Origin of the sequence: Bradyrhizobium manausense (assembly GCF_018129685.1) — a bacterium.
GTDB lineage: Bacteria > Pseudomonadota > Alphaproteobacteria > Rhizobiales > Xanthobacteraceae > Bradyrhizobium > Bradyrhizobium manausense_D.
In genome coordinates, this window is the sequence record NZ_JAFCLG010000019.1 from 54,658 (window position 1) to 112,038 (window position 57,381).

50 protein-coding genes and 1 tRNA gene (1 of these 51 only partly in view) are annotated in these 57,381 nt (G+C 63.9%); 32 read left to right on the top strand and 19 right to left on the bottom strand.

The annotated features are described in order from the left end of the window. From zapE to JQ621_RS29180, 11 genes are all read left to right on the top strand, one after another. Positions 1-269, top strand: the final stretch of a protein-coding gene (gene zapE, locus JQ621_RS29130; protein WP_212240033.1) for a cell division protein ZapE. Its footprint begins 919 nt before the window's first position; 269 of the gene's 1,188 nt are visible here — the last part of the coding sequence; its start codon lies beyond the left edge, outside the window; it ends in the stop codon at positions 267-269. A gap of 254 nt (positions 270-523) precedes the next feature. Then, complete coding sequence (mdh, locus tag JQ621_RS29135) at positions 524-1,492, top strand: malate dehydrogenase (RefSeq protein WP_008145224.1); 969 nt, start codon at positions 524-526, stop codon at positions 1,490-1,492. Positions 1,493-1,694: 202 nt separating this feature from the next. Then, on the top strand, positions 1,695-2,891 hold the full coding sequence (gene sucC, locus JQ621_RS29140; protein ID WP_212240034.1) for an ADP-forming succinate--CoA ligase subunit beta: 1,197 nt from the start codon (positions 1,695-1,697) through the stop codon (positions 2,889-2,891). 4 nt (positions 2,892-2,895) lie between these two features. Beyond that, complete coding sequence (locus tag JQ621_RS29145) at positions 2,896-3,375, top strand: DUF1579 family protein (RefSeq protein WP_212240035.1); 480 nt, start codon at positions 2,896-2,898, stop codon at positions 3,373-3,375. A gap of 9 nt (positions 3,376-3,384) precedes the next feature. Then, complete coding sequence (locus JQ621_RS29150; RefSeq protein WP_212240036.1) at positions 3,385-3,846, top strand: hypothetical protein; 462 nt, start codon at positions 3,385-3,387, stop codon at positions 3,844-3,846. 64 nt (positions 3,847-3,910) lie between these two features. Beyond that, a complete protein-coding gene (sucD, locus tag JQ621_RS29155) occupies positions 3,911-4,795 on the top strand; it encodes a succinate--CoA ligase subunit alpha (protein ID WP_212240037.1) in 885 nt (294 codons plus the stop codon). A 136-nt stretch (positions 4,796-4,931) separates the two neighbouring features. Further along, positions 4,932-7,901, top strand: a complete 2,970-nt coding sequence (locus tag JQ621_RS29160) for a 2-oxoglutarate dehydrogenase E1 component (RefSeq protein WP_212240038.1) — start codon at positions 4,932-4,934, stop codon at positions 7,899-7,901. Between the two features lie 181 nt (positions 7,902-8,082). Then, on the top strand, positions 8,083-9,327 hold the full coding sequence (odhB, locus tag JQ621_RS29165) for a 2-oxoglutarate dehydrogenase complex dihydrolipoyllysine-residue succinyltransferase (protein ID WP_212240039.1): 1,245 nt from the start codon (positions 8,083-8,085) through the stop codon (positions 9,325-9,327). Between the two features lie 55 nt (positions 9,328-9,382). After that, a complete protein-coding gene (locus JQ621_RS29170) occupies positions 9,383-10,144 on the top strand; it encodes an SDR family oxidoreductase (RefSeq protein WP_212240040.1) in 762 nt (253 codons plus the stop codon). Positions 10,145-10,201: 57 nt separating this feature from the next. Continuing rightward, complete coding sequence (lpdA, locus tag JQ621_RS29175; RefSeq protein WP_212240042.1) at positions 10,202-11,602, top strand: dihydrolipoyl dehydrogenase; 1,401 nt, start codon at positions 10,202-10,204, stop codon at positions 11,600-11,602. 32 nt (positions 11,603-11,634) lie between these two features. Beyond that, positions 11,635-12,165, top strand: coding sequence for a hypothetical protein (locus JQ621_RS29180; protein ID WP_212240044.1), 531 nt, complete (start codon positions 11,635-11,637; stop codon positions 12,163-12,165). A 186-nt stretch (positions 12,166-12,351) separates the two neighbouring features. Here the strand turns inward: JQ621_RS29180 and JQ621_RS29185 are convergent, their stop codons facing one another. Together JQ621_RS29185 and JQ621_RS29190 are read right to left on the bottom strand one after the other, a co-directional pair. Beyond that, a complete protein-coding gene (locus JQ621_RS29185) occupies positions 12,352-12,945 on the bottom strand; it encodes a DUF4337 domain-containing protein (protein WP_212240045.1) in 594 nt (197 codons plus the stop codon). Between the two features lie 111 nt (positions 12,946-13,056). After that, a complete protein-coding gene (locus JQ621_RS29190) occupies positions 13,057-14,022 on the bottom strand; it encodes a tyrosine recombinase XerC (RefSeq protein ID WP_212240046.1) in 966 nt (321 codons plus the stop codon). Positions 14,023-14,146: 124 nt separating this feature from the next. Here JQ621_RS29190 and JQ621_RS29195 point away from each other — a divergent pair, with 124 nt between their 5' ends. Further along, positions 14,147-16,357, top strand: a complete 2,211-nt coding sequence (locus tag JQ621_RS29195; protein WP_212240047.1) for a primosomal protein N' — start codon at positions 14,147-14,149, stop codon at positions 16,355-16,357. Between the two features lie 247 nt (positions 16,358-16,604). Here JQ621_RS29195 and JQ621_RS29200 read toward each other — a convergent pair whose 3' ends face one another. Then, the gene (locus tag JQ621_RS29200; protein WP_212240048.1) at positions 16,605-17,096 is read right to left on the bottom strand and encodes a septal ring lytic transglycosylase RlpA family protein; all 492 of its coding nucleotides are present in this window, start codon (positions 17,094-17,096) and stop codon (positions 16,605-16,607) included. A gap of 647 nt (positions 17,097-17,743) precedes the next feature. Here JQ621_RS29200 and JQ621_RS29205 point away from each other — a divergent pair. From JQ621_RS29205 to JQ621_RS29230, 6 genes are all read left to right on the top strand, one after another. Beyond that, positions 17,744-18,304, top strand: coding sequence for a F0F1 ATP synthase subunit delta (locus JQ621_RS29205; protein ID WP_212240049.1), 561 nt, complete (start codon positions 17,744-17,746; stop codon positions 18,302-18,304). Next, on the top strand, positions 18,304-19,833 hold the full coding sequence (gene atpA, locus JQ621_RS29210; protein WP_212240050.1) for a F0F1 ATP synthase subunit alpha: 1,530 nt from the start codon (positions 18,304-18,306) through the stop codon (positions 19,831-19,833). The genes JQ621_RS29205 and atpA overlap by 1 nt, the downstream gene beginning before the upstream one ends. A 145-nt stretch (positions 19,834-19,978) precedes the next feature. Continuing rightward, positions 19,979-20,851, top strand: coding sequence for a F0F1 ATP synthase subunit gamma (locus tag JQ621_RS29215; RefSeq protein WP_212240051.1), 873 nt, complete (start codon positions 19,979-19,981; stop codon positions 20,849-20,851). A gap of 83 nt (positions 20,852-20,934) precedes the next feature. Continuing rightward, positions 20,935-22,368, top strand: coding sequence for a F0F1 ATP synthase subunit beta (gene atpD, locus JQ621_RS29220; protein WP_212240053.1), 1,434 nt, complete (start codon positions 20,935-20,937; stop codon positions 22,366-22,368). Between the two features lie 98 nt (positions 22,369-22,466). Next, positions 22,467-22,874 carry a F0F1 ATP synthase subunit epsilon gene (locus JQ621_RS29225; protein ID WP_212240055.1) on the top strand — a complete coding sequence of 136 codons (408 nt, stop codon included), beginning with the start codon at positions 22,467-22,469 and terminating at the stop codon, positions 22,872-22,874. Positions 22,875-23,036: 162 nt separating this feature from the next. Then, positions 23,037-24,674: an adenylate/guanylate cyclase domain-containing protein gene (locus tag JQ621_RS29230; protein ID WP_212240057.1), complete on the top strand. Its 1,638-nt coding sequence runs from the start codon at positions 23,037-23,039 to the stop codon at positions 24,672-24,674. Between the two features lie 79 nt (positions 24,675-24,753). On the opposite strand, the gene JQ621_RS29235 is transcribed toward JQ621_RS29230, so the two are convergent. The 9 genes from JQ621_RS29235 to JQ621_RS29275 all read right to left on the bottom strand — a co-directional run bounded on the left by JQ621_RS29235 (position 24,754) and on the right by JQ621_RS29275 (position 33,180). Further along, a complete protein-coding gene (locus JQ621_RS29235) occupies positions 24,754-25,254 on the bottom strand; it encodes an RNA pyrophosphohydrolase (protein WP_212240059.1) in 501 nt (166 codons plus the stop codon). Between the two features lie 63 nt (positions 25,255-25,317). Next, positions 25,318-25,824, bottom strand: a complete 507-nt coding sequence (locus JQ621_RS29240) for an RNA pyrophosphohydrolase (protein ID WP_212240061.1) — start codon at positions 25,822-25,824, stop codon at positions 25,318-25,320. A 69-nt stretch (positions 25,825-25,893) separates the two neighbouring features. Further along, complete coding sequence (locus JQ621_RS29245; RefSeq protein WP_212240063.1) at positions 25,894-27,111, bottom strand: divergent polysaccharide deacetylase family protein; 1,218 nt, start codon at positions 27,109-27,111, stop codon at positions 25,894-25,896. 168 nt (positions 27,112-27,279) lie between these two features. Beyond that, a complete protein-coding gene (locus tag JQ621_RS29250; protein ID WP_212240071.1) occupies positions 27,280-28,641 on the bottom strand; it encodes a S41 family peptidase in 1,362 nt (453 codons plus the stop codon). After that, on the bottom strand, positions 28,638-30,014 hold the full coding sequence (locus JQ621_RS29255) for a murein hydrolase activator EnvC family protein (RefSeq protein WP_212240079.1): 1,377 nt from the start codon (positions 30,012-30,014) through the stop codon (positions 28,638-28,640). The genes JQ621_RS29250 and JQ621_RS29255 overlap by 4 nt, the downstream gene beginning before the upstream one ends. 44 nt (positions 30,015-30,058) lie before the next feature. Then, positions 30,059-30,541, bottom strand: coding sequence for a 23S rRNA (pseudouridine(1915)-N(3))-methyltransferase RlmH (gene rlmH, locus JQ621_RS29260; RefSeq protein WP_212240081.1), 483 nt, complete (start codon positions 30,539-30,541; stop codon positions 30,059-30,061). Between the two features lie 105 nt (positions 30,542-30,646). Then, positions 30,647-31,003, bottom strand: coding sequence for a ribosome silencing factor (gene rsfS, locus JQ621_RS29265; protein WP_212240083.1), 357 nt, complete (start codon positions 31,001-31,003; stop codon positions 30,647-30,649). 213 nt (positions 31,004-31,216) lie between these two features. Next, positions 31,217-31,861: a nicotinate-nucleotide adenylyltransferase gene (locus tag JQ621_RS29270; protein ID WP_212240084.1), complete on the bottom strand. Its 645-nt coding sequence runs from the start codon at positions 31,859-31,861 to the stop codon at positions 31,217-31,219. 23 nt (positions 31,862-31,884) lie between these two features. Further along, the gene (locus tag JQ621_RS29275) at positions 31,885-33,180 is read right to left on the bottom strand and encodes a glutamate-5-semialdehyde dehydrogenase (protein WP_212240085.1); all 1,296 of its coding nucleotides are present in this window, start codon (positions 33,178-33,180) and stop codon (positions 31,885-31,887) included. 192 nt (positions 33,181-33,372) lie between these two features. Here JQ621_RS29275 and JQ621_RS29280 point away from each other — a divergent pair, with 192 nt between their 5' ends. Both JQ621_RS29280 and JQ621_RS29285 read left to right on the top strand, forming a co-directional pair. Next, positions 33,373-33,651 carry a type II toxin-antitoxin system ParD family antitoxin gene (locus JQ621_RS29280; RefSeq protein ID WP_212240086.1) on the top strand — a complete coding sequence of 93 codons (279 nt, stop codon included), beginning with the start codon at positions 33,373-33,375 and terminating at the stop codon, positions 33,649-33,651. Beyond that, positions 33,641-33,937: a type II toxin-antitoxin system RelE/ParE family toxin gene (locus JQ621_RS29285; protein WP_212240087.1), complete on the top strand. Its 297-nt coding sequence runs from the start codon at positions 33,641-33,643 to the stop codon at positions 33,935-33,937. Before JQ621_RS29280 ends, JQ621_RS29285 begins: the two co-directional genes overlap by 11 nt. 18 nt (positions 33,938-33,955) lie before the next feature. On the opposite strand, the gene proB is transcribed toward JQ621_RS29285, so the two are convergent. After that, a complete protein-coding gene (gene proB / locus JQ621_RS29290; RefSeq protein ID WP_212240088.1) occupies positions 33,956-35,077 on the bottom strand; it encodes a glutamate 5-kinase in 1,122 nt (373 codons plus the stop codon). Positions 35,078-35,278: 201 nt separating this feature from the next. Here proB and JQ621_RS29295 point away from each other — a divergent pair, with 201 nt between their 5' ends. After that, complete coding sequence (locus JQ621_RS29295) at positions 35,279-36,244, top strand: Bug family tripartite tricarboxylate transporter substrate binding protein (RefSeq protein ID WP_212240089.1); 966 nt, start codon at positions 35,279-35,281, stop codon at positions 36,242-36,244. Between the two features lie 128 nt (positions 36,245-36,372). Here the strand turns inward: JQ621_RS29295 and JQ621_RS29300 are convergent, their stop codons facing one another. The 3 genes from JQ621_RS29300 to JQ621_RS29310 form a co-directional block, all read right to left on the bottom strand. Next, positions 36,373-38,007 carry an alkaline phosphatase family protein gene (locus JQ621_RS29300; protein ID WP_212240091.1) on the bottom strand — a complete coding sequence of 545 codons (1,635 nt, stop codon included), beginning with the start codon at positions 38,005-38,007 and terminating at the stop codon, positions 36,373-36,375. 236 nt (positions 38,008-38,243) lie between these two features. Further along, positions 38,244-39,284 carry a GTPase ObgE gene (obgE, locus tag JQ621_RS29305; protein ID WP_212240092.1) on the bottom strand — a complete coding sequence of 347 codons (1,041 nt, stop codon included), beginning with the start codon at positions 39,282-39,284 and terminating at the stop codon, positions 38,244-38,246. 84 nt (positions 39,285-39,368) lie between these two features. Next, entirely contained in the window at positions 39,369-39,851 is a 483-nt protein-coding gene (locus tag JQ621_RS29310) for a MaoC family dehydratase (RefSeq protein ID WP_212240093.1), read from the bottom strand. Between the two features lie 119 nt (positions 39,852-39,970). Here JQ621_RS29310 and JQ621_RS29315 point away from each other — a divergent pair, with 119 nt between their 5' ends. Further along, the gene (locus JQ621_RS29315) at positions 39,971-40,885 is read left to right on the top strand and encodes a DMT family transporter (RefSeq protein ID WP_212240094.1); all 915 of its coding nucleotides are present in this window, start codon (positions 39,971-39,973) and stop codon (positions 40,883-40,885) included. 144 nt (positions 40,886-41,029) lie between these two features. Here the strand turns inward: JQ621_RS29315 and JQ621_RS29320 are convergent, their stop codons facing one another. The 3 genes from JQ621_RS29320 to rplU form a co-directional block, all read right to left on the bottom strand. Continuing rightward, on the bottom strand, positions 41,030-41,623 hold the full coding sequence (locus JQ621_RS29320; protein ID WP_212240095.1) for a GNAT family N-acetyltransferase: 594 nt from the start codon (positions 41,621-41,623) through the stop codon (positions 41,030-41,032). A gap of 153 nt (positions 41,624-41,776) precedes the next feature. Next, entirely contained in the window at positions 41,777-42,046 is a 270-nt protein-coding gene (gene rpmA, locus JQ621_RS29325; protein ID WP_212240096.1) for a 50S ribosomal protein L27, read from the bottom strand. A gap of 99 nt (positions 42,047-42,145) precedes the next feature. Further along, a complete protein-coding gene (rplU, locus tag JQ621_RS29330) occupies positions 42,146-42,526 on the bottom strand; it encodes a 50S ribosomal protein L21 (protein WP_212240097.1) in 381 nt (126 codons plus the stop codon). A 350-nt stretch (positions 42,527-42,876) separates the two neighbouring features. Between rplU and JQ621_RS29335 the strand changes: the two genes are divergently transcribed. The 10 genes from JQ621_RS29335 to JQ621_RS29375 all read left to right on the top strand — a co-directional run bounded on the left by JQ621_RS29335 (position 42,877) and on the right by JQ621_RS29375 (position 57,366). Continuing rightward, positions 42,877-44,049, top strand: coding sequence for an ROK family protein (locus JQ621_RS29335; protein WP_212240099.1), 1,173 nt, complete (start codon positions 42,877-42,879; stop codon positions 44,047-44,049). 732 nt (positions 44,050-44,781) lie between these two features. Then, a tRNA-Ser gene (locus tag JQ621_RS29340) sits at positions 44,782-44,871 on the top strand. A gap of 138 nt (positions 44,872-45,009) precedes the next feature. Further along, on the top strand, positions 45,010-48,006 hold the full coding sequence (locus JQ621_RS29345; RefSeq protein WP_212240100.1) for a BPTD_3080 family restriction endonuclease: 2,997 nt from the start codon (positions 45,010-45,012) through the stop codon (positions 48,004-48,006). Beyond that, a complete protein-coding gene (locus JQ621_RS35605) occupies positions 48,006-49,562 on the top strand; it encodes a site-specific DNA-methyltransferase (RefSeq protein WP_249125648.1) in 1,557 nt (518 codons plus the stop codon). Before JQ621_RS29345 ends, JQ621_RS35605 begins: the two co-directional genes overlap by 1 nt. A gap of 70 nt (positions 49,563-49,632) precedes the next feature. Next, the gene (locus JQ621_RS35610; protein WP_249125649.1) at positions 49,633-50,970 is read left to right on the top strand and encodes a hypothetical protein; all 1,338 of its coding nucleotides are present in this window, start codon (positions 49,633-49,635) and stop codon (positions 50,968-50,970) included. Between the two features lies 1 nt (position 50,971). After that, a complete protein-coding gene (locus JQ621_RS29355) occupies positions 50,972-51,841 on the top strand; it encodes a hypothetical protein (protein ID WP_212240102.1) in 870 nt (289 codons plus the stop codon). After that, a complete protein-coding gene (locus JQ621_RS29360; RefSeq protein ID WP_212240104.1) occupies positions 51,841-53,913 on the top strand; it encodes a UvrD-helicase domain-containing protein in 2,073 nt (690 codons plus the stop codon). Before JQ621_RS29355 ends, JQ621_RS29360 begins: the two co-directional genes overlap by 1 nt. Before the next feature lie 269 nt (positions 53,914-54,182). Beyond that, positions 54,183-55,454 carry a DUF2157 domain-containing protein gene (locus JQ621_RS29365; RefSeq protein WP_212240106.1) on the top strand — a complete coding sequence of 424 codons (1,272 nt, stop codon included), beginning with the start codon at positions 54,183-54,185 and terminating at the stop codon, positions 55,452-55,454. Continuing rightward, positions 55,451-56,047, top strand: a complete 597-nt coding sequence (locus JQ621_RS29370) for a GDYXXLXY domain-containing protein (protein WP_212240107.1) — start codon at positions 55,451-55,453, stop codon at positions 56,045-56,047. Before JQ621_RS29365 ends, JQ621_RS29370 begins: the two co-directional genes overlap by 4 nt. Before the next feature lie 446 nt (positions 56,048-56,493). Next, positions 56,494-57,366 (top strand): DMT family transporter, encoded by an 873-nt coding sequence (locus JQ621_RS29375; RefSeq protein WP_212240109.1) that lies wholly within the window; start codon positions 56,494-56,496, stop codon positions 57,364-57,366. The last annotated feature ends 15 nt before the right edge of the window (positions 57,367-57,381 follow it).

The following is a 57,381-nucleotide window of genomic DNA, read 5'->3' on the forward strand; positions in this document are numbered from 1 at the left end:
TTCCAGTGATGGACCTCTCCCAGCGCAACGCCGCCAAGCGTTTCATCACGCTGATCGACACGCTCTATGACAATGCCGTGAAGCTGATGGCCTCGGCCGATGCCAACCCGATCTCGCTCTACCTCGCCCATGAGGGCACCGAGGCGATGGAGTTCAAGCGGACGTCGTCGCGGCTGATCGAGATGAGTTCGGAATCCTATCTGGCGCTGCCTCACGGCCGCAAGGATTCCACCGCCAGCGGCTCGACCAAGGGCCTGGTCGAGACTTAAGTCCTATTTGCCGGCGCCGTCATTCCGGGGCGCGACGAAAGTCGCGAGCCCAAAATCCATTGCGCCACCCACTCTGCCGCCCGATGGATTCCGGGCCTGCGCCTGTTGGCGCATCCCGGAATGACGACCGGGTATGTTGATTGCTATCGCGCCAAGCCCGACAATTGGGCATCCACCGACTTGAACGGGGGAGGCGAAAGGGATAACCACCCTCTCAGTTTTCCCCTCTTCACGTGTCTAAAGGACAGGTTCACATGGCGCGCGACAAGATTGCTTTGATTGGCTCCGGTCAGATCGGCGGAACGCTGGCTCACCTCATCGGCCTGAAAGAACTCGGCGACGTCGTGATGTTCGACATCGCCGAGGGCGTGCCGCAGGGCAAGGCGCTCGACATCGCGCAGTCCTCGCCGGTCGACGGTTTCGACGCGCACTACACCGGCGCGAACTCCTACGAGGCCCTCGACAACGCCAAGGTCTGCATTGTCACCGCCGGCGTGCCGCGCAAGCCCGGCATGAGCCGCGACGACCTCCTCTCCATCAACCTCAAGGTCATGGAGCAGGTCGGTGCGGGCATCAAGAAGTACGCCCCCGACGCGTTCGTCATCTGCATCACCAACCCGCTCGACGCCATGGTCTGGGCGCTGCAGAAGGCCTCGGGCCTGCCGCACAAGAAGGTCGTCGGCATGGCCGGCGTGCTCGACTCCGCGCGCTTCCGCTACTTCCTGGCCGACGAGTTCAACGTCTCCGTTGAAGACGTCACCGCCTTCGTGCTCGGCGGCCATGGCGACACCATGGTGCCGCTGGTGAAGTACTCCACCGTTGCCGGTATCCCGCTGCCCGACCTCGTCAAGATGGGCTGGACCTCGCAGGCGCGCCTCGACGAGATCGTCGACCGCACCCGCAACGGCGGCGCCGAGATCGTGAACCTGCTCAAGACCGGTTCGGCCTTCTACGCGCCGGCCGCGTCCGCCATTGCGATGGCCGAGAGCTATCTGCGCGACAAGAAGCGCGTGCTGCCGTCGGCCGCCTACCTCAACGGCGAATACGGCGTGAAGGACATGTATGTCGGCGTGCCCGTCGTGATCGGCTCCAAGGGCGTCGAGCGCGTCGTCGAGATCGAGCTCGCCGGCAAGGACCGCGAGGCCTTCGACAAGTCGGTCGGCGCCGTGCAGGGCCTGGTCGATGCCTGCAAGAAGATCGCACCCGATCTTCTCGGCCGCTAACGGCAAGCCATTCCCGCCGAAGATCGAAACCCGGTCTTCGGCGGTTTCATTTCCGGACCCCTGCTGACCGGAGTGGGGTCCGGGTCCAAGATCTCGATGTCAAAGAATCCGGGTTTGCAGTCTCTGTGGTATATGGTATGCCAGGCACAAGACTGAGGTGGGCCCCTAGGGGTCACCGCCCGCGGGTTCAGGGAGCGACCATATGAATATCCATGAATATCAGGCCAAGGCGCTGCTGGGCGAGTTCGGCGTACCGATCTCCAAGGGCGTTCCGGTCCTCAAAGCGAGCGACGCGGACGCCGCCGCCAAGGCGCTGCCCGGTCCGGTCTATGTGGTGAAGAGCCAGATCCACGCCGGCGGCCGCGGCAAGGGCAAGTTCAAGGAAGCTAGCGCCGGCGACAAGGGCGGCGTCCGCATCGCCAAGTCGGCCGCGGAGGTCTCCGAATTCGCCAAGCAGATGCTCGGCGCCACGCTGGTGACCGTGCAGACCGGTCCCGCCGGCAAGCAGGTCAACCGCCTCTACATCGAGGACGGCTCCGACATCGACAAGGAATTCTATCTCTCGATCCTGGTCGACCGCGAGACCTCGCGCGTGTCCTTCGTCGTCTCGACCGAAGGCGGCGTCAACATCGAGGACGTCGCGCACAACACGCCCGAGAAGATCGTGACCTTCTCGGTCGATCCGGCCACCGGCATCATGGGCCATCACGGCCGCACCGTCGCCAATGCCCTGAAGCTCACCGGCGATCTCGCCAAGCAGGCGGAAAAGCTCACCGCGCAGCTCTTTGCCGCGTTCGTCGCCAAGGACATGTCGATGCTGGAGATCAACCCGCTGGTCGTGACCAAGCAGGGCCAGCTCCGCGTGCTCGACGCCAAGGTGTCGTTCGACGACAACGCGCTGTTCCGTCACCCCGAGGTGCTCGCGCTGCGCGACGAGACCGAGGAAGACGCCAAGGAAATCGAGGCGTCCAAATACGACCTCAACTACGTCACCCTCGACGGCAATATCGGCTGCATGGTCAACGGCGCCGGTCTTGCCATGGCGACGATGGACATCATCAAGCTCTACGGCATGGCGCCGGCGAACTTCCTCGACGTCGGCGGCAGCGCCAGCAAGGAAAAGGTCGCGGCCGCGTTCAAGATCATCACCGCGGATCCCAACGTGAAGGGCATCCTGGTCAACATCTTCGGTGGTATCATGAAGTGCGACGTGATCGCCGAAGGCGTCACGGCTGCGGTTCGTGAGGTCGGCCTCAGCGTGCCGCTGGTGGTTCGTCTCGAAGGCACCAATGTCGAGCTCGGCAAGAAGATCATCCGCGAATCCGGTCTGAACGTGGTGCCGGCCGACAATCTCGACGACGCCGCGCAGAAGATCGTGAAGGCCGTCAAGGGAGGCTAACGCCATGGCCCAGGACCATCTCGCCGCATCATCCCCGCTTGCAGAGCATGCGCGTCTTGCCGCGTTCGCCGGCGAATGGACTGGCGAAGAGATGGTCTTCCCGTCGCGCTGGACGGCGGGCGGGCCGGCGACCTCGCACACCGTCGCGCGCATGGATCTCAACGGCTTCTACTTGATCCAGGACTCGGTCCAGATGCGCGACGGCAAGCAGGTGTTCGCCACCCACGGCCTCTTCACTTACGACCGCGAGGACCGGACCTACAAATTGTTCTGGTACGATTCGCTCGGCTACACGCCGCCCTCGCCCGCCTCCGGCGGCTGGGTCGGCAACACCCTGACGCTGGTGCGCGGCTCGCTCCGCGGCAATGCGCGCCATGTGTACGAGATCATCGACGACGCCTCGTACTCGTTGAAGATCCAGTTCTCGCCGGACGCGGAAGGCTGGGCTGACGTGCTCACCGGCGTCTACCGTCGTGTTCATTAGGACGAAACCATGGGTGCTCATCCATATTGGTATTTCGTTCCGTATGAGGACGATTTTGGCGCAGCATTACAGAAATTGCGGGAGCGGGAATTCCAGGCAGGGCGTTACAACCCTGTGACGCCCTTTCCGACCTTTCCAATCGACTTCTCTGCGCTCGCGCCGGGTGCGAGGCATGCTTCGATCGAGCAGCTCATGGAGCAGTGCGACGAATCTGGTACCCGGTCCATTCTCGATATCGCGCAAGTCGCGCCCGCGCCTTTCGATGGAAGCGGAATGCCGTTCATGACGGCCTTCCCGTTGGCTCCGCACGACGTGGAACGTCTGTTCGGATCATCGCGGCCGACGCGCGCGCAGGTCGAGACCAACAAGCAAATGTGGGATCGCATCGAGCGCGGATCGGCGGTCTACACAGTCATTTTCGAAAACGGTCAACCGCACGAAATCTTTTTCGGTGGTTACTCTTTCGATTGAACAGTCACGTTGAACAGCCGTCATCCGGCCAGGTAAAAGTTATCCACGAAAGCAGGCTCGCCTCATGTCCATCCTGATCGACAAGAACACCAAGGTCATCTGCCAGGGCTTCACCGGCAAGAACGGCACCTTCCATTCCGAAGCCGCGATTGCCTACGGCACCAAGATGGTCGGCGGCACCTCGCCCGGCAAAGGCGGTTCGACTCATCTGAACCTGCCGGTGTTCGACACGGTGCGTGAGGCGCGCGAGAAGACCGGCGCCGATGCCTCGGTGATCTACGTGCCGCCGCCGGGCGCGGCGGACGCGATCTGCGAGGCCATCGACGCGGAGATCCCGCTGATCGTCTGCATCACCGAAGGCATTCCGGTCCTCGACATGGTGCGCGTGAAGCGTTCGCTGGCCGGCTCGAAGTCGCGCCTGATCGGGCCGAACTGCCCGGGTGTGATGACCGCCGGCGAATGCAAGATCGGCATCATGCCCGCCAACATCTTCAAGACCGGCTCGGTCGGCATCGTCTCGCGCTCCGGCACGCTGACTTACGAAGCCGTGTTCCAGACCTCCCAGGAAGGCCTCGGCCAGACCACCGCGGTCGGCATCGGCGGCGACCCGGTCAAGGGCACCGAATTCATCGACGTGCTGGAAATGCTGCTCGCCGATCCCAAGACCCAATCCATCATCATGATCGGCGAGATCGGCGGTTCCGCCGAGGAGGACGCCGCCCAGTTCCTCAAGGACGAGGCCAAGCGCGGCCGCAAGAAGCCGATGGTCGGTTTCATCGCCGGCGTGACCGCACCTCCCGGCCGCCGCATGGGTCATGCCGGCGCGATCATTTCGGGCGGCAAGGGCGACGCCGGTTCCAAGACCGAGGCGATGAAATCCGCAGGGATTACAGTGTCGCCGTCGCCGGCGCGCCTCGGCCATACGCTTGCCGAAAAGTTGAAAGCCTAATTCACTTCTTCGTGCTTTTCCGGGCGAAGTTTCGCAGCAAATAGGGTAAATGGTGCCTGTCGCGTCGAGCCTCTGCCGGGGAGCTCGGCGCTAGCGCCGTTTGTTATGCGCGAACCGAAATCGCCAGGAACCCAGTATGTCTCGCCAGGACGCGAACGCAGCCTTTGCCCTCTCCTCCTTTTTGCAGGGCACCAACGCCACCTACATCGACGAAATCTACGCCCGCTACGAGAAGGATCCGTCCTCGGTCGACGCCGAGTGGCAGGACTTCTTCAAGAGCCTCAACGACCAGCCCGCTGATATCAGCAAGAACGCCGAGGGCCCGTCCTGGGAGCGCGACAACTGGCCGCTGACCCCGAAGGACGACCTGACATCCGCTCTCGACGGCAACTGGGCCGAGGTCGAGAAGGCGGTCGGCACCAAGATCGCCGCCAAGGCGCAGGCCAAGGGCGGGGACAAGGGCGGGGATATCTCCTCCTCTGACCTGCTCCAGGCGACGCGCGATTCCGTCCGCGCGTTGATGCTGATCCGCTCCTATCGCATGCGTGGCCACTTCCACGCCAAGCTCGATCCGCTCGGCATCGAAGCCCCGCGCAATCGCGAAGAGCTCGATCCGCGCACCTACGGCTTCAGCGAAGCCGATTTCGACCGCAAGATCTTCCTCGATCACGTGCTCGGCCTCGAATACGGCACTTTGCGCGAGATCACCGCGATCTGCGAGCGCACCTACTGCCAGACGCTCGGCGTCGAGTTCATGCATATCAGCAATGCCGCGCAGAAGGCGTGGATCCAGGAGCGCATCGAGGGACCGGACAAGGAAATCTCGTTCACCCGCGAAGGCCGCCGCGCCATCCTGATGAAGCTGGTCGAGGCCGAGGGCTTCGAGAAGTTCTGCGACACCAAGTTCACCGGCACCAAGCGCTTCGGCCTCGACGGCGGTGAATCGCTGATTCCCGCGCTCGAGCAGATCATCAAGCGTGGCGGCAATCTCGGCGTGAAGGAGATCGTGGTCGGCATGCCGCATCGCGGCCGCCTCAACGTGCTGACGCAGGTGATGGGCAAGGCCCACCGTGCGCTGTTCCACGAGTTCAAGGGCGGCTCGGCCAATCCCGACGCGGTCGAAGGCTCGGGCGACGTCAAGTATCACCTCGGCGCCTCTTCGGACCGCGAGTTCGACGGCAACCGCATCCATCTGTCGCTGACCGCCAACCCCTCGCATCTCGAGATCGTCGATCCCGTCGTGCTCGGCAAGGTGCGCGCGAAGCAGGACCAGCACGGCGATCCGCCGGACCAGCGCATCTCGGTGATGCCGCTATTGATGCATGGCGACGCGGCGTTCGCGGGCCAGGGCGTGGTCGCCGAGTGCTTTGGTCTGTCGGACCTGAAGGGCTACCGCACCGGCGGCTCCGTGCACTTCATCGTCAACAACCAGATCGGCTTCACCACCTATCCGCGTTACTCGCGCTCCTCGCCCTATCCGTCCGACGTGGCGAAGATGATCGACGCGCCGATCTTCCACGTGAACGGCGACGATCCGGAAGCGGTGGTGTTCGCCGCCAAGGTCGCGACCGAATTCCGCCAGAAGTTCCACAAGCCCGTCGTCATCGACATGTTCTGCTACCGCAGGCATGGCCATAACGAGGGCGACGAGCCGGCGTTCACCCAGCCGGTGATGTACAAGAAGATCGCGGCGCATCCCTCGACGCTCGAGCTCTACGCCCGCCGCCTGATCAGCGAAGGCGTGATGACCGAGGGCGAGGTCGAGAAGGCCAAGGCCGACTGGCGCGCGCGTCTCGATGCCGAGTTCGAAGCCGGCACCTCCTACAAGCCGAACAAGGCCGACTGGCTCGACGGCAAGTGGGCGGGCTTCAAGATCGCCGACCAGGAAGAGGACGCCCGTCGCGGCGTCACCGGCGTCGATCTCACCGAGCTGAAGGAGATCGGTCGCAAGATCACCAAGGTGCCGGACGGTTTCCGCGTTCACCGCACCATCCAGCGCTTCCTGGAGAACCGCGCCAAGGCGATCGACAGCGGCACCGGCATCGACTGGGCGACCGGCGAAGCGCTGGCGTTCTGCACGCTGCTCGCTGAGAACCATCACGTTCGCCTGTCCGGACAGGACTCCGAGCGCGGCACCTTCTCGCAGCGTCACTCGGTCCTGATCGACCAGGAAGACGAGAGCCGCTACACGCCGTTCAATCATCTCGGCAGCGAGCAGGGCCATTACGAGGTCATCAACTCGCTGCTGTCGGAAGAAGCCGTGCTCGGCTTCGAATACGGCTATTCGCTCGCCGAGCCGAACACGCTGACGCTGTGGGAAGCCCAGTTCGGCGACTTCGCCAACGGCGCGCAGGTCGTGTTCGACCAGTTCATCTCCTCGGGTGAGCGCAAATGGCTGCGCATGTCCGGCCTCGTCTGCCTCCTGCCGCACGGCTATGAGGGCCAGGGACCGGAGCATTCCTCGGCGCGTCTGGAGCGCTATCTTCAGATGTGCGCCGAAGACAACATGCAGGTGGTCTATCCGACCACGCCGGCGAACTACTTCCACGTGCTGCGTCGCCAGCTTCATCGCGAGATCCGCAAGCCGCTGATCCTGATGACGCCGAAGTCGCTGCTGCGTCACAAGCGGGCGGTCTCGCGTCTCGAGGAACTCGCGAAGGGTACGACCTTCCACCGCATCCTGTATGATGACGCCCAGATGCTGCCGAACGAGGCGATCAAGCTCGTTCCGGACGAGAAGATCCGCCGCATCGTGCTGTGCTCGGGCAAGGTCTATTACGACCTGTACGAGGAGCGCGAGAAGCGTGGCATCGACGACATCTACCTGATGCGCGTCGAGCAGCTCTATCCGGTGCCGCTGAAGGCGCTGGTGGCCGAGCTGTCCCGCTTCAAGAAGGCCGAAGTGATCTGGTGCCAGGAAGAGCCCCGCAACATGGGTGCCTGGCACTTCATCGAGCCCTATCTGGAATGGGTGCTGAACCAGGTGAACGGCGTGAGCCGGCGTCCGCGTTATGTCGGCCGCGCCGCTTCCGCTGCGACCGCCACTGGTCTGATGTCCAAGCATCAGGCGCAGCTGAAGGCGTTCCTGGACGAAGCACTGAGCTGAACTTCTTCGAACTGCGTCATGCCCCGCCTTGTGCGCATTTGTGCACGAGAGCGGGGCATCCGGTAAGTCGTGACGTCCTCGTGCATGCGATGCGTCCCGGCCTGCTGGATAGCCTGCTTTTCGCTGGCCCATGACACCTGACCTTCACGACCGCATTGGCGATCTCCTTGAGGAAAAGACCATGACTGAAATTCGTGTGCCGACGCTCGGCGAATCCGTCACCGAGGCCACCATCGGCCGCTGGTTCAAGAAGGCTGGCGATGCCGTCGCCGTCGACGAGCCCCTGGTGGAGCTCGAGACCGACAAGGTCACGATCGAAGTACCGGCGCCGTCCGCGGGCACGCTGAGCGAAATCATCGCGGCAGATGGCACGACCGTCGCGGTCGGCGCGCTGCTCGGCCAGATCACCGACGGTGCCGGCGCTGCAAAGCCCGCCCCTGCGCCCGCCAAGCCCGCTGCCGCTGCTCCGGCGCCCGCCGCTGCGGCTCCGGCTGCCGCAGCCGCCGCAAAGGCGCCGCCGGCCGATGCGCCGCTCGCCCCCTCCGTGCGAAAACTCTCGGCCGAGACCGGCGTCGATGCCTCGACCGTTCCGGGCTCAGGCAAGGACGGCCGCGTCACCAAGGGCGACATGCTGGCTGCGATCGAGCGTGCGGCCTCCGCGCCGACCCCGGTCAACCAGCCTGCCGCTGCCGTGCAGGTGCGCGCACCGTCGCCGGCCGATGACGCCGCCCGCGAAGAGCGCATCAAGATGACGCGCCTGCGCCAGACCATCGCGCGCCGCCTCAAGGACGTGCAGAACACCGCGGCCATGCTCACGACCTTCAACGAGGTCGACATGACCAACGTGATGGCGTTGCGCGCGCACTACAAGGATGCGTTCGAGAAGAAGCACGGCTCGAAGCTCGGCTTCATGGGCTTCTTCACCAAGGCCGTCGTGCAGGCGCTGAAGGACATCCCGGCCGTCAACGCCGAGATCGACGGCACCGACCTGATCTACAAGAATTACTATCACATCGGCGTCGCCGTCGGCACCGACAAGGGTCTCGTCGTGCCCGTCGTGCGCGACTGCGACAACAAGTCGATCGCCGACATCGAGAAGAGCATCGCCGATTTCGGCCGCCGCGCCCGCGATGGCCAGCTCAAGATCGACGAGATGCAGGGCGGCACCTTCACCATCACCAATGGCGGCATCTACGGCTCGCTGATGTCGACCCCGATCCTGAACGCGCCGCAATCCGGCATTCTCGGCATGCACAAGATCCAGGAGCGGCCGATGGTCGTCGGCGGCAAGATCGAGGTCCGCCCGATGATGTATCTGGCGCTGTCCTACGATCACCGCGTCATCGACGGCAAGGAAGCCGTCACCTTCCTGGTTCGCGTCAAGGAGAGCCTTGAAGATCCCGCGCGCCTGGTGCTCGATCTCTGATTCCTAGTGCGTTACGAGCGCCGCCGCGCTTTTGCGCGACGGCGCGTGTCGAACCATGGAGGGGGCCGTGACGGATAAAGTCGTTGTCATCACCGGCGGCAGCCGCGGCATCGGGCGGGCGACTGCAATTGCGGCGGCCGCGCGCGGCTATCGCGTCGTGGTTGGCTATGCCAGCAACAAGCAAGCCGCGGACGAGGTGGTCAGCCAGATCGAGGCCGGCAACGGCAAGGCGATCGCGGTGAAGTGCGATGTCGCCGAGGAGCGCGACATCATCGATCTTTTCAAGGCGGCCGACGACCTCGGCACGCTGGCCGCGCTCGTCAACAATGGCGGCATCGTCGGCAAGAGCGGCGTGCGTGTCGACGAGATGTCGGCCGAGCGCATTCAGCGCGTCCTGGCCGTCAACGTCACCGGCTCCATTCTCTGCGCGCGCGAGGCGGTGAAGCGGATGTCGACCAGGCATGGCGGCAAGGGCGGCGTCATCGTCAATCTGTCATCGGTTGCTGCCAAGTTAGGTGCGCCCAACACTTATGTCGATTACGCCGCGTCGAAGGGCGCGATCGATTCCTTCACCACCGGCCTCGGCTATGAGGTCGCGGGCGAAGGCATTCGCGTCGCGGGCATTCGCCCCGGCCTCATCGACACCGAAATCCACGCCTCCGGCGGCGAGCCTGACCGGCATCATCGCCTGGCCCACATGGTGCCGATGAAGCGCGTCGGCACCGCGGATGAAATCGCCAACGCCATCGTCTGGCTGATGTCGGACGAGGCCTCCTACGTGACTGCAGCCACTCTCGATGTGTCCGGCGGACGCTGACGCGCCGCGCGGACGCCGACATAACCTCACAACGCGAAACCTACGGGACTTTCTCTCATGGCTACCTACGATCTCGTCGTCATCGGCACCGGACCTGGCGGTTATGTCTGCGCGGTGCGCGCCAGCCAGCTCGGCATGAAAGTCGCCGTGGTCGAAAAGAACGCCACGCTCGGCGGGACCTGTCTCAATGTCGGCTGCATGCCGTCCAAGGCGCTGCTGCACGCCTCCGAAATGTTCGAGGAAGCCGGGCATTCCTTCGCCAAGATGGGCGTGTCCGTCTCAGCGCCGAAGCTCGAATTGCCGGCGATGATGAATTTCAAGCAGCAGGGCATCGACGGCAACGTCAAGGGCGTCGAGTTCCTGATGAAGAAGAACAAGGTCGACGTGCTCAAGGGCACCGGCAAGATACTGGGCACCGGCAAGGTCGAAGTCTCCGCCGACGGCAAGTCGCAGGTGGTGGAGACCAAGAACATCGTCATCGCCACGGGCTCGGACATCGCGCGCCTGAAGGGCATCGAGATCGACGAGAAGCGCATCGTATCGTCCACCGGCGCGCTGTCGTTGGACAAGGTCCCCGGCAAGCTGCTGATCGTCGGCGCCGGCGTGATCGGCCTCGAGCTCGGCTCGGTGTGGAAGCGTCTCGGCGCTGACGTCGTCGTCGTCGAATTCCTCGATCGCATCCTGCCCGGCATGGACGGCGAGATCGCAAAACAATTCCAGCGCATCCTCGAGAAGCAGGGTTTTGCGTTCAAGCTCGGCGCCAAGGTCACCGCTGTCGACACCTCGGGCAAGACGCTGAAGGCGACGGTTGAGCCCGCCGCCGGCGGCGCCGCCGAATCCCTCGAAGCCGACGTCGTGCTCGTCTGCATCGGCCGCGTGCCCTACACCGACGGGCTTGGCCTGAAGGAAGCCGGCGTCGCGCTCGATCCGCGCGGCCGCGTGCAGATCGATCCGCATTTCGCCACCAGCCTGAAGGGCGTCTATGCGATCGGCGACGTCGTCGCCGGTCCCATGCTGGCGCACAAGGCCGAGGATGAAGCCGTTGCCGTCGCGGAGATCCTCGCCGGCCAGGCCGGCCACGTGAACTACGACATTATCCCAGGCGTCGTGTATACCACTCCGGAAGTGTCCTCCGTCGGCAAGACCGAGGAAGAGCTGAAGCAGGCGGGCGTTGCTTATACTGTCGGGAAGTTTCCCTTTACCGCCAACGGGCGCTCCAAGGTCAACCAGACGACTGACGGCTTCGTGAAGATTCTCGCAGATGCGAAGACCGATCGCGTGTTCGGCGTGCACATCATCGGCCGCGAAGCCGGCGAAATGATCCACGAGGCCTGCGTGCTCATGGAGTTTGGCGGCAGCGCCGAAGATCTCGCCCGCACCTGCCACGCCCACCCGACCCGTTCCGAGGCCGTCAAGGAAGCCGCGCTTGCAGTCGGCAAGCGGGCCATCCATATGTAAAGCTGCCCAGAGCCGAATCGGGCGGGAAACATATGCTGCGCCGCCTTCTTCAACCGGTCTGGGTCCTGCTGGCGATCATCTTCCTGATCGAGGCCTGGCTGTGGGACCACTGCGAGCCGCTCGTCGCGCGGGTGGTCGCACTGATTCCGCTGGCGCGCCTGAAGCAATGGCTGGCGGACCGCGTCGATGCGTTGTCGCCGGCGATGACGTTGATCGTCTTCGCCGTGCCGATCATTCCGCTGTTTCCGCTCAAGCTGGTCGGCCTGTGGCTGCTGACGCATGAATACTGGCTGACCGGCGTCTCCACCTTCCTGTTCGCCAAGATGCTCGGCGTCGGCGTCACCGCCTTCCTGTTCGACGTCACGCGCGAAAAGCTGCTGGAGATGCACTGGTTCGAGCGGGTCTATGAATGGGTGCTGCGGCTGCGCGCCAAGGCGACCGAGATCGTCGAACCGGTCAAGCAGCGCATCCGGGAGCTGGTCAGGGGCAACGGCGAAGGCTGGTCCTCGCGCACGCTCCGCCTGATCCAGCGCTTCCGCAAGAGCGTGCACGAGGCGCGTTGAGCGCTGTTGTTTGGCTTGCGCTCCCGCCAAACCCTCAGGTGTCGTCCCGGCGAAGGCCGGGACCCATAACCCCAGGGAGAAGTTTGGCGAAGACTCGGAGCTCGGTACTCCTACCAACCGCAATCGATAAATCACGCGCTATCGGTCCCGGCCTTCGCCGCGACGACAGCGGAGTAAAAGTCGCGCTCACCCGTGCAAATGCAGCAGATGCGGCGCGAAGGCGCCGAGCACGGTCATGCCGAGTCCGGCGAGCGTCAACAGGCCGGCGATCCAGGCGAGCGGCAACATGCCGGTGATGATCGTCGCCGACGCCAGCACGATGCCGATCTGGAAGGCGGCCGACGCCAGCTCGAAGTGGTGATATTTCGCGGTCGCCTCGTCGCGCTGGTGCTCGGCCTCCTTGGCCTTTTCGGCGAGCTGCTCGGTGCCTTCGCCGGTCTCGGGCTCGGAGCGATAGCGCGCCGCGGTCTTCTGCCAGTCGTCGATCTGCTTTTGCACCGCGGCCTTCGTGGCCTCGTCGGTGGCGCCGCCCAGCGTCAGCTTGCCCTGCTCGGCGGCGGTCTGGACGACCGTGCGGCGAATGCTCTTGGCCTGGAAGAACGCCCAGAGATTGGAGGCCTCGACGTTCTTGCTGATCGATTCGGTCTGGGCACCCTTGCCGAGCGTCTCCGAGATCGCCAGGAACAGCGCCAGCACCGCGATCAGAAGGGCGATCTTCTTGTTCTCGCCCGATGCGTGCTCGGCATGCTCGGCGTGCTCCATGCTTTCGTGTGCGCTCATGAATCCCCTCCTGTTCGGTCCGCCACGATTGACCGAACCGCGCGGCCTGCGCAAGAGGCATGGAAGCCAGGGAGCTCTGGATGACAGCTTGATGTCAGGAATGATCGATTTCTAGCGCCGTGGATGCGCGCTCGCATAGACTTCCAGCAGCCGCTCGGAATCGATGCCGGTATAGATTTGCGTGGTCGAGAGCGAGGAATGGCCGAGCAATTCCTGGATCGCGCGCAGATCGCCGCCGCGCGAGAGCAGATGCGTGGCGAAGGAATGCCGCAGCGCGTGCGGCGTGGCACTGTCGGGCAGGCCGAGCGCGCCGCGCAGGCGCTCCATCGCGAGCTGGATGATGCGCGGGCTCAAAGGCCCGCCGCGCGCGCCGACGAAGATCGGTCCCTCGGGCGGCAGCACGTGCGGGCACATCGCAACGTAGTCCTGCACCAGCGTCAGCACGTTTTGCAGCACCGGCACCATGCGGGTCTTGTTGCCCTTGCCCGTCACGACGAGCACGTCGCCTTCGCCCGGCTTCGGCACCTCGCGGCGCTTCAGGCTCAGCGCTTCGGAGATGCGCAAGCCCGAGCCATAGAGCAGCGCCATCACCGCGGCGTCGCGGGCCAGAATCCAGGTCTCGCGATCTTCGCCGGCGCGCTCGTCGGCGTCGGCGAGGCGCTTTGCCGATGCCATCGGCAACGGCTTCGGCAAGGTCTTTGCGACCTTCGGCGCGCGGATCGCCGAGAGCGCGCCGACCTTGCCCTTGCCCTCGCGCTCGAGGAAACGGCCGAACGAGCGCAGGCCTGCGAGCGCGCGCATCAGTGAACGGCCGGCAATGTCGTCGGCGCGACGCATCGCCATGAAGGCGCGCACGTCGGTTGCTTCAAGCGCGGCGAATCGCTCCAGCGTCACGCGCTCGCCCCAATGGCTGCACAGGAAATCCAGGCACTGCCTGAGGTCGCGGCCATAGGCCTCGAGCGTCTTGGGCGACAGCCGCCGCTCGGCGCCGAGATGCGAAAGCCAGCGCGACATCTCCCGCGCGATCGAGGGATCGGCGCTGGCGAGCTCGATGGGTGGGGCGGCGGCTTTGCTCATGCGCTCTGGACGAGATGATTCCGCACAGTATATCGCATCACACTCGTTTACTGTTCGCTAAGGCCGCTTCGGGGCGCTAGCCTGAAGGCCCCAAGAGACCTCAAAAGGTTCCGATTCTCCCGGCATGGATCACACCTCGCGCAGCGCCGCCGTCCCCGCCAACGCGACCCGCATGGTCGACGTGCTGGTGCCTGTCGCGCTCGACCAGACCTATTCCTACAAGGTGCCTGTGGGCATGGAGCTGAAGGCCGGCGATCTCGTCGGTGTGCCGCTCGGGCCGCGCGAGGTGCTGGCCGTGGTCTGGGGCGAAAACGCCAATCCGGATCCACGCCTGCACAACCGCCTCAAGGAGGTCAGCGAAAAGATCGACGTCGCGCCGCTGAAGGGCGAACTGCGTTCGGTCGTCGACTGGGTCGCCAATTACACGCTGAGCCCGCGCGGCATGGTGCTGCGCATGTGCCTGCGCATGGGCGAGAACCTCGGCCCCGAGCGCGTCCGCGCCGGCGTGCGGCTCACGGGCGATCCCCCGCGGCGGCTGACGCCGGCGCGGCAGCGCGTGATCGAGGTGCTGTCGGACCGGCTGCTGCACGGCAAGTCCGAGGCGGCGAAGGAGGCGGGCGTCTCGGCCGGCGTGATCGACGGCCTCGTCGACGAAGGCACGCTCACGGTCGAGCCGATGCCGCCGCAGCCCCCGCCGCCGGCGCCCGATCCCGAATTTGGCCGGCCGGACTTTTCGCCGCTGCAGCGCGCCGGCGTGGATGCGATGCGCGCGCTCGCGGCCAACGGCACCTTTCATGTCGCGCTGCTCGACGGCGTCACGGGCTCCGGCAAGACCGAGGTCTATTTCGAAGCCGTTGCCGAAACCATTCGTCGCGGCAGGCAATCGCTGATCCTGATGCCGGAGATCGCGCTGACCGGCCAGTTCCTCGATCGTTTCGCGCAGCGTTTTGGCGTGCGTCCGATCGAATGGCATTCGGAGCTGACGCCGCGCACGCGCGCGCGCAATTGGGCGGCGATCTCGGAAGGCACCGCGCCCGTCGTGGTCGGCGCGCGCTCGGCGCTGTTTCTGCCTTACGCCAATCTCGGTCTCATCGTGGTCGACGAGGAGCACGACCAGGCCTACAAGCAGGACGAGGGCGTGCATTATCATGCCCGCGACATGGCGGTGGTGCGTGCGCATATCGCAAAAATCCCGATCGTGCTGGCGTCCGCGACGCCGTCGGTGGAATCCGAGGTCAATGCGCGCAAGAACCGCTATCAGCGCATCGCGCTGCCCTCGCGCTTCGGCGGCCAGCACATGCCGCATATCGAGGCCATCGACATGCGCCGCGAGCCGCCCGCGCGCGGCCGCTACATCTCGCCGCGACTGGCCGGCGAGATCAGGGGTGCGATCGAGAAGCGCGAGCAGGCGCTGCTGTTCCTCAATCGCCGCGGCTATGCGCCGCTGACGCTGTGCCGCGCTTGCGGCCATCGCTTCGCCTGCACCATCTGCGATGCCTGGCTGGTCGATCATCGCTTTCGCCAGCGCCTGGTCTGTCACCATTGCGGCTTCTCGATGCCGCGCCCGCCGACCTGCCCGCACTGCGCCGCCGAGGAATCGCTGGTCGCGGTCGGCCCCGGCGTCGAGCGCCTGCAGGAGGAGGCGGCTGCGCTGTTTCCGGCAGCGCGCACCATGGTGCTGTCGAGCGATCTCATCACCTCGATCGAGACGATGCGCAGCGAGCTCAACGAGATCGCGGAAGGCCGCGTCGACATCATCATCGGCACGCAGCTCGTCGCCAAGGGCCACAATTTCCCGCGGCTCAATCTCGTCGGCGTGGTCGATGCGGACCTCGGCCTGTCCAACGGCGACCCGCGCGCGGCGGAGCGCACCTGGCAATTGCTCAACCAGGTGATCGGCCGCGCCGGCCGCGAGCAGGGCCGCGGCGTCGGCTATCTCCAGACCCATCAGCCCGATCATCCCGTCATGAAGGCGCTGATCGCCTGCGATCGCGAGGCCTTCTACGACAGCGAGATCGAGTTGCGCGAGAAGACGCTCTATCCGCCGTTCGGGCGCCTTGCGAGCCTGATCATTTCGGCCGGCGATCGTCCGAGCGCCGAGGGCCTCGGCCGCAAGCTCGTTGCGCTCGCGCCGCGCGACGAGCGCGTCGTGGTGCTGGGCCCGGCGGAAGCCCCGCTCGCCGTGATCAAGGGCCGCTACCGCTTCCGCATCCTGGTCAAATCGGCGCGCGGCTTTGACCTGTCGGATTATTTGCGCAACTGGCTCGCGGTCTGCCCGAAGCCGACCGGCAATCAGAAGCTCGAGGTCGACGTCGATCCGCAGAGCTTTTTGTAAGGCTGGCCCCAACTCTCTCCCCGTCATTGCGAGGAGCCCTTGCGACGAAGCAATCCAGGGTCTTTCCGCGGAAAGATTCTGGATTGCTTCGCTTCGCTCGCAATGACGAAGAGAATAAAAAAAGCCCGTGGTCCCCCAAAGATTATGGGCAAGACCACGGGCTTGTTTCACGCGCGCATCAAACTGCTCATGTCCGTTCGGACGATGATGAAAACTGCGCGTGTGGGGTGAGGCGCTGTTCGCGCTCTTACGAGACCACTTCCGCGGTGACGCGGCCGACGCCGGCACCGGTGAGGCCGATGGCGCGGGCTGCGCCCGTGGAGAGGTCGAGCACGCGGCCGCGCACGAACGGGCCACGGTCATTGATGGTGACGATGACGCTCTGGCCGCCATGGGTCACGCGGACCTTGGTGCCGAACGGCAGCGAACGGTGCGCCGCGGTCAGGGCGTTCTGATTGAAGCGCTGGCCCGATGCGGTCCGGCTGCCGGACTCGTTGCCGTAATAGGAAGCCATGCCCGAGAAGGTGTGTCCGCTGCCCGACGACGGGGTCATGGACGCATTGGCATTGCGCCAGTCGGAGCTGGGATTGGCGTCATTGTTGGCGAGGTGGTGGTGGCGGTGATGCCTGGATTTGGCGGAAGCTTCGGTGGCAGTTCCACCGACGAGGAGAGTTGCGGCGACGAAAGCGATCGCCGTACGAGGCCGGGTCACAGTGCCCAGCATCTTCAAAGACAGCATTTAGTGGTCCCTAAGCTAGTATTGCCACATATGTGGCTAGTGAAGCCCCCATCAGTTTGTGAGCGGGTTGGCGTTTCCTTTCGCAATGAGGCATGAATTGGGCAGTAATTCTGTTCCGTGTCGTCATGAAATATCTTGTGATCCGAATCGATATTCAGGTGATGTTCCGTAATCTTCCCCTTTAACGGTTCGTTAACTTACTGATTACTTGGCAATACTGTAAAACAAAGTTGTTATTCTTCGGATTTAGAATTGGGTAAGTATTCGGCGGACGCGGTCTGCGTGTCGCAGGTCACGCCTCAGCGAGTCGTGTTCATGGCCGCTATGCGCTGGGGGCAGGAACGAACGGCCGATGGCCGACGGAACGCGCGTGGCAATTCCGTGTCGTGGGAGGTTCGTGGCAGGCTCGGAGATCGCGCATCCCGATGTGCGACGAACTGGCGATGAAACGCGGCGCCTTTAATTTGGCGTCATGTTGCACGTGCGCGCCTGCTATGTTAGCAAAGCCGCGATTTTAACGGATCCGGCACGTCCCGTGTCGGCCGAGAATCAAAGTCCCGCTTGAATTCCAAGGGCTTGGATCGCTAGGCGCCGCTTCGTGGCGACGGTTTTTCCCTTGCGAGTTTGACAGCACAAAGAGCGCGTCTGTGGCTGCAGAAGATACGTCCGTTTCAGGTGTGTCCGGCCGTTATGCAACGGCCTTGTTTGAACTGGCCCGCGACCAGAAAGTGGTCGACGAGGTCAAAGCCGATCTCGAGAAATTCGAGGGGCTGTTGACCGAAAGCGCTGATCTCAAGCGCCTCGTCCGCAGTCCGGTTTTCGCGGCTGACGCCCAGTCCAGGGCCCTCTCGGCCGTGCTGGACAAGGCGGGCATCGGCGGCATCTCCGCCAATTTCCTCAAAGTGCTGACCGCCAACCGTCGCCTCTTCGTGGTGGCAGACGTCATTCGCGGCTATCGCGCCCTCGTCGCCAAGTTCAAGGGCGAGGCGACCGCGGACGTCACGGTCGCGGAAGCGCTGTCGGACAAGAATCTCGACGCCCTCAAGGTTGCCCTGAAGTCGGTGACCGGCAAGGACGTCGCGCTCAACGTGAAGATCGATCCCTCGATCATCGGTGGCCTCGTCGTGAAGCTTGGCAGCCGCATGGTCGATAGTTCGCTTCGCACCAAACTCAATTCGATCAAGCACGCGATGAAAGAGGCAGGCTGATGGACATCCGCGCCGCGGAAATTTCCGCGATCCTCAAGGACCAGATCAAGAATTTCGGCCAGGAAGCTGAAGTCTCCGAAGTCGGACAGGTGCTGTCCGTCGGCGACGGTATCGCCCGCGTCTACGGTCTGGACAACGTCCAGGCCGGTGAAATGGTCGAGTTCGAGAACGGCACCCGCGGCATGGCGCTGAACCTCGAAACCGACAACGTCGGTGTCGTCATCTTCGGTGCCGACCGCGAGATCAAGGAAGGCCAGACCGTCAAGCGCACCCGCGCCATCGTGGACGCGCCGGTCGGCAAGGGCCTGCTCGGCCGCGTCGTCGACGCGCTCGGCAATCCCATCGACGGCAAGGGCCCGATCCAGGCCGACAAGCGCATGCGCGTCGACGTCAAGGCGCCCGGCATCATTCCGCGCAAATCGGTGAACGAGCCGATGGCGACCGGCCTCAAGGCGATCGACGCCCTGATCCCGATCGGCCGCGGCCAGCGCGAGCTGATCATCGGCGACCGTCAGACCGGCAAGACCGCGATCGCGCTCGACACCATTCTGAACCAGAAGCCGCTCAACGCGCAGCCCGACGAGAACATCAAGCTGTACTGCGTCTACGTCGCAGTCGGTCAGAAGCGTTCGACCGTCGCCCAGTTCGTGAAGGTGCTGGAAGAGCAGGGCGCGCTCGAATATTCGATCGTCGTCGCCGCCACCGCGTCGGATCCGGCGCCGATGCAGTACATCGCGCCCTTTACCGCCTGCACCATGGGCGAATTCTTCCGCGACAACGGCATGCACGCCGTCATCATCTATGACGATCTGTCCAAGCAGGCCGTCGCTTACCGCCAGATGTCGCTGCTGCTGCGCCGCCCGCCGGGCCGCGAAGCCTACCCGGGCGACGTCTTCTATCTGCACTCCCGCCTGCTCGAGCGCGCGGCGAAGCTCAGCAAGGACCATGGCTCGGGCTCGCTCACCGCGCTGCCGGTCATCGAAACCCAGGCCAACGACGTGTCGGCCTATATTCCGACCAACGTCATCTCGATCACCGACGGCCAGATCTTCCTGGAAACCGACCTGTTCTTCCAGGGCATCCGTCCCGCGGTGAACGTCGGTCTGTCGGTGTCGCGCGTGGGTTCGTCGGCGCAGACCAAGGCCACCAAGAAGGTCGCCGGCAAGATCAAGGGTGAGCTCGCGCAATACCGCGAAATGGCGGCGTTCGCGCAATTCGGCTCCGACCTCGACGCCTCGACCCAGCGCCTCTTGAACCGCGGCTCGCGCCTGACCGAACTCCTGAAGCAGCCGCAGTTCTCGCCGCTGAAGATGGAAGAGCAGGTCTGCGTGATCTGGGCCGGCACCAACGGCTATCTCGATCCGCTTCCGGTCAACAAGGTGCGCGCGTTCGAGGACGGTCTGCTCTCGCTGCTGCGCGGCAAGAACGTCGACATCCTCAATGCGATCCGCGACAGCCGCGACCTCACCGACGACACCGCTGCCAAGCTGAAGTCGGTGGTCGAAGGTTTTGCGAAGTCGTTTGCATAAGAAGCGCCGTCATGGCCGGGCTTGTCCCGGCCATCCACGCCTCGCGGCGTGGAGGCAGGTACGTGGATGCCCGGGACACGCCCGGGCATGACGACAGGATAGGGTCGCGGTCCAGCCACAGGCTGATCGCCGGGGTGAACGAAGAATGGCGTCACTTAAAGACATGCGCGTCCGCATCGCCTCCACCAAGGCGACGCAAAAGATCACCAAGGCCATGCAGATGGTCGCGGCCTCGAAGCTGCGCCGCGCGCAGACCGCCGCGGAAGCTGCGCGTCCCTATGCCGACAAGATGAGCGCGGTGATCTCCAACATCGCAAGCGCCGCCGCAGGTTCGCCCGGCGCACCGGCGCTCATGGCCGGCACCGGCCGCGATCAGGTTCACCTGCTGCTGGTCTGCACCGGCGAGCGCGGACTATCAGGCGCGTTCAACTCGTCGATCGTGCGTCTCGCCCGCGAGCGCGCGCTGGCCCTGATGAACCAGGGCAAGGAAGTGAAATTCTTCTGTGTCGGCCGCAAGGGCTATGAGCAGCTCCGCCGCCAGTTCGACAAGCAGATCGTCGAGCACCTCGATCTTCGCAGCGTGCGCCAGCTCGGCTTCGTCAACGCCGAAGACATCGCCAAGAAGGTTCTGGCGCGTTTCGACAACGGCGAGTTCGACGTCTGCACGTTGTTCTACTCGCGTTTCAAGTCGGTGATCGCGCAGATCCCGACCGCCCAGCAGATCATTCCGCTGGTGGTCGAAGAGGGCGCCGGTGCCAGCACGACATCTTATGAATACGAGCCGGAAGAGGACGAGATCCTCACCCGCCTGCTGCCGCGCAACCTCGCGATCCAGATCTTCCGCGCGCTGCTCGAGAACAACGCCTCGTTCTACGGCGCTCAGATGAGCGCGATGGACAATGCGACGCGCAACGCCGGTGAGATGATCCGCAAGCAGACGCTGGTCTACAACCGCACGCGTCAGGCGCAGATCACCAAGGAACTGATCGAAATCATCTCGGGTGCCGAGGCCGTCTGATCAAGGCGCTTCAGCACCCGTCAAACGCAACATCCCGGTCAGATTGACCGCGGTTCAGAAGTTCGGATCGAAGGAGACATTCAATGGCAGCCCAGTCCGGTCGCGTCACCCAGGTCATCGGCGCCGTCGTCGACGTGCAGTTCGAAGGCCATCTGCCGGCCATTCTCAATTCGCTCGAGACCAAGAACGGCGGCAACCGCCTGGTGCTCGAAGTCGCCCAGCATCTCGGTGAATCGACCGTCCGCACCATCGCGATGGACACCACCGAAGGTCTGGTCCGCGGCCAGGAGGTGATCGACACCGGTTCGCCGATCCGCGTCCCCGTCGGCGAGGGCACGCTCGGCCGCATCATCAACGTCATCGGCGAGCCGATCGACGAAGCCGGTCCGGTCAAGTCGGAAGGCCTGCGTGCGATCCACCAGGAAGCACCGACCTACACCGACCAGTCCACCGAAGCCGAAATTCTCGTCACCGGCATCAAGGTCGTCGACCTCCTCGCGCCTTACGCCAAGGGCGGCAAGATCGGCCTGTTCGGCGGCGCCGGCGTCGGCAAGACCGTGCTGATTCAGGAGCTGATCAACAACGTCGCGAAGGCGCACGGCGGTTACTCGGTGTTCGCCGGCGTCGGCGAGCGTACCCGCGAGGGCAACGATCTCTATCACGAGTTCATCGAGTCCAAGGTCAACGCGGATCCGCACAATCCGGATCCGAGCGTCAAGTCGAAGTGCGCGCTGGTGTTCGGTCAGATGAACGAACCGCCGGGCGCCCGCGCCCGCGTCGCGCTCACGGGTCTGACCATCGCGGAAGACTTCCGCGACAAGGGCCAGGACGTGCTGTTCTTCGTCGACAACATCTTCCGCTTCACCCAGGCCGGCTCCGAAGTGTCGGCGCTGCTCGGCCGTATTCCTTCGGCGGTGGGTTATCAGCCGACGCTCGCGACCGACATGGGCGCGCTGCAGGAGCGCATCACCACCACGCAGAAGGGCTCGATCACCTCGGTGCAGGCCATCTACGTTCCGGCCGACGACTTGACCGACCCGGCGCCCGCGACCTCGTTCGCGCATCTTGACGCGACCACCACGCTGTCGCGCTCGATCGCCGAAAAGGGCATCTATCCGGCGGTGGATCCGCTCGACTCGACCTCGCGCATGCTCTCCCCGCTGGTCGTCGGCGAAGAGCACTACGCGGTCGCCCGCCAGGTCCAGCAGGTGCTGCAGCGCTACAAGGCGCTCCAGGACATCATCGCCATTCTCGGCATGGACGAGCTTTCGGAAGAGGACAAGCTGACCGTGGCCCGCGCCCGCAAGGTCGAGCGCTTCATGTCGCAGCCGTTCCACGTCGCCGAAATCTTCACCGGCTCGCCGGGCAAGTTCGTCGACCTCGCCGACACCATCAAGGGCTTCAAGGGCCTGGTGGAAGGCAAGTACGACCACCTGCCGGAAGCCGCCTTCTACATGGTCGGCACCATCGAAGAAGCGGTCGAGAAGGGCAAGAAACTGGCGGCCGAGGCGGCCTGAGAGGCGAATAGCGAATAGGGAGTGGCGAGTAGAATCTATTCGCCATTCGCCATTCGCCACTCGCCCGTTCGCTACTCACCATTCGCAAGGCGTTCCCCATGGCCACCTTCCACTTCGATCTCGTTTCTCCGGAAAAGCTCGCCTTCTCGGGCGAAGTCGACCAGGTCGACATTCCCGGCGTCGAGGGTGATTTCGGCGTGCTGGCCGGTCATGCGCCGGTCGTGGCCGCGATCCGCCCGGGCATTCTCACCATCACCACCGCTGGCAAGCACGAAAAGGTCATCGTGCTCGGAGGTCTCGCCGAAGTCTCCGAAAAGGGCCTGACCGTGCTGGCCGACGTTGCGACCTCGCTGGACGAACTCGACCGGGCCCAGTTCGCCGAGACCATCTCGGAGATGGAAGAGGGCCTGAAGGAAAAGGAAGGCGACGAGCTGGACAACGCGATTGCGCGGCTCGACCACTACAAGAGCATCCAGCAGCAGGTCTCCTCGACGGCGATGCACTAATCGCCGCATCGCGCTTGCGATCGCGTTGCGCACCGTGGCTCTTCTCAAAAACTGCAATGAATTCAGCGCTCGTCACCACCGTGGCGGGCGCTGAAACTTTGTTGCACCGCGCCGGAGATAGCGGCATTCTGCGGCCGCAAAAAGTTCCAGGGCAGGTCGCAGATGAAGCGCAAGATCGCGGCGATTTTCGCGGCCGATATTGCCGGTTATTCGAGGCTCGTTGCGGAAGACGAGGAAGAGACGCTGCGGCGCCTGGCCTCCTATCGTCTGGTCATTGACGATTTCATCGCCAAGGCCAGCGGGCGCATCTTCAACACCGCCGGTGACGCCGTGCTCGCCGAGTTCCCGAGCGCGGTGGAAGCGGTGCGCTGCGCGATCGACATCCAGGAGAGCCTCCGAACCCGCAACATGGCCTATCCGCCGAGCCGGCAGATGTCGTTCCGCATCGGCATCACCATCGGCGATGTGGTCGAGCGCGATGGCGATCTGCTGGGTGACGGCGTCAACATCGCAGCAAGGCTCGAAGGCCTCGCCGAGGTCGGCGGCATCTGCGTCTCCCGTGCCGTGCACGAGCAGGTCGCCAACAAGCTGTCGGTGCAGTTCGCCGACATCGGCGCGCAGGAGGTCAAGAACATCCCGACGCCGGTGCACGCCTACATGGTGGCGATGCGGCGCGAGGACGGGACCTACGCCACGCCGCAGGTGAAGAAAGTTGCCAAGGCATCGCCCGCGCCGAACTGGATGTGGCCGCTGGTGGTCGGCGTCGTCTCCATCGTCGCGATCGGCGTCGGCGGCTTCCTCTATTTCACCAAGCTCGAGCTGGCGCCCGGCGCAAAGCAAATCGCCTCGGATGCGACGGCCTCCCCGGTACCGTCGCCTTCCTCGGCACCGCCGCCCGCCGTCACCGCGAGCCCGTCGCCGAGCCCAACGCAATCCGCGAGCGCGCCGCCCGCGCCACTCCCCGGCCCAGGCGGCGAAAAACTGGTTGCGAACGCCGTGCCGTTCGTCGGCGAGCGGGTCCATGCGGCTCTCGAGAAGGAATATCTTGCGGCGGCGGACTACAAGGCCTTTGCCCTGAACGTCAACGGCAACAATGCCTATGTCGCTGGGCAGACCAGCGAGGATGCCGCCAGGAACGCCGCGTTGGAGCAGTGCCAGAAGCGTGCAGACGCCGTGCAATCGCCGCGTCGCTGCGAGGTGTATGCCGTCGGCAATATCGTGGTCTACGCGCATGGCAAACCGCCGATGCCGCCGACACCATGGGTTCGTCGCGATTCCACGACGGAGCGGCCGTTTGTCGCCAAGGACATGCCGATGGTGCGCGATCAGGGTAAGGGACGGCTGGAAGGCGGGTATCTTTCGAGCCGGAAGTCCCGTTCGATCGCGCTCGGACCGGGAGGACAATTCATCTTCAATGTCGCGAGCGACTCGGTCGAGGAATCGACGCGCCGTTCGCTGGAGTCCTGCGGCGCCCTGGCCGGAGTTGCCTGCATGGTCGTTGCGGTCGACGATGTCTTCGTCGTGCCGGTGCCGATGCTGATGAAGGCGACTGGATTCTTCAAGGCCGCGAGTAATTCATCCATCGTCGCAACCGAGCGCGACGAGGTGGCGCGCCAGCTTGCCGATGCTGCTTCTGGCTGGAATGCCGTGGCGGTGGGGACCGCGGGCCGCGCAGGCATCGCGGTGAAGGCTGCTTCCGAGCAGAGCGCCGTCAATGACGCTCTCGGCAATTGCGCCAAGCGCGACAGCGATTGCCACGTGATCGCGATCGGTCCGTTCACGGTGGGGCCGGCGAATTAGCGCGGCACTCAGATTTCCGACGAAAACTCTCTCATCATTTCAGCCCCCTCCCTACTGTGCATGGGGTTGTTTTCACGGCCTACCCGGCAAAGGACGCAAACTGCTCCGCCACCGCGCGATAGACCTCGCGGCGGAACGGCACCACGAGGTCGGCGACGCGGTCGAGGCGCTCCCACCGCCATGCATCGAACTCCGCGGGCTGGCCGTTGCGCGGCGTCAGCGGGTCGATCTCGTCATCTCTGCCCGTGAAGCGCAACGCGAACCATTTCTGGCGCTGGCCGCGAAATTTCGCGAGCCGATGCGTCTGCGGTCCGTCATAGGGCGGGAATTCGTAGGTGAGCCAGTCGGTCTCGCCGAGATAACAGGCGCTTCTGACGTTGGTCTCTTCCCACAGCTCGCGCATGGCGGCATCGCGCAGGTTCTCACCCTCGTCGACGCCGCCTTGCGGCATCTGCCAGTCGAGTCCGGGCAGGATGATCTCGGGGCCGTCGCCCTTGAAGCGATGCCCGATCAGCACGCGGCCGTCGGCATTGAACAGCGCGATGCCGACATTGGGACGGTAGGGTTTTTCGTTGGTCACGCGGAATCCCTCATTGCCAGCCCGAGCGATGCCTTAGCACCGAACCCCGGGTGACAATTTGAATTAGTCATGCGCAAGCGCGGAAAATTCCTTCACCACGCGCTCATAGACCGGGCGCTTGAACGGGATGATCAGTGAGGGGAGATTCTTCATCGGTTCCCAGCGCCAGCTGACGAACTCGGCCTTGTGGCCGCCGCCGCCGGGCTTCTCGACATTGATCTCGCTGTCCTTGCCGGTGAAGCGCACCGCGAACCATTTCTGCCGCTGTCCGCGGTAGCGGCCCTTCCAGGCGCGGCCCGCAACAGTGCGCGGGATGTCGTAGATCAGCCAGTCCGGCACCTCGCCGAGCCGTTCGATCGAACGCACGCTGGTCTCTTCATAGAGCTCGCGCTTGGCGGCGTCCCAATTGTCCTCGCCGGGATCGACGCCGCCCTGCGGCATCTGCCAGACATGGCTGTCGTCGACATGCTCGATCCCGCCGGCGCGCCGGCCGATGAACACCAGGCCCTTCGTGTTGATCAGCATCACCCCGACGCAGGTTCGGTAGGGCAGATCCTCATAACGCGCCATTCCGCCAAACCCCTCGCGTACTGACGGTCCACTCCCGGGCGCGCGCCCGTGGCGGACCAATTCGTTGATTTAGCTGGATTTTGATTTCAGCATCGCGGTTGTCAATGGCACCAATAGGATACCCCGGTCGCTCAAGGTCTTGATCCAGGCGCTGATCCGTTCGATCGAGACCGGCAGCGCCGAGGCGGTGCCGATGGCGACACCGCGCTCCCGTGCGGTCGATTCCAGCTTGTTCAGGGCGCGGTCGATCTCGGTCGGGGTCGGCACCGCATCCAGCGCGATATCCCCCTTGCCGAAAGGTACGGCGAAGCTCCCGGCCGCCTGGGCTGCGATGCTGCGGGGCGAGGAGCCGTCGTCGAAGAAGCCGAGCCCGCGCTTGGACGCCTCGCGGATGATGGGCTGCATCGCGGCATCCGTCGCGATGAAGCGGGCACCCATGAAATTGGCAAGGCCGGCATAACCCTGCATCCGGCTGAGGTGCCAATAGAGGCGGTCTGCGTTCTGGTCGGGGGTAAGCGAGGTCAGCAGCGTCTGCGGGCCAGGGTCGTTGTCCGGGAAGTCGTAGGGCTCCATCGGGATCTGCAGGAAGATCTCGTGGCGCTGGGCGCGGGCGCGCTCTGCGAGCTTGCCGGGGTCGGCGCCATAGGGCGTGAAAGCCAGCGTTATCGCGCCCGGCAGCTTCATGATCGCTTCGGTGGTCTTGGCAGCGCCGACGCCGAGGCCGCCGATCACGATCGCGACCACAGGCATTTTGGCTGCCTTGGCCCGGTCGGCTTCGGCTGCGTAGACGTTGAACGGCTTGAGGTCGCCTGACATCGCGGGGATCATGCCGTAGCGGGACTTCTCCAGCAGTTTTGGATCGATTCCGGCCATGACCGCCGGTGCTGCGGACGCTTCGCCCTTGTCGGCGGCCTCGCCCGCGCCAATCAGCACGTCGCGGCGCTCACCGGTCGAACCGTCGATCATGGTGACGGTCTTGTGCTCGCCGGAGACCGCCTGTTTCGGCGTCTCCTTGGTCGCATGCTTGCCCTCTTGAGCCTGCTCCTCGCCGTGGCCGGCGGCAGGCTTCTCATCGGTGGCTTTGGGATCGCGAATCGCGATCCGCGTCATCGGCTCGCCGCCGAGCGGGTCCTTGTTGAAAATGGCAAAGCCGGCGAAGGCGACCAGGAACAGGCCGAGCATGACCGCCAGCGCCTGCGTGGCGGTGAACGGCAGCCGCAGCCGCCGCTTCCGGCGCGGCTTGTCCTGTCCGAGCGGGGCGCTCAGATCATCGGCCGTTTCAGTCATGCGAGATCCCGAATCACTCGAACCGACGATACCACGGCGCGGTCAAGCGGCGGCAGGCCGGGATAGGCCGGGGACGCCAGGAGTTCCCAAGCAAAAAGGGCGGCTCCTGGAGCCGCCCTTTTCGTTTGATCGGATGGTGCGCTTGGTTCGCCGCCTTAGTTTGCCGCCTTAGTTTGCGGCCTTGGGCTTGTCCGCGGGCGCCGCCTTGTTGTCGCTGCCGGGCGTCGGCGCTGCGGAGGCGCTGTTCTTGATGCCGTGGAGCAGGTCATCGGCCATCTTGAGCGCCTTGTCGTCCTTGGCGTCCGGCGGGACGTAGGACTGCGAACCGGTCTTCTCGTCGCCGTCGTTCTTGAGATGGCCGCGCAGCGAAGCTTCGCCCTTGGTGTCGGTGCGCGACTTCAGCTCGTCCGGCACGTCCTGCAGCACTTCGATATCGGGCACGATGCCCTTGGCCTGGATCGACTTGCCCGACGGCGTGTAGTAGCGCGCCGTGGTGAGGCGCAGCGCGCCGTTGCCCGAGCCAAGCGGGATGATGGTCTGAACCGAGCCCTTGCCGAACGAGCGCGTGCCGACGATGGTCGCGCGCTTGTGATCCTGCAGCGCGCCGGCGACGATTTCCGACGCGGAGGCCGAACCGCCGTTGACGAGCACGATGACCGGCTTGCCCTTGGTGAGGTCGCCCGCATGCGCGGTGCGGCGCTGGGTTTCCTCGGCGTTGCGGCCGCGGGTCGAGACGATCTCGCCCTTCTCCAGGAACGAGTCGGACACGGTGACGGCTTCCTCGAGCAGGCCGCCCGGATTGTTGCGGAGGTCGATGATGTAGCCCTTGAGCTTGTCGCCGATCTGGGTCGAGAGGTTGGCGACCTCCTTCTTCAGGCCTTCGGTGGTCTGCTCGTTGAAGGTCGTGATGCGGATATAGGCGATGTCGTCGGCCTCGACGCGCGCGCGCACCGAGCGGACGCGGATGTTGTCGCGCACCAGGGTGACGTCGATCGGATTGTCCTGGCCCTTGCGAATGATCTTGAGCTTGATCTTGGTGTTGACCGGGCCGCGCATCTTCTCGACCGCCTGGTTCAGGGTCAGGCCCTGCACCGCTTCGTCGTCGAGATTGGTGATGATGTCGTTGGCCATGACGCCGGCGCGCGACGCGGGCGTGTCGTCGATCGGCGAGACCACCTTGATCAGGCCGTCTTCCATCGTGACCTCGATGCCGAGACCGCCGAACTCGCCGCGGGTCTGAACCTGCATGTCGCGGAAGCTCTTGGCATCCATGTAGCTCGAATGCGGGTCGAGGCCGGAGAGCATGCCGCTGATGGCGGATTCGATCAGCTTGGTGTCGTCGGGCTTCTCGACATAGTCGGAGCGCACGCGCTCGAAGACATCACCGAACAGATTGAGCTGGCGATAGGTGTCGGCGGTCGCGGCTCGCGCGCTGGAGCCCATGAACACCGCGCGCGGCTGGGTCACGAACAGCGTCAGCGCTGCGCCGGTGGCCGCGCTGAGGAGGATAACTGAAGTCTTGCGCATCATCCGCGAACCTTCTCGCCTTCATTTGCGGCCCACCATGGGCCTGGATCGATTGGAGTGCCGTCTTTGCGGAACTCGACATACAGCACAGGTTGGCTCGCGTTGGTCGCGAGAATGGAGGCGACTTGAGATGTCGACCCCATGGTCGCGACCGGTTCCCCCGTGAGCACAAACTGTCCGATGTTTACCGAAATGCGCTCCATCCCGGCGATCAGGACATGATACCCGCCACCGGCATTGAGGATCAAGAGTTGTCCATAGCTGCGGAAGGGGCCGGCATAGACCACCCAGCCGTCGCACGGCGTCGTGACCTGGGAGCCGGGCTTGGTTGCCAGCGAAATGCCCTTCTGGACCCCGCCGACGCCGTCGGAACCGCCAAAGTCCCTGATCTTGTTACCGTTAACCGGCAAGGGCAGGAGCCCCTTGGCCGACGCGAACAGGATCGCCGGGCTGGTCCGGGAACGATCCTTGAAGACGGCGGGGCCCGGTTTGACATTGGCGGCCGCGCCGGCCGCCGCCTCCTTGGCTGTTTTGGCCTCCTGAGCCGCGGCCTGCTTTGCGGCCTCGGCGGCCTTCTCAGCCGCCTTGGCGGCGCTTTGCAGGTCCTGCTCCATCTTGGCGATCAGCCCCTGGAGGTCGCCGACCTGCCGCGACAACGCGATGGCGCGCGAATTCTCGGCGTCGAGGTCCTTCTCTCGCGAGGCCTGCTGGCGCTGCCGTTCGTCGACCAAAGCGGCGAGCCGGGCCTGGTCGTTGCGGATCTTGTCACGGTCGGAGGCGAGCTGGTCGCGTTCGCTCGCGATGCTCTTGCGCAAGGCCACGAGATCGCCGAGCTCGGCAGCGATCTTCTCGGCGCGGCCGCGCAAATCGGGCACGACGGCGCCGAGCAGCATCGCAGTCCGCAGCGATTGCAGCGCATCTTCGGGCCGCACCAGCAGGGCCGGCGGCGTGCGCCGTCCGGCGCGCTGCAGGGCCGCCAGAACCTCGACGATGTCGGCGCGGCGCGAATCGAGCGAGGCACGCATCTCCTGCTCGCGGCCGTTCAGCGTCTTCAGCCTCGCCTCGGCCTCGTCGATCTTGGTCTCCACAGTGCGGACATTGGCGGCAGTGTCGATCAATTGCTGATTGAGCTGGGTGCGGTCCTGCCCGAGTGAGAAGATCTCGGCTTTGAGCTTGGCCTGCGCTTCTTCCGCGCTTTTCTTGCTGGCGCGCGCAGCCTCGAGTTCCTGCTCGCGCTGCTTGATGGCGTCGGGCGAGATCGCCGCGGTCTGTGGCGCCGGTGCCGCCGTCTGGGCTTGCGCGAGGCTTTCCTCAGCGAACAGGCTTGCGCCGGCGCAGCTTGCAATCAGCAGCAGATTGAGAATCGGCGCTCGCATCTGTTGGGCCAGTTTCTTGCGCAAGGTGCTCGTTGTGGCGCGATTCACGCGCGATGATAGGGATGGCCGGCCAAAATGGTGGCGGCCCGGTACAGCTGTTCCAGAAGCATGACGCGGACCATTTGATGCGGCCAGGTCGCTGAGCCGAACGCGATCGCGAGCTTGGCCTTACGGCGCAATTCGGGCGAAAGTCCGTCCGCCCCTCCGATCACGAAGATAGTATGACCGGCGCCCTCGTCGCGCCAGCGGCCGAGATTCCGTGCGAATACGGTGGAATCGAGATTCTGGCCGCGCTCGTCCATCGCCACCAGAATCGATTTTTCGGGAATGTGCGCGGAGATCGCCGCAGCCTCTTCGGACATGCGTGTCGCTGTGTCGCGCGCGCGGCTCTCGGGGATTTCATGGATGACGAGCTCGCGGAATCCGAGCTTGCGGCCGGCCTCGTCGAACCGCTCGAAATAGCGGTCGGCAAGCTCCCGTTCGGGGCCCTGCTTCAGCCGGCCCACCGCAATGACAGCAACACGCATGAGGTTTCGGGGTCGCGTTTCCAGATCGCGCGCATTGTGCGCGCGCACGACGCTAGCATGCGCGTCGGCCGATTCGAAATCGGCCAGCAGCCTTCAAGGACGCGGTTAGATCGCCTTCGCCGCCCCTGGGCCCTGCGTGTACAATCTCTCGAGATTGTAGAACTCACGGACCTCGGGTCTGAACACGTGCACGATCACATCGCCGGAATCGATCAGCACCCAGTCGCAATTGGGCAAGCCCTCGACGTGGATGTTCTTGATGCCGTTTTCCCTGAGGCCCTTGGCAACGTTCTCCGCGATCGCGCCGACGTGCCGGTTCACACGGCCCGTGGTGACGATCATGTAGTCGGAGTATGCCGATTTGCCGCGAAGGTCGATGGTGACCGTCTCTTCCGCCTTCATGTCCTCGAGGCGGGAGAGGATCAGGTTCAGCGTCTTGTCGGCGTCGGGTTGCGCCATCAAGGCCGCAGCTTGGGTCGATGTTTTACGCGCCGGTTTCGTAGCCTTGGGTAAAACAGACTTTGTCGAAGCTGACTTGGACAATACAGACGTGGCCAGGGACCATTCCTTTCACTGTATCGCGAAGACCGAATCCGGCCCTCGCTGGTTACACTACATCATGTGGGGTTAAGGGTTTCAATATGCCAGAGAGCCCGTAAATCCCCACACTCCGTCTCACTTCGTACCTTTCCAGCTCCCGTCCGGGTTCCGTAAGCCGGTCGAGGAGAGGCTCAGTTTCATGCCGGTCAGGAAGACCCAGGCCGGCGCCGGCTGATCCGCAAGCAAGGCTGCCTTGTTCTCCGGCAGGCGATAGCGCGCCAGCGCCTGGGCGGCGGGCGAGGCAAGGGCTCGAAAACTCTGCGGCGGGCGATCGATGACCGCCATCGGCACCTGCTCGGCGATCCGCCGCCAGTGCTGCCAACGATGGAATTGAGCGAGGTTGTCGGCGCCCATAATCCAGACAAAGCGCAAGCCACTGAGACGGCGGCGCAAGGTGTTGATCGTGTCGATAGTATAGCGGGTACGAATGACGGATTCGAGACAGCTCACCTCGATCCGGGAATCGTTGGCAACGTCGCGCGCCGCCTGCATGCGCTCGCCAAGCTCATGCAGTGTACCGTTCTCCTTGAGTGGATTGCCCGGCGTCACCAGCCACCAAACGCGATCGAGCTGGAGTCGCTTCAAAGCGAACTGGCTGATCGCGCGATGGGCCTGGTGCGGCGGGTTGAACGAGCCACCGAGCAGGCCGATGCGCATGCCTTCGGTATAGGGCGGGATGGCCTGCGCGAAGAATCGTGGCGCGACGAAATTGCTGCTCAATGCCCCACGCCTCGCGCCATGCCTTACGGCCGCGTCTGCCCCGTGCCGTGAACGCGATATTTGAAGCTGGTCAGCTGCTCGGCGCCAACAGGACCACGGGCGTGGAAGCGGCCGGTCGCAATCCCGATCTCGGCGCCGAAGCCGAACTCGCCGCCATCGGCGAATTGCGTCGAGGCGTTGTGAAGCACGATCGCGGAATCGACTTCGCTGAGGAAACGCTTCGCCACGGCCTTATCCTCGCTCACGATCGCATCGGTGTGCTGCGAGCCGTGGGCCTGGATGTGCGCGATCGCGCCGTCGACGCCGTCCACCACCTTCGCCGCGATGATCGCGTCGAGATATTCGGTGTCCCAATCGTCTTCGCTGGCAGCTTTTACGCGCGCATCAGTTCCTTGCACGACCTCGTCGCCGCGCACTTCGCAGCCGGCGTCGAGCAGCATCTCGACCAGCGGCTTCAGATTTTTTCCCGCCGCGGCGCGATCGACCAGCAGCGTCTCGGCTGCTCCGCAGACGCCGGTGCGCCGCATCTTGGCGTTGAGCACGATCGACTTCGCCATGGCGAGGTCGGCGCTACCGTCGACATAGACGTGGTTGACGCCTTCGAGATGCGCGAACACGGGCACGCGGGCTTCCTGCTCGACGCGTGCGACGAGGCTCTTGCCGCCGCGCGGCACGATCACGTCAATCGAGCCGTTCAAGCCTGACAGCATCATGCCGACGGCCGCACGGTCGCGCGTGGGCACCAGCGTGATGGCGGCCTCGGGCAGGCCGGCTTCGCGCAGGCCCCGCACCAGGCAGTCATGAATCGCACGACAGGAGCGGAAACTGTCCGAGCCGCCGCGCAGGATCACGGCATTGCCTGATTTCAGGCAGAGCACGCCGGCATCCGCCGCAACGTTCGGCCTGCTCTCGAAAATCACGCCGACGACGCCGAGCGGCACGCGCACGCGCTCGATGGTCATGCCGTTCGGACGCTGCCAGCTCTCGGTGACGACCCCGACGGGATCGGCGATGCCACGCACGACGGCGATGCCTTCGGCCATCGACTCAACGCGCGCCGGCGTCAGCGTCAGGCGGTCGATGAACGAGGCGATCATGTTGCTGGAGGCGCGGGCCTCGGCGACATCTTCGGCATTGGCGGCGAGAATGGCGGCCGCGTTGGCGCGGATCGCGCGCTCCATGGCTTCCAGCGCCCGGTTCTTCTGCTCCGGCGGCGCCAGCGCCAGCACGCGCGCGGCGGCGCGGGCTTTGGCTGCGAGATCGGACATCAGCGCCGCAAGATCGGCATTGCCGTCAACGGCTTTCAGGGGGGCGGCCATGGAAGTTCAACCTTCTGCTAAGGCAGCGTCCTAGCACGGAAATCCCGCATTTGCGAAGGGCGGGGCGGGTATGGCAGGGGCCCGATTGGCGCTGCGAGGTCGGCCAATGGCCTGGTTGTGTCGAAGCCCGACAAATCCTTGCGGGCGGCCCAAATATCAATAAATATCATTATTTGATAGTGGAGCCTTCCCATGGCGAGCAGCTACAGCATTGGCAAACATTTCGAGGACTTGATCGACAATCTGGTCGAGAGCGGCCGTTACGCCACCGCGAGCGAGGTGATGCGCGAAGGCCTTCGCCTGGTCGAGGAGCGCGAAGAGCAGCGTCAGGCCAAGCTGCAGGCGCTACGGGAGGAAATTCAAAAGGGCTTTGACAGTGGGCCGATGGAGGAGGTCGATGTCCAGGAGTGGATGAGCGACATCAAGGCGCGGGGACGGCAGCGACTGGCCGCGCGTAAACGTGGCGAATAGATTCCGCAAGGCTCCACAAGCCGACCAAGATATCGATTCGATCTGGGACTTCATCGCGGCGGACAGCGTTCGGGCTGCGGACAAGCAGATCGGGCGTATCGGCGAAATTTTTGAGATGTTGATGGAGAACCCGCTGGCGGGACGAGAGAGGCGGGAATTGCGCGCGGGCTTGCGCAGCTTTCCGGTTGGAAACTACGTCATCTTTTATTTGCCGTTGCCCGATGGCGTGGAAATCATCCGAGTTATGCACGGCCGACATGATGTCGATCCCGACGACATGCGGTAGCAGGGTGCTTTCCTCCCTCTACCCGCCCACCACCAGATCGTCGCGGTGGATCATCTCGGACCGCCCGCTGATGCCCAGAATGGTCATCACCTCTGGGGAGGAGCGGCCCTTGATCCGCTCGGCGACCTCGGCGTCGTAGGCGATCAGGCCGCGGCCGACCTCGCTGGTATCGGGACCGCGCACGATCACGGCGTCGCCGCGGGCGAACTGGCCCTCGACCTTGATGACGCCGGCCGGCAGCAGGCTGGCGCCGGCGCGCAGCGCGGTCACCGCACCGGCATCGATCGTCAGTGTCCCCTTCGGCTCCAGCGTGCCGGCAATCCAGCGCTTGCGCGAGGTGATGGGATTGGCGGGAGTCAGGAACCAGGTGCAGCGGCCGCCATTGGCGATCGCCTGCAACGGGTGTTCGATCTTGCCTGATGCAATCAGCATGTGCGTGCCGCCTGTCGTGGCGATCTTGGCCGCCTCGACCTTGGTGCGCATGCCGCCGCGCGACAGCTCGGATTCGGCGTCGCCCGCAACCGCCTCGATCTCCGAGGAGATGCTCTCGACCACCGGGATCAGTTTAGCGTTCGGATTGTTCTTCGGCGGGGCGTCGTAAAGGCCGTCGATGTCGGAGAGCAGCACCAGGAGATCGGCGCTCGCCATGGTGGCGACGCGCGCGGCGAGGCGGTCATTGTCGCCGTAACGGATCTCGTTGGTCGCGACCGTATCGTTCTCGTTGATGACAGGGATCGCGCGCCACTCCAGCAGCTTGCCGATGGTGGATCGCGCATTGAGATAGCGGCGCCGTTCCTCGGTATCCCCCGGCGTCACCAGGATCTGTCCGGCGCCGATGCCATGAGCCCCAAGGACCTCCGACCAGATCCGTGCCAGTTCGATCTGTCCGACGGCAGCGGCCGCCTGGCTTTCCTCCAGCTTCAGCGGACCGCGCGGCAGCTTGAGCCTGCTACGACCGAGCGCGATCGAGCCGGAGGAGACGACCAGGACGTCGCGTCCCTGCGCGTGCAGCTTGGCCATGTCGTCGGCGAGCGCGGCGAGCCAGGATGCGCGCACCTCGCCCTTGTCGGAATCGACCAGCAGCGCGGAGCCGACCTTGACGACGATGCGGCGGAATTGACTGAGTTCGGGACTGGCCATGGCGCTGACGGGACGAGATTGTTCTGAAAAGGGCGGAGCGACGGGCGCGCCGGTTGAGGTCTGCTTTTGCAGCAGGACGATGGCCGGCGCAAGGCGGGCGGACAAGGCGGGCGGATTGGTGAACGGCGAAGGTCGGTCTTGTCTTGCCCGCTGGCCCGGTTCTAATGCCGCCAACCAACAACGGGCTGGATGAGGAAACGAATGGATCGCCGTAAATTCATGGCTGGATGTCTCGGTTGGCCGCTGCTGGCGCAAATTGGCGATGCGCACGCGCAGGCTGGCCTCACAAAGATCATCTTTCCTTTCGCGGCGGGGGCGGGCGGCGACACGCTGTGCCGGCTGATCGCGCAGGAGATGGCTCCGGTGCTGCAGCGGACCATCGTGGTCGAGAACCGCACCGGCGGCGACGGCCTGATCGGCATCAAATCTGTGAAGGGCGCCAGCCCCGACGGCAGCATGGTGCTGGTGACGACGGGGCCGACCATGTACCTGCTGCCGATGGTGGAGACGACGCCGAGCTTCGACACGGCGAAGGATTTCATGCCGGTGTCGCTGCTCGCACGGTTCGAGTTCGCGTTGGTGGTTGGCCGGGCCATGGACGTCGCCGATTTCAAGGGCTTCGTCGCCTGGCTGAAGGCACATCCCGACAAGACGTCGTTCGGGGTACCGAGCAACGGCACGGTCCCGCATTTCATGGGCTCCAGGCTCGAGAAGGATCTCGGCATTCCCCTGACGCGCGTGCCCTATCGCGGCAGCGCGCCGATCCTCAACGACATCATCGGCGGCCACATCTCGTTCGGGATCACGACACTGGCCGATGCGCTGCCGCAGCATCGCGCCAAGGGCGTGACCATCATTGCGGTCTCGAGCGCGGACCGTTCGCCGTTCGCGCCTGAAGTGCCGACACTGAAGGAGAGCGGCATCGATCTCGTCGCGGATGCCTGGTACGGCATGTGGCTTCCCGCCGGCAGCCCGCCGGACTTCGCGAGCAAGTTGGGTGCCGCGGCGAGCGCCGCGCTGGCCAAGCCCGAGGTGAAGGAGAAGCTCACGGCGATCGGGCTCATTCCGGTCGGCAGCGATGCTGGTGGATTGTCAAAGGAACTCGCCGCGAACACGGCGTTCTGGCAGCCGATCGTAAGGGCGACGGGGTACAAGATCGAAAATTAGACGTCGGAAGCACGACACACGCGGTCGTCATGGCCGGGCTTGTCCGGCCCATCAACGCGTATCCGCGATTGGGGTAAGACGTGGATGCCCGGGACAAGCCCGGGCATGAGGAAGCTGTGCTCTCCTACTTACATCTTCGCGCGCTGTGCGATCCCGTCCTTGATGGCGGCCAGCTCCTTCTCGTCCCAGATGCCGATCAGGATACCGCCCTTTACCTGCAACTGGTTGTCCGCATAGTTCGCGATCTTTTCGAGCGGCGTGGTGATGTGGCTGCTTGGATGCAGCGCCCAGTCGAACAGCTCGGCCTTGAGCCGCGCGATGACGTCCGCGCATTCGGGATCATCGCCGCGATCGACGTACTCGTCCGGATCGGTTTCGAGGTCGTACAGCATCGGGCGGAAGCCTGATGCATGAATGTATTTCCAGCGGCCGTCGAACACCATGAACAGGCGGCAACGCTCGATCGGCTGGTTCAGCTTCAGGCGCACGTCCTGCATGGCATAATCGTATTCTGAGAACGCCACCTTGCGCCAATCGCTCGGCGTCGGCCCCCGCAGCAGCGGCAGCAGCGAGCGCCCTTCGAGGATGTGGCCGGGCACCTTGCCGCCGAAATAATCGACGAAGGTCGGCGCCAGATCGATGCCTTCCACCAGCGCGTCGCTGCGCGTGCCGCGCGTGGCGTCAGCTTCTTTCGACGGATCGATGATGATCAGCGGGATCTTCGCCGATTGTTCGTGGAACAGATCCTTCTCGCCCATCCAGTGATCGCCGAGATAGTCGCCATGATCGGAGGTGAACACGATCATGGTGGTGTCCAAGAGGCCGCGTTCCTCCAGGAACGTCATCAGTACGCCCATCTGATCGTCGATCTGGGTGATCAGGCCCATATAGGTCGGGATCACCTTCTCCCGCGCTTCGTCGCGCGCCATGTTGCGGGAGTAGCGCATGTCCATATAGGCGCCGAACACCGGATGCGGATTTTGCCGCTCGCGCATCGAGCGGATCACCGGGATCATGTCATCGGTCGAATACATGCTGGCATAGGGTTCGGGCGCCATGTAGGGCCAGTGCGGCTTGATGTAGGACAGATGCAGGCACCATGGCCGACCGTCGGTCTCGGCCTCGCGGATGAAGTCCATCGCGCGCCGCGTCATGTAGGGGGTCTCGGAATGCTCGTCCGGCACGCGGGCGGCCTTGTCGGCATGGACCAGCAGCCAGCCGTTCTGCAAGGAGCCGTCATCGGCCGCTCCCGAATTGGCCCAGTGCTCCCAGGGGTTGGTGGCTTCAAAACCCTGCTGGCGCAGATACTCATCGTATTTCGGGCGTGGGCGACCCGTCGGATGCAGGCCGTCGTCGCGCTCATAGGGCTCGAAGCCGCACTCTGCGACATGCACGCCAATCATCGACTCAGGCGGGATGCCGAGCGCCTTCATGCCTTCGAGATCGGGTGCCATGTGGGTCTTGCCGACCAGCACGTTGCGCACGCCGATCTTCTTCAGGTGATCGCCGAGCGTGGGCTCGCCGACGCGCAGCGGCCAGCCGTTCCAGTGCGAGCCGTGCGAGCGCATGTAGCGGCCGGTGTAGAACGACATCCGCGACGGGCCGCAGATCGGCGATTGCACATAGGCCTTCGAGAACAGCACGCCGCGCGTGGCCATGGCGTCGATGTTCGGCGTCTTCAGCGTGGGATGGCCGGTGCAGCCGAGATAATCATAGCGAAGCTGGTCGCACATGATCCAGAGAACGTTCCTTGCGCGCGCCATGCGTCATCCCTGCCGTTTCTTGATTTGTTGATGCTGCGCTATCGAGGGCGAGAAGACAAGTCGCGGTCAGTGATGCGTGTGCGAGCAGCAACACACTCCAATGTCGTCCCGGCGAAGGCCGGGACCCATACTCCTCAGAAGAGGTTATGGCGCGAGACGACAATGACGAGTCTTCGCCAAATCGAGTTCGGTGGTTATGGGTCCCGGCCTTCGCCGGGACGACATCGGGGGATAGTCTACGCCGACCACGGCTCCGCTTCGGCCGCGCTCTTGGCCTTGGCGGAGACCGGGGCCTCGCCGATCACGTCGACGAGCGCGCGCAGCGCTTCCTTGACGCCCTCGCCCGTGATGCCGGACATCAAGAGCGGCGTCTTCTTCGCGGCGCGCTTGAGCCGGTCCTTCTGCTTCTTCAGCTCGTCCGGGTCGACCGCGTCGATCTTGTTCAGCGCGACGATCTCGATCTTGTCGGTGAGCATGCCGCCATAGGCGTCGAGCTCGTTGCGCACGGTCTTGTAGGCCTTGCCGGCGTGTTCGCAGGTGGCGTCGATCAGATGCAGCAGCACGCGGCAGCGCTCGACATGGCCGAGGAAGCGGTCGCCGAGGCCGGTGCCTTCATGCGCGCCCTCGATCAGGCCGGGAATGTCGGCGAGCACGAATTCGCGGCCGTCGGAATTCACGACGCCGAGCTGCGGATGCAGCGTGGTGAAGGGATAGTCGGCGATCTTCGGCTTGGCCGCGCTGACCTTGGACAGGAACGTCGACTTGCCGGCGTTGGGCATGCCGATCAGGCCGGCGTCGGCGATCAGCTTCAGCCGCAGCCAGATCCAGCGCTCTTCGCCGGGCTGGCCGGGATTGGCGTTGCGCGGCGCGCGGTTGGTCGAGGTCTTGAAATGCGCGTTGCCGAAGCCGCCATTGCCGCCTTCGGCGAGCACGAACTTTTCGCCGACATTGGTGAAGTCGTGGATCAGCGTCTCGCGATCCTCATCGAAGATCTGCGTGCCCAGCGGGACCTTCAGCACGATGTTCTTGCCGTTGGCGCCGTGGCGGTCCGAGCCGGAGCCGTTCTCGCCCTTCTGGGCCTTGAAGTGCTGCTGGTAGCGATAGTCGATCAGCGTGTTGAGGCCGTCGGCGACCTCGATGATGACATTGCCGCCGCGGCCGCCATTGCCCCCGGAGGGACCGCCGAACTCGATGAACTTCTCGCGGCGGAACGCCACGCAGCCGTTCCCGCCGTCACCGGAGCGGATATAGACCTTTGCTTCGTCGAGGAATTTCATGGGCCATAGGTAGGCCAGCCTGACACCCGCGGCAACCCGGATTGGCCGCAAATCGGCGGTCATTCCGCGAATTTGGCCCCGTGCTTAACCGGCCGGCCGTCGCCGGATCAGGAATTTCTGCATGCCTTCCAGCACCAGCTCCTTGCGCTGGTTGTAGATGGTGCTTTTGAGCGTCACCGTGCCGGTGGTGCGGCCCGGCACCAACTCGATGACTTCGAGGGCCGGATAGATCGTGTCGTCGGCATAGACAGGCTTGAGGAACCGGCTCGACTGCTCGAGGAAGCCGACCAGGGAGTCCTCGACCATGAACGGAAACAGGCCGGCGCCGGGCGCGGTGTGGATCAGCGTCTGGAAGCCGTGCGCGAGCAGATGCGGCATGCCGCGGCTGCGGCAATATTCCACATCGTAATGCACCGGATGGGTGTCGCCGCTCGCGGTCTGGAAGGCCGCGAACACCGCCGAGGTCTGGGTGCGGCTCGGCAGCACGAAGCGCTCGCCGACCACGAAATCCTCAAACCAGCGTTGCGCCGATATCATGCGATGCCGGGCCGGGTCGAAGTCGGTCATATCGATCCTCTGTGTTCGCGGGCCGCCCATCGCTACCGCGCCGCGAAGAGTGCGACAATCCGTTCAATTCGGCTTGCGCGGGCTTGCCGCGGCAGCCTGCTTCATTAAAACGGCGCTCAATGCCCTTCTTCAAGAATCTCTCCGCCTATGACGACCGCTCGGCGCGCCTCGCCGGCATCGCGCTCATGGTGCTGTCGATCTTCATGTTCTCGTTCGGCGACGCCATGGGCAAGTTCCTGGTCGGCACCTATTCGGTCGGGCAGCTGCTGTTCCTGCGCGCCTGCGCGGCGCTGCTGCTGCTCTCGCCGATGATCTGGCGGCAGCGTCACCAGTTCCTGCAGCTGGAGCGGCCGCTTCTGCAGCTGTTTCGCGTCGTGCTGTCGACGCTGGAGGTCGCGGCATTCTTTCTCGCGACGGTCTATCTGCCGCTCGCGGACGTGATCACCTACTATCTCGCCGGTCCGATTTTCGTGACTGCGATGTCGGCGGTCTTTCTGGGCGAGAAGGTCGGCTGGCGGCGCTGGACGGCGATCCTGGTCGGCTTCTGCGGCGTGCTGATCGCGCTGCGGCCGTCGGCGCAGACGGTGAGCCTGCCGGCGCTGATCGCGCTTGGCGGCAGTCTGTCCTTCGCAACCCTGATGCTGATCACCCGCAGCCTGCGCAAGACGCCCGATATCGTGATGGCATCATCGCAATTCATCGGCACGTTTTCGCTGGGTGCCGTGCTGTCGGCATTCCACTGGGTGCCGCCGACCCCGCGCAGTCTCGTGTTCTTCGCGCTGGCCGGATGCATCTCGGTGACGGCGCTGTTCTGCGTCAACCGCTCGCTCAAGCTTGCACCCGCGAGCGTGGTCGTGCCCTACCAATATTCGATGATCGTCTGGGCCGTGATCTTCGGCTTCGTCGTGTTCGGCGACGTGCCGCAGGTCGCAACCCTCGTCGGCGCCGCGATCATCATCGGCGCCGGGTTCTATATCTACTTGCGTGAGCGCGATTTGGGACGTGCGAGCGAAGAGGTGACACCGCCGGTGTAGCCGCGCCGTCGTCCCGGCGAAGGCCGGGACCCATACCCACAGGGAGTAGGTTTGCGAAGACTCAGAGTGGGAGCCTTCGCGCCACGAGCATTCGTGGTTATGGGTCCCGGCCTTCGCCGGGACGACACGCGGTGAAAGTTGGACCTACCTCATCCGTCTTGCGCTGCTCCAGCTCTTCAGCGACGACCACACGCCGCGCGACAACCGAAAGCAGTCCACCGGCGTGGACGAGCCCAGCGCCAGGAAGCGGTGCAGCTGCACGCCGCTCCACTGGAAGCCGCACTTCTCCAGCACGTTGCGCGACGCCGGATTGGTGACGCGTGCGCCCGCATGGAGATGGTCGTCCTCGAATTCCTCGAAGAAGAAGTCGATGGCGCCGCGTGCGGCCTCGGTGGCGAAGCCCCGGCCCCAATGCTCGACGCCGAGCCAGTAGCCGAGTTCGGCATTGTCAGGCGTGGAGCGGTCGATGCCGACCATGCCGACCGGCCCGCTGTCGTGCTCGATCAGGAACACGGTCTCGGCACCGCGCGCCGCGGTGGCGCGGATGAAGGCGACGGCGTCGTCCTGCGAATAGGGATGAGGGAGGCGGCGGGTGTTTTCCGCGACACGGCGGTCATTGGCGAGGCGGGCGATGGCCTTGACGTCGGCCAGCGTCGGCCGCCGCAAGGTCAGCCGCTCGGTGGCGACGACGCTCGGTCTCGCCTCGGCCAGGGTCACGCCTGAGAAGTCCTGCAACATGTCCGGCTCCGCTAGAAGTCACTAAGTGAAAAGTGAACGCGACAAACGAAAAGGGAGGCCGGTTTCCCTGCCTCCCCTGGAGCCTTGATCTTTCGATCTTTAGGACTCCGCCGGTTCGGTCAAGGACCCGGCGGACTCCAAATGATCCACCGTCTATTCAGCAGCCTCTGCGAGCGGGAGTACCGCTACGAAGGTGCGTCCGTTGGCTTTGGCCTGGAACTCGACATGACCCTCGATCTTGGCGAACAGAGTGTGGTCCGTGCCCATGCCGACATTAAGGCCGGGATGCCAGGTGGTGCCGCGCTGACGCGCAATGATGTTGCCGGGAATCACGCGTTCCCCGCCGAACACCTTGATGCCAAGGCGCTTGCCCTTTGAATCGCGACCGTTGCGCGATGAACCGCCTGCTTTTTTGTGAGCCATGGCTCGTCTCCGAAATCCTGCGTATCTCTAGATCAATTCCCTGACGGAATCATTTCACGATTTCTCACGCATCAATTCCTGGGAATTGACGCGATCAAATCATGCGGCGGCTGCTTCTTCCTTCACGACCTTTTCCCGCTTCGGACGCGGGCCCTTGGTGGGCTTCGCATTGTCCGTCAGGATCTCGCTGACGCGCACGACCGTGATCTCGTCGCGGTAGCCACGCTTGCGGCGCGAATTCTTGCGGCGGCGCTTCTTGAAGGCGATGACCTTCGGCCCGCGCTTGTGGTCGAGCACCTCGACGGCCACCGACGCGCCGGCCACATTGGGCAGGCCCAGCACCGGCGTGTCGCCGCCGACCAGGAGGACTTCGCTCAGCTGCACGATCGTGCCGACTTCGCCTTCGATCTTGCCAATTTCCAGGACATCATCCGGAACGACGCGGTACTGCCGGCCACCGGTTTTGATGACTGCGAACATCGTTGTTTTCCTTCGTGTTCAATCCCGGCCTCACGACTGTCACGTCAGGGGCCGGCTTTTTGTCAGTCGCTATGGGTTTATGCGCGTTTTGTGCGGGCAAGGACTATCCCTTTGAAAAGAGCTATCCCTTTGAAAACCCACGCAAAAACAAGCGGCGCGAGATCAGCCCCGCGCCGGTTGAGCGGACTTATAGCCGCATGGGGCGAAGAGTCAAGGATATCAGCCCAAAACAGCCCCGATTTGAAGCATTTGGGCCATGTCTGGCCTTAAGCGGAATCTCGGCCCGCGTTGCAACCAACGGGTTCCCGCGCGGTTAGTCCGCCGCAACATTTTCGCGGGCAGGGCTTCTCATGGCAACGGACGAGTTGGTCAAAACCACGGGCATCGCTCATCACGGCGCCGAGCGGCTGCCGTCGGTGGATGTCGACAGCTTCAACATCGAGATCAAGGACGAGGACGGCTTCCTTGGCGACCGCGCCAGCAAGGGCGCCTTCCGCGAGATTCTCGACCGCTGGCGCAAGCCGCTGCGCAAATCGGGCGAGGATCCGTTCGGCAAGGAGCCGTCGGAGAACATCAGCAAGAAGACCCTGGATTCGATCCTGGTCAGCGACGACGTCGAGGCCTCGGCTGTCGTGCACAGCGCCATCGAGGAGTTCGCCCAGGAGCTTGCCTACGTCACGCGACGTTTCCTGAAGACGAAGGCCTGGGCCAAGACCGAACGCATCGTGGTCGGCGGCGGCTTTCGCGACTCCCGGCTCGGGGAGCTCGCGATCGCGCGCACCCAGATCATCCTCAAGGCGGAGGACTTCAGGATCGACATGGTTCCGATCCGCCACGACCCCGATGAGGCCGGCCTGATCGGCGCGCTGCATCTGGCGCCATCCTGGATTTTCGAGGCCCATGACAGCATCCTCGCGGTCGATATCGGCGGCACCAACATCCGCTGCGGCGTCGTGGTGACGAACTGGAAGAAGGCGAAGGATCTGTCGAAGGCGTCGATCTGGAAATCCGAGCTGTGGCGTCATGCCGACGACGAGCCGACGCGCGAAGGCGCGGTGAAGCGGCTCGTCAAGATGCTGAAAGGGCTGATCACGGAGGCCGAGACCGAGGGCCTCAAGCTCGCGCCCTTCATCGGCATCGCCTGTCCCGGCGTGATCAACGCGGACGGGTCGATCGAGAAGGGCGCGCAGAATCTGCCGGGCAATTGGGAGAGCAGCAAGTTCAACCTGCCGGCGAGCCTGATCGAGGGCATCCCCGTCATCGGCGAGCACGACACCGCGATCCTGATGCACAATGACGGCGTGGTTCAGGGCCTGTCCGAGGTGCCGTTCATGCAGGATGTCGACCGCTGGGGCGTGCTCACCATCGGCACCGGCCTTGGCAATGCGCGCTTCACCAACCGCCACAAGGACAGCGGCAAGGACTCTGCGGACAACGGCAAGGACAAGAAAAAGGGCAAGGACAGCAGCAAGGACAGCAGCAAGGACAGCAACAAGGAAGCCGGCAAGTCCGACAAGGAGTAACCTTGACCGGTTAGGTTAAGGACCGGATTGCGTTGCGACGCGGCGGATGCCCGCTAGGGTCGAGACGTCGTCTCACGCAGGCCTGCGAAGCCGCCCTTCCTGGCCGGCATTTCGATGAGCGGCACGGGACCGCCAGTGTTTACCGCGTCTGGCGGTCCCACCCCGTTTTTTCTTGCTTCGCCTCTCCCGCTTGCGGGAGAGGCCGACGCGCCCCGGGCGATGCGCAGCATCGTCCCGCGCGCGGCGGGTGAGGGTTCTCACCTCTTGGGGATTGCCCCCGTTACGGGCTCCTCAGGATGAGGACCAAGTGCCCGGCAGCCGTCTCGGCGCGCACCGATGCCGATGAGCCTCATCCTGAGGAGACCGCGAAAGCGGTCGTCTCGAAGGACGAGGCGCGCGCGCAAGGCTGCCCAAAGGGTCATACGCGATTGCTAGGGGCCCCTCAGCCTTGTCGCTGCCGCCAAACTCCGCAGATCGGGCGCGACATCAGCGAATCGCCCGGCCGCCCCAGACATCACCGGCTCCCAGGTCAGCCATAACTCCGGCCAATGCAGCAAAAGCCGCGGTTGTCCGCCTCCGGCGCGGACCACATGCCCGTTCCGAACAGGCCCCAGGCTGGTGCGTGGCTGAAACAGGCAGCGGATTTTCCCCTTTCGCGCCTTGTCTGGCCCGCCATCCTCGCCTATTAACGCCCCCAACCACAGGGGCCCAGCTCCTACCATGGCGCCTTCAGGAGAGGTGGCAGAGTGGTTGAATGCACCGCACTCGAAATGCGGCATAGGTGCAAGCCTATCGGGGGTTCGAATCCCTCCCTCTCCGCCATAGCGACGATTTGTCGTTTATCCATTTTGCCCATGGCTCATCTGCAGCCTTCAACCTACAGTATGGTAGGCGGCCCACATGCGCTCGAATTGCGTGCATCCTGCAGGGCCGTGATAATTTCGGGGCGGACCAAGGAAATTGAGTAGTTTTTACGATCGGCCGATTCTGAACTCGCCGTACCGGGCGCCGGAACTGCACCATCCCTTGGACGACAACGGCCAGCCTCTCGAAGGCGAACCGAGGCGTGGGCGGCGGCCGTCCCGCTTCATTGTGCCCGTTCCGGCTTCGCGGAAAAAAGTGGCGAGCGACCAAGCCTCGCTCGATCTGGAGACCTATACCGAAAATGCGCTGATCAACGAGATCCGCGGCTATCTCGACAGCTGGCGACAGTTGCGCAATCCGGCCGACTGGGGCGTGACCGGAGTGACGCAGCGGCTGCTCGAACACTGGCGCCATCACAAATTCAATGGCCCGACGCCGTTCTTCTGTCAGGTGGAAGCGGTCGAAACCATCATTTGGCTGACGGAAGTCGCGCCGAAACGTGCGGCGACAAAGGGCCTGCTCGATCAGCTTGCCAAGGCCAACGCCGAAGCCAATCCGGAACTGTTTCGTCTGGCAATGAAGATGGCGACCGGCAGCGGCAAGACGACCGTGATGGCGATGCTGATCGCCTGGCAGGCGGTGAACGCGGCCCGCAAGGACTCGAAGGATTTCTCCCGCGCGTTCCTGATCATCGTTCCGGGTATTACCATCCGCGACCGTCTGCGCGTGCTGTTGCCGAGCGAGCCGGACAATTATTATGAGACCCGGGAGATCGTGCCGCCTGAGATGCTGCCGGAAGTCCGCCGCGCCGAGATCGTCATCACCAACTACCACGCGTTCCAGCACCGTGAGACTTTGCCGTTGCCCAAGGTTGCGCGCAGCTTCCTTCAGGGCAATGCGCCCGAGCCGATCAAGACCACCGAAACCGATGCGGAGATGCTCGACAGGGCGTGTGGCAAGCTGCTGAACTACGACCGCGTCAATGTGATCAACGACGAGGCGCATCATTGCTATCGTCACAAGGTTGGTGACGATTCCGAAGGCCCTTTGACCGGTGATGACAAGAAGGAGGCTGCGGAGAACGAGGAAGCCGCAAGGCTCTGGATCAACGGAATCGAGGCGCTGGGCCGGAAATTGTCGAAGGGCGTGCGGGCCGTCTATGATCTCTCCGCCACTCCTTTCTTCCTGCGCGGCTCGGGTTATCCTGAAGGCTATCTCTTCCCGTGGGTCGTATCTGATTTCAGCCTGATGGACGCCATCGAAAGCGGCATCGTCAAGCTGCCGCGCGTGCCTGTGACCGACAATCTGGTGCAGACCGATACGGTCGTCTATCGCGATCTGTGGAAACACATTGGCAAAAGCCTGCCGAAGACTGCCGCAGGCGCCAGCAAGTTGAGCTCCCTCCAGCTGCCCAACATGTTGCAAACCGCGCTCAACGCGCTCTACAGCCATTACGAAGGCGAGTTCGACCGTTGGGAGCGCGCCGTCATCGGCGTGCCGCCGGTGTTCATTGTCGTGTGCCAGAATACTGCGATCTCCAAGCTGGTGTTCGAATGGATCGCCGGTTTCGAGCGCGGCGACGCTGACGCGGGCGAGCGCGCGGGATTCCAGCCCGGTAATCTGAAGCTGTTTCGAAACTACGACGATCAAGGCGCCCGCTTTGCCCGCCCGCGCACGCTTCTGATCGACTCGCGCCAGATCGAATCCGGCGATGCCCTGGACAAGGGTTTTCGAGAGGCCGCGGGGCCGGAGATCGAACTGTTCCGGCGCGAGCGCAGGAATCGTGAGGGCGCGGGCTCACAGGGCGAGGAGAGCGAAAGCGAGCTGTTGCGCGAGGTCATGAACACGGTCGGCCGCGTTGGCCGGCTTGGCGAACAGATTCGCTGTGTCGTCTCGGTTTCGATGCTGACCGAAGGGTGGGACACCAATACCGTGACTCACATTCTCGGTGTTCGCGCCTTCGGCACCCAACTTTTGTGCGAACAGGTCATCGGCCGCGGTCTGCGTCGTCAGTCCTACGATCTCAATCCCAAGACCGGACTGTTCGACGTCGAATATGCCGACATCATGGGCATCCCCTTCGACTTCGCCTCGTCCCCGCAAAAGGCAACCCCGACCGCGCCGAAGCCTGTCACGCGTGTCTACGCGATCAAGGAGAGAAGCGAGCTTGAAATCGCTTTCCCCCGTGTGAGCGGTTACCGCCGTGACTTGCCGTCGGACAAACTGGAAGCCAAGTTCACCCCCGACAGCCGGCTCGAGATCACGCCACTCGACATCGGCCCGACGTCCGTGGTGATGGAGGGCATCGTCGGCGCGGGTGTGACGATCACGCCGCAGGTGCTGGAGCGGTTGCGGCCTTCCGAGATCAGTTTCAATCTGGCCAAGAACCTGCTCTACACCCAATTCCTTGACGACGAGGGCTTCCCTAAACAGCACCTCTTTCCACAGATCCAGCGGATCGCCCGGAAATGGCTCGACGAGGGCTATCTCGTCACGCGAGGCGTGCCGATCGGTGCGATCCTCTATCAGGACCAGCTTGCCCGCGCCGCGGAAAAGATCAACATCGCCCTGACGCGCGGCAGCGAGGGCCGACTCCTGGCAGTGCTCGATCCCTACAACCCCAAGGGATCGACCCGCTTCGTCAACTTCATCACGTCGAAGCCGGTATGGAAGACGGGGGCACAGCCGCCCAAGTGCCAGATCAGCCATGTCGTGCTCGACTCAAGTTGGGAAGAACAGCTCGCGCTGACCCTTGAAAACAATCCCCGCGTGGTTGCATACGCCAAGAATCAGGCGATGGGTTTCGACATCCCCTATCTCGACGCCGGCGTCATGCGGCGCTACGTGCCCGATTTTCTCGTCCGGCTCGATATCGGCGATGATGAGCCGCTGAACCTGATCCTCGAAGTCAAGGGTGTCAGGGACGAAAGCGACAAGGCCAAAGCGCAGACCACGCGCGATCTCTGGGTACCGGGCGTCAATGCGCTCGGTGGCTTTGGACGGTGGGCGTTCGCCGAATTTCGCGACTGGGCAGCGATGGATGAGGACTTCGCCGCACTGGTCAACCGACTGATGAAAAAGGTTCCTGCCTGATGGCCCGTTCGCCGAAATCGCCCAACAAATCGTCCAAGCAAGTCGATGCGCTCAAGCACGCCGCCGCGAGCCGCCGCAACATTCCGACCGCGGAAATGGAGAGCTTCTTCCGGCGTGACGAAGATGCTTCCCCGATGCCGCCCAAGCACTATCCGCGTACTCGCCCGCTGGCCGAGGGCAAGACGCGTACCGCCGAGGAGCCGCGCACGCCCGAGCTGATCTGGAACGGCGCGAAGATCACCATCACAAAAGACCAGATGAAGGAGCTGGCCGAGACCGGCACGCTGACGCTGTCGGACGCGCAACTAGTCTGGCGCGGCAAGGACAGGCAGGACTGGTCCGATCTCGTCGTCAACGTGCCGCCGCTTTACATCCAGGAAAAGATACAGCCGCAGGCAATCATTGCCGATCTCAGGCGTCGCACTGCCGAGACGCGTGAGGCGCAAACTGAAGCGCCGGACATGTTTGCTGATTTCAATGGGCTGCCGAAAGACTGGGTCGAGGACGGATTCTACAAGCACGATGGACATTGGTCTAACCGCATGATCCTGGGCGACAGCCTGCAAGTCATGGCGAGCCTCGCCGAGCGGGAGAGCCTGAAAGGTAAGGTGCAGTGCATCTATTTCGATCCGCCTTACGGCATCAAGTTCAACTCGAACTGGCAGGTCTCGACCCAGTCGCGCGACGTCAAGGACGGCAAGCAGGCGGATATCAGCCGCGAGCCAGAGCAAGTGAAAGCCTTTCGCGATACCTGGAAAGACGGCATCCACAGCTACCTGACGTACCTCCGCGACCGTCTGACTGCGATGCGCGATCTCTTGACCGAGAGCGGTTCAGTTTTCGTGCAGATCAGTGATGAAAATGTGCACCGAGTGCGTGCGGTTCTGGATGAGGTGTTCGGCGCAGAGAACTTTGTAAGCGAGATCGTTCTCAAAACAACAAGCGGCGCAGGAAGCCCGAGCGGAGGGACGGTTACTCTTGCTGGAGTCCACGATTTTGTACTCTGGTACGCTCGATCTAAGTCGGTAGTCAAGTATAGGCAGCTCTACTTTGAGAAGTCTGATATGCAGACTGCCTATCTATATCGAAGAGTAATCTCACCGGACGGCCTTGATCGTGCAGCAAGTCCAGCCGAATTGACCGGCGAGCATCCCTTAGCCGAAGGAGAGTATCTTTTTCGGCCAGATAATCTGACGAGTCAGAGTTCGCCGGAAAGTGCGACATTCAAGGTGGAGTACCGTGGCCTGCAGATTGGCCCAGGTAAAGGCGGATGGAAAACCAATGAAATTGGAATGAGGCGGCTCAAAGAGGCGAGCCGTCTTTACTTGACAGCGAATAAGTCTTTGCAATTCCAACGCCAGCTAACCGACTTTAACGTCGCGCCAATTAACGACGTGTGGACGGACGTCGGCACTGGGTCATTTACGACCGAAAAAGTGTACGCAGTCCAGACGAACATAAAGGTGGTGCAACGCTGCATCCTCATGGCGACAGATCCCGGCGACCTTGTACTAGATTCCAACCTGTGGTTCGGGCACAACCGCTTATGTTGCTGAACAATGGGGCCGTCGCTGGATCACTATCGATACCAGCCGTGTCGCTCTGGCGTTAGCACGCACCAGGCTTATGGCGACACGATACCCTTGGTATCTGCTCGCCGACAGCCGCGATGGCCGCGCCAAGGAAGCTGAGCTTACCCAGAAAGCGCCTGCCGAAACACCGGTTCACAACGATATCCGTCAAGGGTTCGTCTATGAACGCGTGCCGCACATCATGCTGAAGTCGATCGCCAACAACCCACTAATAGATGACATCTGGGAAAAATGGCAGTTAGTGCTCGAGCCGCTGCGCGCCACCCTCAATCAGGCAACTGAAAGGAAATGGGAAGAATGGCAGGTACCGCGCGAGCTGCCCGCCGGCACGCCGGCTTCCGCCGTAGGACCGCATGCCAAATGGTGGGAGGCACGGATCGCGCGGCAACGTGAGATCGACGCCAGTATCGCCGCGCGTGCCGATGTCGAATATCTCTACGACAAGCCCTACACAGACGCTTCCCGCGTTCGCGTCGCAGGTCCGTTTACGGTCGAGAGCCTGTCGCCGCATCGTGTGCTTCCAGCCAGCGAGGAGGAACTGATCGACCTGCTCGACGCCGAGGAGGGCAAGCGCTCTGCCGTCGACGCCGATCTTGCCGGTCACGATTTCGCGGCCATTGTGATTGACTATCTCAAATCTGAGGGCGTCAAGCAGCAGGCTAAGGGTGACCGCATCATTTTCGAGAGCCTGACACCGTGGCCGGGTAATTTCATCGGTGCCAGCGGCACGTTCATCGAAGGCGATAACGGCCCCGAACGCCGCGCCGCAATTCTGATCGGCCCAGAATACGGCACAGTCGGCCGCCAGGACATCGTTGCAGCTGCGCGCGAAGCTGTCGATGCGCGCTTCGATGTGCTGATCGCCTGTGCCTTCAATTTCGACGCACATTCCTCCGAGCTTGGCAGCCTCGGCAGCCTCAAGATTCTGAAGGCGCGTATCAATCCCGACATGCACATGTCGGACGAATTGAAGAACACCGGTCGCGGCAACATGTTCGTCGTGTTCGGCGAGCCCGACGTAGAAATCCTCGATGACGGCGGGCCCGAAATCCGGGTGAAGGTGCATGGCGTCGACGTGTTTGATCCCAACACCGGAGATATCCGCTCCAACGACACCAAGGGTATCGCCGCGTGGTTCATTGATACCGACTATAACGAAGAAAGCTTCTTCGTCCGCCATGCCTATTTTCTCGGCGCGAACGATCCCTACAAGAGCCTGAAGACTGCACTCCAGGCCGAGATCGACGAAGATGCCTGGGCAACGCTCTACTCCGACACCTCGCGCCCGTTCCCGCGGCCCGCGGGTCGCCGCATTGCAGTGAAGGTCATCAATCACTTCGGCGACGAGGTGATGAAGGTTTTCGGAGTGTAAAATGGCAGGTTACACGCTTGAAGAACTGCAGACAGATGGCCTTGCTCCTACAATGGAGTTGCTCATCTCCGCTGCCAAAACAGGCGATCTGGTGACCTACGGCAACGTGGCCAAACGTTTGGAATTGAAGCTCAGCAAGTCGAGCGTGAATCCGCGCCAAATGGGGTCGGTCGCAGGCCCGCTGATGGACCATCTGCTATCGATCGATCCGGAAGCGCCTCTCCTCAACGTGTTGGTGGTCCGCGGTGACAGCGATCAGCCCGGCGTAGGCGCAGATCATTATCTCCGAAATCGATTCAACATAAGCGGCCGGATCAGTCCAAAACAGCGTAAGGAGTTGGTACAGACGGCATTAAATGAGGTTTGGAGTTACAAAGGTTGGGACCAACTCTTTCAGCGTTCATTCTCGCGGGCCCCTGAGGCGTTAGAGCCGACGACGGATAGCTTCGAAGAAGATGGACAGGGCGATAATCCGCGCTACGGCGGATTGCCAGAATCGCGGGAGCACAAGTTTCTGAAGGACTACGTGCTCGGGAACCCGGCTTGTTTGCGTTTGGGGTTGAGGTCGCCAACCGGAGCTATCGAGCGGCGTCTTCTTTCGGGAGATGAGTTGGATGTTGAGTTTGTTGATGGAGCGAGACGCATCGGTGTGGAAGTCAAGTCCATCCGCTCCGGAAGGCCAGACTTACTTCGCGGCATCTATCAGTGCGTAAAATATAGAGCGGTGATGATCGCTCAATCAGGTTTCGACGCTGAATATGCAGAGTGTGAAGTCGTTCTGGTAAGCGAGGTAGGTTTACCGAGTGAGTTGCAGGCGCTTGCGAAGCGACTTGAGGTGCCTGTTCGCATTGTGCGAGTGAACGGGGTCTAATGAACTTCCTCATCGCCGACACATTCACCGCCTCGTTCAATCGTCTCTCCGGCGTGGACCAGAAGGCGGTGAAGGCGAGCGTCTTCGACCTGCAGATGGATCGCACCGGCAACGGTCTCCAGTTGCATCGGATCGACAAGAGCAAGGACCCGAATTTTTGGTCGGCACGGGTCAATCGCGATATCCGGTTGATCGTTCATAAAACGGCCGAAAGTCTGCTCGTCGCCTATGTCGATCATCACGACGCCGCCTATGCCTGGGCGGAACGGCGGCGGATCGAGGCGCATCCCCGGACCGGCGCGATCCAGATTGTTGAAGTCCGCGAGCAGGTGGCGGAGGTCGCGCCGCCGGCGACATTTGATTTTGTGTTTCCCGAGCCTGCCAAGAACGATACGATCAAGCCCGCGTTGTTTTCGTCACTGGATGACAATGCGCTCCTCTCGGTCGGCGTGCCCGCTGATTGGCTGGCCGACGTCCGCGCCGCCGATGAAGACGGTTTCTTCACGCTGGCGGCTCATCTGCCCGCCGAGGCCTCCGAAGCGCTGCTCGAATTCGCTACGACCGGAAGGTTGGCGCTGCCGGCTCCGCCGACTGCCGATCCCTTCAAACATCCCGACGCGCTGCGCCGCATCCGCCCGATCGCAGATCAGGAGGAGCTGGAGCTGGCGCTGGCCTTTCCGTGGGAGAAATGGGGCGTCTTCCTTCACCCGTCGCAACGTTCGTTGGTCGAACGTTCCTTCTCGGGGCCGGCTCGCGTGGCGGGATCAGCGGGAACCGGCAAGACCATCGTTGCGATCCATCGCGCGGTGCGGCTCGCCCGCGAGAATCCAGCAGCCAAAATACTCGTGGCGAGCTTTTCGCAGCCTTTGGCCGATGCATTGGCGAAGAAACTCCTGGTGCTTGCCCCTGAGACGGGCGGCGTCGTGCCCCGGATCACGACCGCGTCGTTTCGCGGGATTGCCGAGCAGATGTATCAGCTCGAACACGGGGTGCGCCCGCGCATTGCATCCGACGTCGTCCTGCGCGAGCGGCTGCGTGCCGCCGCTGCCACGACCGGGCTCAAAGGCTTCTCGGAACGCTTCCTGCTGTCCGAATGGACCAACGTCGTTGACGCTTGGGGCCTGTCTTCGCTCGAAGCCTATTCGACCGTCGAGCGAATGGGCCGCAAGAGCCGGCTGGGCCCCAATCAGCGCGCGCGCCTTTGGCCCGTCTTCGCGGCGGTCCGCGAGGTGCTGGCGGCGGAGCGCTATACGACCTGGGCAAACGTTTTCACCAGCCTGGCGGAGGCTCTCGAAGGCCGCGCGTCCAAGCCATTCGACTATATCGTGATCGACGAGGCTCAGGACCTGGCCCCTGCGGAGCTGCGGTTCTTCGCGGCGCTCGCTCCGGCGGGACCAAACGGCCTGTTCCTGTCCGGGGACATCGGCCAGCGCATTTTCCAGCATCCTTTTTCGTGGGCGAGCCTCGGCGTCGACGTGCGAGGCCGATCGCACACCCTCAAGGTTTGCTACCGTACCTCGCAGCAGATTCGTCGGGCCGCTGACCGGCTTCTGCCGACAGTCCTGCGCGATAGCGACGGCTTGGACGATGAGCGCCGTGGAATTATTTCTGTGTTCGATGGGCCCCCGCCCGAGGTCAGATCGTTCGCCACCATTGCGGCGGAGGCCGAAGCTGTCCGAGAGGCGATCGAAAGCTGGCTTAGCGAAGGAATCGCAGCTCATGAAATAGGCCTTTTTGTTCGCACGCCGGAGCTTGTCGTGCGTGCGCGAGGTGCGGTTGACGGTTTACCCGGCGCAGCCGAGATGGTGACCGCTCAAATGAGCTTGGCTAAAGGTCTGGAGTTTCGTGCAGTCGCCGTGATGGCCTGCGATGAAGGTGTCCTGCCGCTCGACGAGCGTATTGCCGATGCCGCAGACGAGGCAGAACTCGACGATATCTATGAAACCGAAAGGCGACTTCTCTACGTCGCCTGTACGCGGGCGCGCGAGCACTTGCTGCTTACGGGCGTGACGCCGGTTTCCGAATATTTGGCCGATCTGAATGCAAAGAGCGATAACGTGCGGGCGACTTGACCCCGCATCGCGGATCTTGCGTTAGACACTCTGCAACGTTGCCATCATGCCACTGTTTTGCCCGACGAGTCAACGCAATTTCGGAACTTCCGCAATCGCTCCGCGTAAGCCCTTGTTCTGCCGGCGTTCGGCTGCTGTGCATGGGGTTGTTTTCGAGCCTATTGTTGTCCGGCGATCAAAGCCTCCCAGAGCGGTGCCAGCTTGAACCTGTCACCGGCGCGGTCCGACCAATAGTCCGCCGCCGTCCGGCAGTCAGGTGATCCACCACGATGTTCGACAAGACCTACCGCCAGCGCCTCGAGGCTGACCTCACGCAATGGGAAGCCGATGGCGTGATCGCGCCGGCGGCGGCCAGCTCCATCCGCCATGCGCTGCCGCCGCTCTCGGCGGGCATCAACATATCAGTGGTCGTCGGCATCGTCGGCGGCCTGTTGATTGCGGCCGCATTCCTCGCCTTTGTCGCCGCGCACTGGACCGAGATCGCGCGGCTGGCGCGGTTTGCGATCCTGCTGGCCGGCATGGTCGTCGCCGGCGGCCTCGGTGCGTGGTTCGCCTCCACCGGCCGCACTGTTCTTGCCGATCTCTGCGCCGGCATCGGCGCCATCATCTTCGGCGCGGGTATCGCGCTGGTCGGCCAGATGTATCATCTCGGCGACGATTTTGCCGGCGGCATGCTGCTGTGGTCGACAGGCGCCTTCGCCGCGGCGCTGCTCACCGGCTCGCGCGGCGCACTCGCGGTCGGCCTTGCGGCGGCCTGCATCTGGACCTGCATGCGCCTCTATGACGCGCCTGACAGCCCTCACCTCCCGTTCGTCGGGCTCTGGCTCATCGCCGCCGCGATCGCGTTCGCGTGGAATTCCTCCGTCGCCGCCCATCTCGTCGCGGTCGCGGCCATTCCGTGGTGGATCGCAACCTCGCTTCGTCTCGACCTCGATGGTGCCCAGCCGTCCTTCATCCTCGCGAACGGGGCGGCCCTGTTGTTCGGCGCCGGGCTCGCCATCGCCGCCGCGCCATCGCCGCGGGCGCAGCGGCTCGGGTCGGTTCTGTCGATCTACGGCGCGTTGTCGCTCGCGGTCGTCGCCTTCCTGGAGGTGACGACGGTCGACGATCTGTTCCGCCTTCGCACATCCGCGCTGGCGGGCCAGCCGCCATGGGCTGTAACGTGCGGCGTCGCGGGCGTCGTGCTGGCTCTTCTGTCCGCCGGGCTCACGCGGCGCACCGGCGAGATTCTCGCCGCATGTTCGATCGGCCTCGTGCTGGTCGCGGCGCCGATCTGGCCGGCTGAAGCCGCCGGCGAATCCTGGTTCGCCTATGCCGCGCTGCTCTGCGCCATGCTGGGCCTCGTCGTCTCAGGCGTGCTCGATGACGTGCGTCCGCGCATCGTGGCCGGCTGGCTCGGCATCGCCGGCGTCATCGGCGGCATCACCTGGGCGGTGAAGGGCTCGCTGCTGAGGCGTTCGGCCTTCCTCGCATTGGCAGGAATCATTGCCGTCGTCTTTGCCAGCGCGCTCAATCGCGCGCTGCCGAGGGCCGGGCGATGATCGAGACCTTTGCAAAAGTCTGGCAGCGCATTCCGAAAGCCGTGCTGTTCGGCGTCGCCATCCTCGTGCAATGCGCGCTGCTGATCCTGATGGTCGCCGATCGCATGCAGATCCTGCGCGAAGGGCGCGAGGTGACCCTGCAGACGCGGCCGCTCGATCCGCGCGATCTGTTGCGCGGCGACTATGTCACGCTCGGCTACGACATCTCGCAACCGCCGGCCGGTGCGCTCGCGGGCCAGCCGTCCGCGGAGCGTAATCCGATCGTGTTCGTCAGGCTCGCGCCTGATGGAAACGGCCTCTATCAGGCGGTTTCCGTGCATGCGGCGCCCGTCGCGGTCACGGCGCCCGACGTGCTGATCCGCGGCCGTGTCAGCTATTCCTGCGGTTCAGACATGCGCAGGTTCTGCGACACGCTCACCATCAGGTACGGTCTCGAAAGCTATTTCGTGCCGGAAGGCGAGGGCGGCAAGCTCGAGCAGGCCCGCAACGAGCAGAAGCTGCGCGTCGTCGCCGCCGTGCTCCCCTCAGGCCGCGCCGCCATCAAGCGCCTGCTGCTCGACGGCGAGCCGGTGTACGAGGAGCCGTGGTACTAGCGCATGTGCCGCAACAGGACGCGCTCCCTCCCCCGCAAGCGCAGGGCAATCGCATATGGTGCGTACGATGCGGCGGCATTGGCAGTCGGCTCCCTCTCCCGCTTGCGGGGCGCGACGAGCTGCGCTCGCGCTGAGAGGGCTGGGGTGGGGGCTGTCTCCGCATTGGGATTGTCGAGAATTGCGGAGAATGTCCCCCAGTGGTGAGAACCCTCACCCGCCGCGCTCGGGACGATGCTTCGCATCGCCCGGGACGCGTCGGCCTCTCCCGCGCGCGGGAGAGGCGGAGCAAGCCCGCCGCGCAGACGCCCTGTCCCCCCTTCCGCAAGTCATTGATTTTGCATCGCCCCTCTACTGTGCATGGGGTTGTTTTCGCAGCCCCGGCGTTGGACGGTAGGCGGCACGCGGTTCATTCCAACCCGAAATACCATCCAACACGCGAGACGACCATGCACTCTTCAGGCGGCGGCTGGGGCAATGGCCTGCCGAACGGACTTTTGGGCGTCATCATCTTCAGCGGCTCGCTGCCGGCGACGCGCGTTGCGGTCGGCGGCTTCTCGGCGCTGTTCCTGACCTCGGCGCGCGCCATCATCGCGGCGCTGATCGGTGCGGCCGTGCTCGGCCTGCTGCGCCAGGCCTGGCCGGAGCGGAAGGATCTCGCCTCGCTCGCCATCGTCTCGCTCGGCGTCGTGGTCGGCTTCCCCCTGCTGACGGCGCTTGCGCTCCAGCACATCACCTCGGCGCATTCGATCGTCTTCATCGGCCTGTTGCCGCTGTCGACCGCGATCTTCGCCGTGCTGCGCGGCGGCGAGCGGCCGCGGCCGCTGTTCTGGCTGTTCGCCATTCTCGGCAGCGCCACCGTTGCGGTCTTCGCGCTGTCGAATGACGGCACGGCGTCGGTCACCGGCGATCTCTTGATGGTGGCCGCCATCGTGCTGTGCGGGCTCGGCTATGCCGAGGGGGCCGCGCTGTCACGCCGGCTCGGCGGCTGGCAGGTGATCTCCTGGGCGCTGCTGCTGGCGCTGCCGCTGATGCTGCCCGTCATGGTCTGGACATGGCCGTCCGCCTGGAGCGGCGTCGGCCTGCCTGCCTGGATCGGGCTCGCTTACGTCTCGATCTTCAGCATGTTCGTCGGTTTCATCTTCTGGTATCGCGGCCTTGCGATCGGCGGCATCGCGCGCATCGGCCAGCTGCAGCAGCTGCAGCCGTTCTTCGGGCTCGCACTGGCAGGCTTCCTGCTGCGCGAGCCGGTCGCCTGGAGCATGGTCGCCGCGACCGGCCTGGTCGTCGTCTGCGTGTTCTTCGCGCGGCGATATGCGTGAGCATGGTTCTGCGAC

Bases quoted from the DNA above. Each gene is read 5' to 3' on its own strand.
- mdh (WP_008145224.1), top strand. From the start codon at position 524: ATGGCGCGCGACAAGATTGCTTTGATTGGCTCCGGTCAGATCGGCGGA.
- sucC (WP_212240034.1), top strand. From the start codon at position 1,695: ATGAATATCCATGAATATCAGGCCAAGGCGCTGCTGGGCGAGTTCGGC.
- JQ621_RS29145 (WP_212240035.1), top strand. From the start codon at position 2,896: ATGGCCCAGGACCATCTCGCCGCATCATCCCCGCTTGCAGAGCATGCG.
- JQ621_RS29150 (WP_212240036.1), top strand. From the start codon at position 3,385: ATGGGTGCTCATCCATATTGGTATTTCGTTCCGTATGAGGACGATTTT.
- sucD (WP_212240037.1), top strand. From the start codon at position 3,911: ATGTCCATCCTGATCGACAAGAACACCAAGGTCATCTGCCAGGGCTTC.
- JQ621_RS29160 (WP_212240038.1), top strand. From the start codon at position 4,932: ATGTCTCGCCAGGACGCGAACGCAGCCTTTGCCCTCTCCTCCTTTTTG.
- odhB (WP_212240039.1), top strand. From the start codon at position 8,083: ATGACTGAAATTCGTGTGCCGACGCTCGGCGAATCCGTCACCGAGGCC.
- JQ621_RS29170 (WP_212240040.1), top strand. From the start codon at position 9,383: ATGGAGGGGGCCGTGACGGATAAAGTCGTTGTCATCACCGGCGGCAGC.
- lpdA (WP_212240042.1), top strand. From the start codon at position 10,202: ATGGCTACCTACGATCTCGTCGTCATCGGCACCGGACCTGGCGGTTAT.
- JQ621_RS29180 (WP_212240044.1), top strand. From the start codon at position 11,635: ATGCTGCGCCGCCTTCTTCAACCGGTCTGGGTCCTGCTGGCGATCATC.
- JQ621_RS29185 (WP_212240045.1), bottom strand. From the start codon at position 12,945: ATGAGCGCACACGAAAGCATGGAGCACGCCGAGCATGCCGAGCACGCA.
- JQ621_RS29190 (WP_212240046.1), bottom strand. From the start codon at position 14,022: ATGAGCAAAGCCGCCGCCCCACCCATCGAGCTCGCCAGCGCCGATCCC.
- JQ621_RS29195 (WP_212240047.1), top strand. From the start codon at position 14,147: ATGGATCACACCTCGCGCAGCGCCGCCGTCCCCGCCAACGCGACCCGC.
- JQ621_RS29200 (WP_212240048.1), bottom strand. From the start codon at position 17,096: ATGCTGTCTTTGAAGATGCTGGGCACTGTGACCCGGCCTCGTACGGCG.
- atpA (WP_212240050.1), top strand. From the start codon at position 18,304: ATGGACATCCGCGCCGCGGAAATTTCCGCGATCCTCAAGGACCAGATC.
- JQ621_RS29215 (WP_212240051.1), top strand. From the start codon at position 19,979: ATGGCGTCACTTAAAGACATGCGCGTCCGCATCGCCTCCACCAAGGCG.
- atpD (WP_212240053.1), top strand. From the start codon at position 20,935: ATGGCAGCCCAGTCCGGTCGCGTCACCCAGGTCATCGGCGCCGTCGTC.
- JQ621_RS29225 (WP_212240055.1), top strand. From the start codon at position 22,467: ATGGCCACCTTCCACTTCGATCTCGTTTCTCCGGAAAAGCTCGCCTTC.
- JQ621_RS29230 (WP_212240057.1), top strand. From the start codon at position 23,037: ATGAAGCGCAAGATCGCGGCGATTTTCGCGGCCGATATTGCCGGTTAT.
- JQ621_RS29240 (WP_212240061.1), bottom strand. From the start codon at position 25,824: ATGGCGCGTTATGAGGATCTGCCCTACCGAACCTGCGTCGGGGTGATG.
- JQ621_RS29245 (WP_212240063.1), bottom strand. From the start codon at position 27,111: ATGACTGAAACGGCCGATGATCTGAGCGCCCCGCTCGGACAGGACAAG.
- JQ621_RS29250 (WP_212240071.1), bottom strand. From the start codon at position 28,641: ATGATGCGCAAGACTTCAGTTATCCTCCTCAGCGCGGCCACCGGCGCA.
- JQ621_RS29255 (WP_212240079.1), bottom strand. From the start codon at position 30,014: ATGCGAGCGCCGATTCTCAATCTGCTGCTGATTGCAAGCTGCGCCGGC.
- rlmH (WP_212240081.1), bottom strand. From the start codon at position 30,541: ATGCGTGTTGCTGTCATTGCGGTGGGCCGGCTGAAGCAGGGCCCCGAA.
- JQ621_RS29275 (WP_212240085.1), bottom strand. From the start codon at position 33,180: ATGGCCGCCCCCCTGAAAGCCGTTGACGGCAATGCCGATCTTGCGGCG.
- JQ621_RS29280 (WP_212240086.1), top strand. From the start codon at position 33,373: ATGGCGAGCAGCTACAGCATTGGCAAACATTTCGAGGACTTGATCGAC.
- proB (WP_212240088.1), bottom strand. From the start codon at position 35,077: ATGGCCAGTCCCGAACTCAGTCAATTCCGCCGCATCGTCGTCAAGGTC.
- JQ621_RS29295 (WP_212240089.1), top strand. From the start codon at position 35,279: ATGGATCGCCGTAAATTCATGGCTGGATGTCTCGGTTGGCCGCTGCTG.
- JQ621_RS29300 (WP_212240091.1), bottom strand. From the start codon at position 38,007: ATGGCGCGCGCAAGGAACGTTCTCTGGATCATGTGCGACCAGCTTCGC.
- obgE (WP_212240092.1), bottom strand. From the start codon at position 39,284: ATGAAATTCCTCGACGAAGCAAAGGTCTATATCCGCTCCGGTGACGGC.
- JQ621_RS29310 (WP_212240093.1), bottom strand. From the start codon at position 39,851: ATGACCGACTTCGACCCGGCCCGGCATCGCATGATATCGGCGCAACGC.
- JQ621_RS29315 (WP_212240094.1), top strand. From the start codon at position 39,971: ATGCCCTTCTTCAAGAATCTCTCCGCCTATGACGACCGCTCGGCGCGC.
- JQ621_RS29320 (WP_212240095.1), bottom strand. From the start codon at position 41,623: ATGTTGCAGGACTTCTCAGGCGTGACCCTGGCCGAGGCGAGACCGAGC.
- rpmA (WP_212240096.1), bottom strand. From the start codon at position 42,046: ATGGCTCACAAAAAAGCAGGCGGTTCATCGCGCAACGGTCGCGATTCA.
- rplU (WP_212240097.1), bottom strand. From the start codon at position 42,526: ATGTTCGCAGTCATCAAAACCGGTGGCCGGCAGTACCGCGTCGTTCCG.
- JQ621_RS29335 (WP_212240099.1), top strand. From the start codon at position 42,877: ATGGCAACGGACGAGTTGGTCAAAACCACGGGCATCGCTCATCACGGC.
- JQ621_RS35605 (WP_249125648.1), top strand. From the start codon at position 48,006: ATGGCCCGTTCGCCGAAATCGCCCAACAAATCGTCCAAGCAAGTCGAT.
- JQ621_RS35610 (WP_249125649.1), top strand. From the start codon at position 49,633: ATGGCGACACGATACCCTTGGTATCTGCTCGCCGACAGCCGCGATGGC.
- JQ621_RS29355 (WP_212240102.1), top strand. From the start codon at position 50,972: ATGGCAGGTTACACGCTTGAAGAACTGCAGACAGATGGCCTTGCTCCT.
- JQ621_RS29360 (WP_212240104.1), top strand. From the start codon at position 51,841: ATGAACTTCCTCATCGCCGACACATTCACCGCCTCGTTCAATCGTCTC.
- JQ621_RS29365 (WP_212240106.1), top strand. From the start codon at position 54,183: ATGTTCGACAAGACCTACCGCCAGCGCCTCGAGGCTGACCTCACGCAA.
- JQ621_RS29370 (WP_212240107.1), top strand. From the start codon at position 55,451: ATGATCGAGACCTTTGCAAAAGTCTGGCAGCGCATTCCGAAAGCCGTG.
- JQ621_RS29375 (WP_212240109.1), top strand. From the start codon at position 56,494: ATGCACTCTTCAGGCGGCGGCTGGGGCAATGGCCTGCCGAACGGACTT.